Raw genomic sequence first — 57671 nt, 5'->3', positions numbered from 1 at the left:
CACCTCCTTCATGATCCGGCGCACGGCTTCCTCCTCCTCCGGTTTTATCTTGATCCGGTAGGAGCGGTCTGCCACTACTATGTTTACGGGGATCAGTTGTTCCATTGTCTTATCCGTTCAGCAGCGCAATGCACCTGTCTATTTCCCTGATATAATCATTGATCCGGTTGCGCATTTCCTTCTTAAATTCTTCGTCTTCTTCCGGGGTGGCAGGTTTACCGCCTGCAACGCCCGCTATTTTTGCAAGATGCAACTTTTCTTCCAGCATAGCAATAGTTTGCTGCTGCCGGCTGGTTTCCTGCTGTTGCAACTGGAGCTGCTCTTTCAGCAAAGCATTGTCCGCCTGCTCCTGCTGCAGTTTTTTCAGCAGGAGGAACAGTTTTTCCTCAATGCGTTGTATGTGTTGCTCCAATCCCATTAGCCCGTTATTTCCTGATCTGCGCCTGTAGCTGCGTTTCAAAAGCCTTTACCAGCTTGTCCATTACGGTGTCTATCTCCTTATCTGTCAAGGTTTTGCGGATGTCCTGGAAGGTAAAGCTCACCGCGTAGGATTGCTTGTTGGCGCCCAGTTTCTCACTCTCAAAAACGTCGAAAAGGTTGATATGTTGCAGCAAGGGCGATTTCACGGCCCGTGCCGTGGCTTCCACATCGGCAAAGCGCACTTTTTTGTCCAGCACCAGCGCCAGGTCTCTGCGCACGGCCGGGAATTTCGGGATTTCGCTGTAAAAGTTATCCTTTTTTGGCAAGGCGGCCAAAACGGCCTGCCAGTTGATGTCCGCAAACCATACCGGCTGCCTGATGTCAAACTGTTTCAGCTTTTCGGGGGCTACGGCGCCCAGCACCACCAGTTGCTGCCCACGGACCTTTATCTGCCAGGCATGCTGCAGGCCGGCTGTTTCCGCCTCCGCCCATTGCAGTTCCCTGATGCCCAGTTGGGCCAGTATGTTGCCCACGTATCCCTTCAGGTAGTAAAAATCTACCGGCGCTGCCTGGTACAGCCAGCTTTCCGGCCTTTTGCGGCCGGTGAGGTACAGGCTCAGGTGCTCGGTTTCCCCGTACTTGTTGTCCCCGGCAAGGGCGTAGGTCTTGCCGAATTCAAAGAACAGCAGGTCCTCGTTGCGCCGGTTCAGGTTATAGGCAATGCTTTCCAGGCCGGTCTCCAGCATGGAAGGGCGCATTACATCCAGGTCCGCGCTGAGGTTGTTGATCATTTTCACGGTACGCTCCAGCACTTCGGGCGGGAAGTATTTGCTGTTGGTGATGGAGTTCGTGAATATTTCATGGAAGCCGTTGGCGGCCAGGTAACCGGCTATTTTTTCCCGTACCGCTTCCCGGTCCGGCCTGGCGGTAATGGACGGTGTGATCAGCACCTGGGCGGGTATTTCAATATTGTCCAGGCCGTCTATTCGCATGATCTCCTCCACGATGTCGGCCGGGATGGAGATATCCGGCTTGCTGTAGGGTACGCTTACCCGCAGGCCTTCGGAATCAGTTTCCAGTATCTCAAATCCCAGGCTGCGGAGAATGTGCTGCACCTTTTGCGTGCCGTATTCCTTGCCGCTCAGCTTTTTAATATAGGCCCAGGTAACGCGCACCTCCGTTCTGGGTTTGGGCTGCGGGTACACGTCCGTTACAGGAGAAGCTACCCGGCCGCTGGCCAGCTCGCAGATGAGCGCGGCGGCCCGCTGCAGGGCAAAGAGGGTACCGGAAATATCCACTCCTTTTTCAAAGCGGGTAGCCGCATCCGTGCGCAGGCCGTGCCGGAAAGAGGTAGGCCGTATGCTGGCCGGGCTGAAGCAGGCGCTTTCCAGGAAAATGTTGCGGGTCTGCTCCGTAACGCCGGAATGCAGGCCGCCGAACACGCCGGCTATACACATGCCCTCCCCGTTGCCGTCGCAGATCATGAGGTCCGCTGCATCCAGCTTGCGCTCTTTTTCATCCAGCGTTACAAAGGGGGTGCCGGCGGGCAGGTTCTTTACAATGACCTCCCCTTTGGCGATGGCGTCTGCATCAAAAGCATGCAGGGGCTGGCCGGTTTCGTGCAGTATGAAGTTGGTAATGTCTACTATATTATTAATAGGCCGTACCCCGATGGCCAGCAGTTTGTTGCGCAGCCAGTCCGGCGAGGGGGCGGTTTGCACCCCGGTAATGGAAATACCGCTGTAACGGGGGCAGGCGGTGGTGTTCTCCACCATTACGGCGATGGTAAGGGGCGCGTCTGCTTTGGGCAGCTCCAGCAGGGCCGGCAGCTTTACCTGGTACCCGGAGGTGTTTTCCAGGTTATTAAAGTAGGCGCATACGTCGCGGGCCACGCCTATATGGCTCATGGCATCCATGCGGTTGGGCGTGAGCCCTATTTCGTATACCCAATCCTGTACGGGATTGAACACGTTCCGCGCAGGGGTGCCGGGCTGCAGGGCGGCGTCCAACACCATAATGCCGGCATGGCTGCTGCCCAGGCCTATCTCGTCTTCGGCGCAAATCATGCCTTCACTTTCTTCTCCGCGTATTTTCGCCTTTTTCATGGTGAGCGGCTCCCCGGTTACGGGGTAAATGGTGGCGCCGATGGGGGCTACCACTACTTTCTGCCCGGCGGCTACATTGGGCGCGCCGCAAACAATGCGCAGGGGCGTGCCGTTGCCGGTATTAACGGTAGTGAGCTGCAGCTTGTCGGCATTGGGATGCCTGTCCACGGTCAGCACTTCACCTATCACCAGCCCTTCCAGGCTGCCTTTGATGGATTCGAACTGCTCCAGGCTTTCCACTTCCAGGCCGATAGCGGTTAAAATAACGGACAGTTCCTCCGGTGACGGCTGTACCGGCAAATATTCACAAAGCCAATTGTAAGAAATAGTCATTTGATCAGTTAATAAAGTGGTGTAAAGATAATATTAATGTGCGGATGGCGAATGTGGCATATGCCCCTCGAAAAAATGTGAATTACCGGGCAAGAAAATTGTGGAAAATCTTTTTGCACAAAGTGTGTGAATAATCGGAGATTTGCAGGGTACTTTTATGCTTATTGGTGGAAAACCGGATACCAGTCAGTGGATAACTGTCATTTTGCGTGTGTATAACCTGTGAATGCGGTTTGATAAAAATAGTCCGGTCATCGTAGGGCTTTAATGGAAAAATGCCGTTACCTTAGTTTTTACGGCTCAAAAAAGTTTACAATTTCATAAAGAAGAATTAATACTGGAATGCGAAAAAAATTGTAAAGCCTCGGGGGTATAAAAGCCATGACAGTAATCGATTTCATTCATTTTTTTTAATTCATTGAACATAAATGGATCTCAATCTAAAGAAAGACCGTAATAATGTACGTAGAAAGCCGTCCATTGATGTGTCCTCCATGGTGTACGGAAAAATCCCTCCCCAGTCCAGGGATATGGAAGAAGCGGTATTGGGCGCCATTATGCTGGAAAAAGGGGCTTTTGACACGGTAATCGAGATCCTGAAGCCGGAGTGCTTTTACGTGGAAGCCCATCAGCGGATATTCGCCTCCATGCAGCGCTTAGCCGCCAAATCCATGCCGGTGGACATTCTCACCGTGGTGGAGGAACTGAAGTCCTCCGCAGAGCTGGACATGATCGGGGGCCCCTTTTATGTAACCCGCCTTACCAACACCGTTGTATCTTCCGCCAATATTGAAGCGCATGCGCGCATTATCCTGCAGAAGTTCATCCAGCGGGAGCTGATCCGCATTTCCGGGGAGATACTGAGCGAGGCTTACGAGGATACAGCCGATGTATTTGACCTGCTGGACGGGGCGGAATCCAAGCTGTTCGAGATCACCAACAACCACCTGCGGAAGAACTATGACTCCATAGACCGGGTGCTGGTGAACACCATGAAACGTATCGAGGACCTGCGCAACAAGGGCGACGATATTACCGGGGTGCCTTCCGGCTTCCCCTCGCTGGACAAGGTGACCTATGGCTGGCAGCCTACGGACCTTATCATTCTGGCCGCCCGTCCATCCGTGGGTAAAACAGCCTTCGCGCTGAACCTGGCGCGTAATGCGGCGCTGCACCCCCGCTTTCCCAAAGGCGCGGCCATCTTCTCCCTGGAAATGTCGTCCGGGCAGATCGTACAGCGTATCCTGTCCGCCGAGTCGGAGATAAAGCTGGAAAAGATCGCCCGCGGCAAGCTGGAAGAGTATGAGATGAAGAAGCTGATGACGCATGGTATAGAACGCCTGGCCAAAGCGCCCATCTTTATAGACGATACCCCGGCGCTCAACATCTTTGAGTTGCGCGCCAAATGCCGCCGCCTGGTGCACAACCACGGCGTAGGCGTTATCATCATAGACTACCTGCAGTTGATGAGCGGCGGCGGCGAAGGCCGTAACAGCAACCGTGAGCAGGAGATCAGTAAAATATCCCGCGACCTGAAGGGCCTGGCCAAGGAGCTGCATGTACCGGTGATCGCCCTTTCCCAGTTGAGCCGTGACGTGGAAAAGCGGAAGGACGGGAACAAGATGCCCCAGTTGAGCGACCTGCGCGAATCCGGCGCCATTGAGCAGGATGCGGACATGGTATGCTTCCTGTACCGCCCCGAGTACTACGAGATCACCACCAATGAAATGGGTGAATCCAACAAGGGCGAGACCCACGTGCGTATAGCCAAGCACCGTAACGGCCAGTTGGACACCATCAAGCTGCGCGCTGTACTGGAGTTCCAGCGTTTTGAGGACGACGGCAGCCTGGAAGGCGGCGGTGGCTTCAGCGGCGGCGGTGGCCCCAGTCCGTTTGCCGGCATGCGCCCGCAGGGCGGCGGCGACGAGGCCAAGCTGTACATCCAGAAAGGGTCCAAGATGAACGATATGGACTTTGAGGATGAAGGGCTGGAAGACGCTCCGTTCTAATTTAAATGGAGAAAGAAGAAGGGAAAAAGGAGAAAGGGGCATATCTTTTCTCCTTTTTCCCTTCTTCTTTCTCCCTCTTCTTTCTTCGTTATGCTTAACAGATACAAACCGTATTATAAAGACAATTTCCGTTTAGCCTATCCTGTAGTGATCTCCCAATTGGGGCATACCCTGGTAGGCCTGTCGGACAGCATTGTGATCGGCCATACCGGGGAGGTGCCGCTGGCGGCCGTATCCCTGGGCAATAGCATCTTCACGGTGTTCATGGTTACCGGCATCGGTATGTCTTACGGGCTTACGCCGCTGATAGCGCAGGAAAACGGGCGGGGTAACCGCGCCTATTGCGGGTGCCTGCTGAGCCAGAGCCTGCTGATCAACCTGGTGACCGGCCTGCTGCTCTGCGCGGTGATCATTACCGGCAGCTACTACATCCATTTGCTGGACCAGCCGCCCGCCGTGGCGGCGCAGGCACGGCCTTTCCTGCAGTTCCTGGGCATTTCCTTCCTGCCGCTGATGGTATACCTTTCCTTTAAGCAGTTTGCAGAAGGGCTGGGATTTACCCGGCAGGCCATGAACATCAGCATTGTAGGCAACGTGATCAATGTGCTGCTGGGCATTACCCTGGTGTACGGCCTGTTTGGCCTGCCGCGTATGGGCGTGATCGGGGTAGGCATTGCCACGCTTACGGACCGGTTGCTGATGGGGGCCAGCATGGCGCTGTACGTGCTGCGGGCGCGCCGTTTCAAGCCCTACCTGCAGCAATTTCATTTCAGGGACGTGTCCCGCGCCACTATCCGCAAAATACTGGGCATTGGCACGCCGGTGGCCCTGCAGTATATTTTCGAGGTCAGCGCCTTCAGCGGAGCGGTGGTGATGGTGGGCTGGATAGGCGCCCGGGAGCTGGCGGCCCACCAGATCGCCATCAGCCTGGCTACGATGACCTATATGATGGCCAGCGGCGTATCGGCCGCAGCGGGCATTAAAAGCGGCAACCACCTGGGCGCCGGCCAGTTCCGGGAGCTGCGCTTGTCCGCCATTGCCAGCTACCACATGGTGCTGGTGCTGATGGGCGCTGCCGCGCTGGTGTTTATGCTGGGCAACACCCTGTTGCCCCGCCTGTACATACAGGAGCCGGCGGTGATCGCCATTGCCAGCCACCTGCTGATCATCGCCGCTTTTTTCCAGTTGTTTGACGGTACGCAGGTCGTGGGGCTGGGCATTCTGCGGGGTATGGGCGATGTAAAGGTGCCCACTATTATTACCCTGCTGGCTTACTGGGGCCTGGGCCTGCCGGTGGGCTACCTGCTGGGTATCTACTTGGGTTACGGCATACAGGGCATCTGGTGGGGACTGTTACTGGGGTTGCTGGTGGCATCGGTGCTGTTATTCGTTCGGTTTCAGGTTAAAACAAAAAAATTATAATTAATAATTAATAATCGCTATGCAATGTTTTATGAAGGCAATCATGTCCGACCGGAACTACAAATACTGCAATGTTATGTTGAAACCCCGCTTTATTATTACTAATTCTTAATTTTTAATCATTAATTGTGTTATGGAACTGCCTGTTTTCTATGCGAAGGCACTAATGCCGGGGGAGGATACTTACACGATGGATGAAGCTACCTCCAAATACTGCATACAGGTGCTGCGCCGGGAAAAGGGGCAGCCCGTACTGCTCACCAATGGCCGGGGGCAGCAGTTCACCGCCGCTATTCTGGACGACAACCGGAAGAAGTGCATGGTGCAGGTAAGCGGCCATACCACTGTTCCCCCGCCGGCGCCGGCATTACGTATAGCCATTTCATTTACCAAGAATGCTTCGCGTATAGAATGGTTCCTGGAAAAGGCTACGGAAATAGGTGTGCAATCCATCATCCCCCTGCTGACCCGGCGCACGGAAAAGGAAAAGTTCAAAACAGAAAGGCTGGAGAATATACTGGTGGCCGCCATGCTGCAATCGCAACAGTCCTGGCTGCCGGAGCTGGCTGCGCCCCTTACTTTTGAAGCGCTGGTGCAGGAAAGCGCTGTGCCCCAGCAGTTCATTGCCCATTGCCAGCCGGAGCAGAAAACGCCCTTACAGCAGGCCATGCAGCCCGGCAGGGATACGCTGATATTAATAGGTCCGGAGGGGGATTTTACACCGGAGGAAATAAGCCTGGCCCTGGAACGGGGCTTTCAGCCGGTATCCCTGGGTAATACCCGGTTGCGTACGGAAACAGCGGGCGTGGTGGCTTGTGTGCTGATGAATGCGGTGAATGGGTGAATGCCACACGTTAATCTCACTCCTCCGGTTTCGGTTCCCGCAGTTCTACCGGCGGCGCGGACTTTTTCCGTATGGCCATGTTCAGCAGCTCCACACCAAAAGAAAAGGCCATGGCAAAATAGGCGTAGTTCTTCAGGTGCAGCTCATGGGCCTTTTCCGCATTCCAGCCTTCGATGATCAGGATGCCGCCTACCATTACCAGGAAGGAAAGGGCCAGCATTTTCAGCGTGGGATGTTTATGAATAAAGTTACTGATGCGGGGCGCGAACAGGAACATGACGATCATGGCGATGACTACGGCGATGATCATGATGGGCACGTGCTTGGCCAGTCCCACCGCTGTAATAATACTGTCAAATGAGAATACCAGGTCTATCAGTATGATCTGGCCTACCACGTTCAGGAGGGTAGCCCCAGCCTTGGCCTTGCCCTTTGCATTCACCTCTTCCTCGCCTTCCAGCTTGTGGTGGATCTCCATAGTGGTTTTTACCAGCAGGAACAGCCCGCCTCCCAGCATGATAAGATCGCGGAGGCTGAAACCATGGCTGCCAATGTGAAAGAGCGGATTTACCGCCCTTACGATATAACCGATAAACAACAACAGGGTAACGCGGACGGCTATACCGGTGATCATCCAGATGCGGCGGGCCTGCAGCCGCTTGTGCGCCGGCAGCCGGTTCATAACGATAGAAACGAAAATAACGTTGTCAATGCCAAGCACTACTTCCAGTACCACCAGCGTCAGCAGGCTGATGAGCGATTCAGTTGTTAACAAGTATTCCATAGTAATTTTATTTATCAGCTAAACCTGTGCAGATATTTTTCACAATAGCCGGCCCCTCATATATAAAACCGGTATATACCTGTACCAATACCGCGCCGGCCGCCAGTTTCTCCCTGGCGTCGTCTGCAGTAAAGATGCCGCCCGCCGCAATAATGGGAATTTTTTTCCCGGAACGTTCATATATATACCGGATCACGGCAGTGGCTTTGTCCTTTACCGGCAGCCCGCTCAGGCCGCCTGCACTCATGGCGGTTACCTCTTCCGCCGGGGTTTGCAGCCCTTCGCGGCTGATGGTGGTATTGGTAGCTACAATGCCGGCCAGGCCGGTTTCCTGCACAATTTCTATGATATCGTCCAGTTGCTCATGGCTAAGGTCCGGCGCTATTTTCAGCAGGATGGGTTTGGGCCTGCTTTTCTGGGTATTCAGCAACTGCAGGTGGTGCAGCAGTTGCTTGAGCGGCTCTTTTTCCTGCAACGCCCGCAGGTTGGGAGTATTGGGTGAGCTGACGTTTACCACGAAATAATCCACTACGTCAAACAGGGCGTGAAAGCATTTTTCATAATCGCTCACCGCTTCTTCGTTCGGGGTTTGTTTGTTCTTCCCGATGTTGCCGCCGATGATAATACCGGACCGGCGTTTTTGCAGTCTTTTGGCCGCTGCTTTGGCGCCTTCGTTATTAAAGCCCATGCGGTTGATCAGCGCCTTGTCCGCCGGCAGGCGGAACAGGCGGGGCTGCTCATTGCCGGGCTGCGGCAGGGGGGTAACGGTGCCGATCTCCACGAAGCCAAATCCCAGCGCCGCCAGTTCATCGGTGTACTTTGCATCTTTATCAAAACCGGCCGCCAGCCCTACAGGATTGCGGAAGCGAAGCCCCCACAGCTCCCTTTCCAGGCCTTTGCCCTTAGGAGCCCAGCAGGCCCGGATCAGCTTCTTGCCCAGGGGCAGCCCGTGCAGCAGCTTCAGCCCACGCATAACGGCATGGTGAATATTTTCCGGCGGAAAGCAGAATAGTAATTTCTTGATAAGATGGTACATGTGCGCTGCAAATATAATAAATGTGATGATGTATAGCGGCACACTGGCACATCACGACTTTATTCCTATTTTTGAGCCTGAAATAGAAATGTGCTGCCCGTCTGAACCGTTTGATCATCAAAAAAATGTGCTGATAATCTATGTCGTTTACCGGAAAGCTGCTGCTGGGAATGCTGCTTGGCCTCCCTCTGCAGGTGCTGGGCTGGGACTGGCATACCAAGGTGACTGTTATCCTAAGGGATCAACCCCTGCTGGCCGCCTGCCAGTTGCTGGAAGAGCAATATGGCATCCATTTTTCGTATAGCCGTGACGTAGTGAACCTTTCCCACCGTGTTACCATCAAAGCCCGTAACAAATCCCTGAAAAAGGTAATAGCGGCCTTAATGGACCCCTATGATATTGCATATGAGCGTATCGGCAACCAGATCGTATTAACAATGAGACCTACGCCTCTGCGTACCATCAGCGGCTATGCGGAAGATGCCCGTACCGGTGAAAAGCTGATAGGGGCCACCGTCTACTGCCCGGCGCAGCAGGCCGGCACCGTTACCAACCAGTACGGCTTTTACAGCCTTACCCTGAAGAAGGACACCAGCAGTCTGCTGGCGTCTTACGTGGGATATACGCCGCAGCGCTACCCGCTGCCGGCATCCGGGGACCGGCATATTACCATGGCCCTGCAGCCCCGCAACAGCCTGCAGGAAATAGTGATCACCGAGCATATGCAGCCTCATTTACAGGAGCAGACCCAGATGAGCAAGGTAAATATCGCCGTATCAGAGGTAAGGGCCATGCCCAAACTGCTGGGCGAGGCGGACGTAGTAAGGACCATCCAGAGCCTGCCCGGCGTTACCGGCGGCTCCGAAGGTACCGGCGGCATGAGCGTGCGCGGTGGCAGCCCGGACCAGAACCTGGTACTGCTGGACGGTACGCCGGTATTTAATTCCTCCCACGTGTTCGGCATTTTTTCTGTGTTTAACCCGGATATTGTAAAGAACGCGGACCTGTACAAGGGCGCTTTCCCGGCCCGCTATGGCGGCCGCTTGTCCTCCATCGTGGATATTTCCATGAAAGACGGGGATATGAAGGCTTTCCACGGGGATGTTTCCATCAGCACCATTGCCGCCAAATTTATGGTGGAAGGGCCACTCTGGAAAGACAAGACCTCTTTCATTATATCGGGCCGCCGCTCTTACCTGGATATCCTGGCAAAGCCGCTGATAGGCGAGGCGTTTGGTGACGGAGAGAACGGCGACCTGTTTGCTTTTTTTTACGATGTGAATGTCCGGATCAATCATATCTTTTCCCCGAAGGACCGCATTTACCTGAGCGCTTTTGGCGGGGAGGACGCCGTGAGCCTGAAACAGGAATATGATTATGAAGACGCCACGCCGCCGGTGCAGAAGCAGTACCGGGAAAACAGCAAGTTCAAGCTGGGATGGGGCAACCTTACCGGCACGCTGCGCTGGAACCATGTGTTCAACCAGCAACTGTTCTCCAATGTTACGTTCAATTACTCCCAGTACTTCTTCCTTACGCAGTACAATTACCACTATGAGGCGCTCAACATTGATGAAAGGTCTGACCTGTACGGGAGGTACCATTCCCGCGTGCAGGCGGCAGTGGGCAAGATCGATTTTGACTACCGTCCCCGGCCGGACCATGCTATAAAGTTCGGCCTGGGCTCCACGACGCATATTTTCAAACCGGGAACGTATTATTTCGAGGATCACTCCGATGCGCAGTCGCCCCCGGACACCTCTTATAACAACTTCAATACGGTAGGCGTGGAAATGGTGATGTACGGGGAGGACGACTGGCAACTGACCAAAAACCTGCATGTGAATACCGGCCTGCATGCTGCGGGCTTCCTGGTGGAGAACCGCTTCTACCTGTCCATACAGCCGCGCCTGGGCCTGCGCTACCTGCTGCCGGGAAACTGGGCCCTGAAGCTGGCCTACACCCATATGAGCCAGCCCCTGCACCTGCTTTCCAACAATACCACTACCCTGCCTACAGACCTCTGGGTGCCTTCTACCCGGCGGGTAAAGCCCATGCTGTCCAAACAGGTGACCCTGGGTGTTGCCAAAACCACCCCGGATAACCAGTACGAGTTCTCGCTGGAGGGGTACTACAAAAACATGAATAACGTGATCGAGTATACGGAGGAGGCCAACATCTTTACCGCCGCCGGGGAAAAGTGGGATGAGCAGGTGATCATCGGCAAGGGGCGCAGCTATGGGGCGGAACTGCTGATGGAGAAAAAGCAGGGCAAAACCCGCGGGTGGATAGGATATACCCTGGCCTGGTCTACCCGCCGGTTTGCGGAGGTGAATGAGGGGCGCACCTTTCCCTACAAGTATGACCCCCGGCATACCATAGAGCTGGTGTTTGTGCAGCATCTGGGCAAGCGCTGGGAGCTTTCTGCCAACTGGCAGTTTGCCACCGGTATGCCGCTTACGCTGCCGGTAGCTTCCCATGAGGGTATTACGGAGCCTTCGCCTTACGACCCGGACCAGGAGCCGCCGCCCCGGGTGGATGTATTGGGGCCGCGCAACAGCTTCCGGGCGGCCAGCACCCACCGGCTGGATATTGGCATTACCTACACCAAAAAGAAAAAGCACTGGACCAAAAGCTGGAATTTCAGCCTGTTCAATGCCTATAACCAGCAGAACCCGTTCTATTACTATGTAAGAACAGATCATGAAGAGCAGGAGAGAAAGCTGGCGCAGGTAACGCTGCTGCCGATCATGCCCAGCATTACTTATGCCGTGCGTTTTTAAAATGAATGAGCTATGCGCGCAATTATCGTTTGTACGTTAACGTTGTTGATGCTGTCCGTGGCCTGCCGGCAGGACGCCGACCTGCACTTACCCTATGAGGGCGACAGGATCGTAGTGAATACCTTTATCCAGGCAGACAGCCCGGTGTATATCCGGGTAACCCGCAGTGAGCCGGTGGCCGTGCTGGACGACCTGCAGTTTGACGAGTTGCCGGATGCACAGGTGGCATTGCTGGAAAACGGGGCGCCGTTTGCACCGCTGCACTGGCAGCAGATAAACGGGCGGGGATATTTTGTATCGGAACTGCCTGCCAGGCCGGGGCAACGTTATACCGTTACCGCAACGGCAACAGGGCTGACGCCGGTGAGCGGATCGGACAGCCTGCCCGCGGAGCCGGTGGTGCATAGCCTGAGCGCCCTGCGAACGGCCAACAGCATCCGCTTTATCCTGGAAGACCCGGCAGCGGCAACCAATTATTACCGTATCCGCCTGTATAAGGCAGACAGTGTGGATGGCGTTATACAACCCTACCAGAAAATAGATTTCCGGCTGGACCCTGCTTACAATAATAACTTCGCGGATATTGTCAGCGATTCCTACTACAAGGATGTGGTGATCCATGATGAGCGGATCGCGGGAAAGGAGGTGCTGCTGGTGCTGCAAACCCAGCAGCAGGTCAACTATGATTATGTTGTGGCGGAAGTGGCCGGGCTATCGGAAAGTGGCTACAGGTACCTGCAAAGTCTTAACAACCAGGTGGAGAACGGGCAGGATAGCACCAATATACTGGGACAACCGATAAAAGTGTATACCAATATTGAGAACGGCTATGGCATTGTGGCCGGCCTGCACGCCCGCCGGATCCATTGCCGGGTACGGTAGCCTTATTTACCGGTGTGATACCGGTTCATCACCTCGTTGATCTTGCAGGAGAATTTAACGCATTCTGTAATGATCACTGCTTCCAGCTCTTTGTACCCGGCTGATTCCAGGTGGTAGATCTGCGGGTACACCTCTTCAATTATTTTTTTGGTGGCGGCGATCAGGCCGTCCTGCATATTCACCAATTGTTGTTGCTCGTACATTGCTTCCTGGTAAAGTGGCGATAGGGGGTCCAGAATTTCATCCCAGTCCATAAGATACAGTTTAAGTTGATAGATGCATAGAAATAAGAAGTAGGGGGTAGGATGTAGGACGTAGGAAAGTGTTCCGCTGTGATCATCCTATTTTCTACATCTTACTTCCTACTTCGTGCCTCATATCTTTAAGAACAATCCGAAGGCGGTTTGGTTCATCGGAATGTTTTTCTTTTTGCGTAAATACCCCGGTTTAAATTCCCGATTTGATCAATGTTTTACATTTGCGTGACGTAGCTTTGTTGTACTCCTTTACTCCGCCGATATAATATGAAGTAAGATATCAGAAGTATGAGGTAGGATGATCTTAGCGAAACACTCTCCTGCGTCTTTACTTCCTGCTTCATATTTCATACTTCATTCTTCCTGTTTTCCCGTGGTCCGGTACATTGTACAGGACGCGGTATATTTTCCCCATAAAATGCTTGCCGGAGCATGGCGGAGTAAAGTGCTCTGGTGGGTGGTGGTTGGCCTGAACCCCGGGTAGGGTCAACCATTCATTCTATAACTTATATACATAGCTCAAACAACTAATTACTTATGCAACTTAAAAGGCTACGGCCCACCATTATACTATTTGCTGCCTGCCTGCTGCTGAGCACTGCTGCTGCTGCCCGTGAGGGGTACCAGCGCATCGTTTCCCTGAACGGCACCATTACGGAAATTATCTGCGCGCTCGGGTTTGAGCAGCAACTGGCAGGAGTAGATGTGACCAGCACCTATCCCGCTACCGTACAAAAGCTGCCCAAAGTGGGCCATAACCGCAACATCTCTGCAGAGCCCGTACTGGCCTTGCGCCCGGACCTGATCCTGGCTACCGCCAATTTCCTCCCGCCTGCTGTGATCGATCAATTCAAGCACACGGGTGTCAAAACCGTGGTGCTGGAGCAGGAATATTCCGTGGAGGGCACTAAAAAGCTGATCCTGGAGGTGGCCGCCGCGCTGCAGGCGCCTGGTAAAGGAGAAGCCCTGTGCCGGCAACTGGACAAAGAGCGGCAGGCGCTGCACATTGTACAGCAGTCCAAAAAGGTATTATTTATCTACGCGCGCGGCGCCGGCACCATGATGGTAGCCGGCAGGGAAACCCCGCTGGACAGGATCATTACGCTGGCCGGCGCGCACAATGCCGCCACCGGTTTCAGGGATTTCAAGCTGCTGACCCCGGAAGCCCTGGTGGCCGCCAACCCGGATGTAATACTGCTGTTTGACACCGGCCTGCAAAGCCTGGGTGGTGTGAACGGTTTGCTGAAAGTGCCCGGCATCCCGCAAACCACGGCCGGCAAAAAACAGAAGGTAGTGACCATGGACGGGCAATTGTTGTCCGGTTTCGGGCCGCGGCTGATCCAGGCCATCCGGGAATTATCGGAAAAGATCAACGCCTGAGGGGAGGACCGTTTACATGAAGAAGCGTGTACAAGGGATCAGCAGCATTAGCCTGCTGGGCATCTTATTGCTGCTGGTGATCATTATTGCCACCGGCACCGGGGCCATGCAGATGTCGCCCCTGCAGGTGATCGCCATTTTACTGGAGCAGGCCGGCATCCGGTTGCCGGTGGCGTACCCGGAGCAGATGATCGCGGTATTGTGGGTCATTCGCCTGCCGAGGGTGATACTGGCCGTATTGATAGGCGCGGGCCTGGGCATAGCGGGCGCCTCCCTGCAGGGCCTTTTCCGGAACCCGCTGGCAGATCCTGCACTGATAGGCGTCAGCGCCGGTGCGTCGGTCACGGCAGCTATCATGATCGTGCTGCAGCCCTGGCTGTTTGCAGTACATGCAGGGCAGTCCGCCGGTATATGGCAAAGCTATGCGCATAACCTGGTCACTTTTGCCGGCGCTATCGTAACGGTGTGGATCGTTTTTCGTATATCCATTTACGGTAACAGGGCCATTGTAGCCGTCATGCTGCTGGGAGGCATTGCCATCAATGCGCTGTGCGGCGCTTTTACCGGCCTGATGACCTATGTGGCGGACAACGAGCAATTGCGCAGTATCACTTTCTGGACGCTGGGCAGCCTGGGAGGCGCCAGTTGGCAAACGGTCGCCGCCGTGCTGCCTTTTGTGCTGGTGCCGCTGCTGCTGCTGCCACGGATGGCGCCTGCGCTGAACGTGTTTGCCCTGGGCGAGCGGGAAGCCATGCACAGCGGGGTGAAGGTGAGCACGCTGAAAACACAGTTGATCATCTACTCCACCATGGCCGTAGCAGCCGGCGTGGCTGTGGCAGGCATCATCGGTTTTATAGGCCTGGTAGTGCCGCATATGATACGGCAGCTCACCGGCCCGGATCACCGGGTACTGCTTCCCTGCGCCGCCCTGGCAGGTGCGGTGCTGCTAACCGTGGCTGACCTGCTGAGCCGCACCATGATAGCGCCGGCGGAGCTGCCGGTGGGTATCATTACCGCTATTGCCGGCGCGCCGGTGTTCATCTGGCTGATATTAAAAGAGAAAAGAACAATGACCATATAATGCTGCTTGTAAAAAATGTATCGCTGACATTGGGCCGGTCCCGCATACTGGAGCAGGTGCATGTGCATGCCCGGCCGGGGGAGCTGTGCGTGCTGATGGGCGCTAACGGCGCCGGGAAGTCCACCCTGCTGCGCACCATTGCCGGCGAGTATATGCACTACCAGGGCAGCATTGCGCTGAACGGGCGCGAGCTGCACGCTATTCCGGCGGCGGAGCAGGCCAGGCAGCGGGCAGTGCTGTCGCAGCACCTGGCCCTGCAGTTGCCCTTTACAGCGGCGGAAGTGGCCGGTATGGGGCGTTATGTATACCGGGGGGAGGCAGGTGCGCAGGACAAAGCCATTGTTACCTATGCCCTGCGCCTGCTGCAGGTGTACGACCTGAAAGACCGGGCCTACACCACGCTGTCCGGCGGGCAGCAACAACGGGTGCAGATGGCGCGGGTGCTGGCCCAGTTGCTGGAAGCGCCGGACCTGCATGCTACTGATTATACCGGGCGGAAAATGCTGCTGCTGGACGAGCCGGTAACGGGAATGGATATACTCCACCAGCAATTGTCCCTGCAACTGGCGGCGCAACTGGCCCGGCGGGGAGTGCTGGTGCTGGCCGTGCTGCATGATTTCCAGTTGGCCGCTGCTTATGCACAGCGCATCATCATGTTGCAGCAGGGCCGCGTACAGGCGCAGGGGCCGGTGGACGAGGTGCTGACCGCTGCGCATATCCGGGACTGTTTCGGCGTGGAAGTGTCTGTGCTGCATCACCCGCTTTGCGCCTATCCCATGGTGGTGACCAACACCGCCGCTACCTTATTTTCATCATCTGCCGATAAGGCAATAAAAGTATGTTAAACAACATGAGCACAACAACTACATCCCACCTGAGAGAACAGTGGATGGCCTTCCGGCAGCAACATCCGAAAACACGTATCCGGGACGCCGCGCATACCCTGCAGGTAAGCGAAGGCCAGTTGATAGCCGCCTGCACCGGTCCGCGGGTGATACACCTGCGGCACGATTTTCCCGCATTGCTGCAGCGGATGCCGGCGCTGGGAAAGGTAATGGTGCTGACCCGTAACGAAAGCTGCGTGATAGAGCGGAAAGGCATATTTGAAGACGTACGCGTGGAAAGCCGGCATGTAGGCGTAGTGGTAGGTAAGGATATTGACCTGCGCATGTTCTTCTCCAAATGGACATATGGTTTTGCCGTGCAGGACGATGCCGCGCTGGGATTTAAAAGGAGCCTGCAGGTATTTGACGGGCAGGGCCATGCCGTGATCAAGATATACGCCCTGGCAGCAACCGTGCTGTCAGCCTGGGAACAATTGGTGCAGGACTTTACCGCAGCTACGCAACCGGACAACATCGCCCTGCTGCCGGCTGCTCCCGCTCCCGTATACGCGGAGCAGGTGGACGGGCGGGCCTTCCTGCAGGAATGGGCCGCGCTGCAGGATACGCACGATTTCTTTCCCATGCTGAAGCGCTATGATGTATCGCGCATACAGGCGCTGGAAATAGCGGAAGGGAAATTTGCCCGCCGCGTGGGCAACGACTGCGTAAAAACATTGTTGGAACAGGCGGCTGACACCGGGCTGGAGATCATGGTATTTGTCAGCAACCATGGCAACATTGAAATACATACCGGCCCGGTACACAACATACTGGAGATACCAGGCTGGATCAATGTTATGGACCCGGACTTTAACCTGCACCTGAAAACGGATGCTATTGCGCAATGCTGGGTAGTGGAAAAGCCATCCGCAGACGGCACCGTTACCTCCGTAGAGGTATTTGATGCCCGGCAGGAAATGATCGTGCAGTTCTTCGGCAAGCGCAAGCCGGGACACCCCGAGCTGCAGGCATGGAGGGAGTTGGTGGGAAGAATGTAAAATGTTAAATGCCAAATTTAAAATGTAAAAGTTTCCGCCGACTTTTATATTTAGCATTTTACACTTGAAATTTTACATTTTCTTTCCCTTTAGCGTAAATTCTTTTCCTGATTGGAGCATGCTGCATACGTACTACTGTCTATTTTTGTAATGCCACTCTCCGCCGGCATTTTTCATTAATAAATCTATTTAGCACTACATAGCTATTGCTATGCTATGAAAACCAATCTGCCAGGCCCGCTGTGCCGGCCGTAATGGCATGCGCATGGCGGGTCCGGGCAGGCCAATGGCGGCAGTGTGTATCTTAAACAAGCAACGTATGTGTGAGACAAGAACCCTGGCACAAACCGGGCTGGCGCATATCAGCCAGTGCCAGCATTGCAAGATGATCTTTTTATGGCATGCCAACCTCCTGCTGAGTTTTACGCCGGAGGATCTTTTACAGTTCAGGACAACATTGCTCCAGCGGAAATTTGACGATTACGCCCTGCCATTTCCGGATGCTGCGGATCGGGTGATCATGCATTCACCCTGCCACGACATCAGCTTCACCTTTACAAAAGCGGAATGGGCGGATATGCTGGCTGCAGTAGAAGAGGCTTTACTGATGCAGCAGGTGTATGCGTTGATCTGAGCGCAAAAACACAGGTATACTTATGAAACCGCGCATAGCATGCTTGCTTACAGGGACATGTTAGTGCAAGGTTCCATCCGGCAAATAAAAAAGACCAACATTAACAGATGAAAGTAAAAGGAGCGCTCCTCTTTGGCTGCCTGCTGTATGCTGTATGCAGCAAGGCCCAGGATACCGCTATTCAATTAAAGGACGTCGTGGTGACCGGCCAGTACCAGCAGCAGTCTGTCCGGCAGTCCGTGTACCGCATACGTACCATCAGCAGCGAGCGGATACAGTTAAGAGGCGCTACGGACGTACTGGGTGTATTGAACAGTGAGCTGGGCATCCGCTTTTCCAATGATGCCGCTTTAGGTGAAACCGATGTGGAGCTGATGGGCATGTCCGGCCAGAGCGTAAAAATATTGCTGGACGGCGTGCCGCTGGTGGACCGTGGCAGCACCCGGCAAAGCCTGAGCCAGATGGACATCAACACCATAGACCGCATAGAGATCGTGGAAGGGCCGATGTCCGTGGTATATGGTACGGATGCGCTGGCCGGGGTGATCAACCTGATCACCAAAAAAGGGAAGGGAGACCAACTGGCCGTAACGGCCCGCGTGCAGGAGGAAACCGTTGGTACAGAGTACAAGCCTTTCAATGGCAAGGGGCTGCATAACGAAAGCCTGGCCCTGCATTGGAGCCATCAGGGATGGTTTGCCAACGGCAGCTTTACGCGCAATGATTTTGGCGGATGGCAGGGGCAGTATACCGGCCGTAAAAAGGAATGGCATCCAAAGGATCAATGGTTGGGCGGCGCTATGCTGGGCTATAGCCACAATAACTGGGAGGCCTGGTACCGCCTGGATTACCTGGATGAAGATATCAGCAGCCTGGGCGACATCAATACCGGTAACTACCGCGCTACAGACCAGCATTACCTGACAGACCGTTATACGCACCAGGCCCAGGCCGCCTGGCAGTTGAATGAGCGGTTGAGCTTTAACGGCGCCCTGTCCTGGCAGGTTTACAAAAGAAGGACCCAAACCACCATTAAGGATTTTCAGGATAACACGGAAACGCTTTCCGCCGATGCAGGCGCGCAGGATGTATCCAAATTCAATACCCTCTTTTTCAGGACCACAGCGCAATACAAAGTATCCCCTAAAATAATGATGCAGCCGGGCATAGAGGTCCGGCGCGATGCCAGCAGCGGGCAGCGCATTGAGGGCGAGCCTGTGATCAGCGATTACGCTGTGTTTGTTTCTGCAGAGATCAAACCTGTAACGTGGATGAATATACGTCCTGGTATACGCTTCAGCAAAAACTCGGTGTATGACGCACCGCCGGCCATTCCATCCATTAATACCAGGTTTTCCCTGAACAAGCATATGGACCTGCGCCTGTCTTACGGGCGCGGGTTCCGCGCGCCGGCCCTGCGGGAGCTGTACTTTTATTTCTTTGACGCCAGCCATGCTATCCAGGGCAACCCTGACCTGAAGGCGGAATATTCCCATAGCGTGAACGGCTCCCTTAACTGGCAGGTGCCCGGTCGTGGCGCCCTCCGCTACACCGTAGCCCTGTCGGGCTTCTACAATCATTTTGATAACCTGATAGATATCGGGTATGACGCATCCGATCCTGCCATTAGCACCTATATCAATATAAATAAATTCAGGACCACGGGGGGCATGCTGGAGCATACGCTGCACTGGAAAGCGCTGCAGGCCTCCCTGGGCTTTTCTTATATCGGCCGGTATAACCGGTTTACAGACGACACCACCTATAATAAAACGTACCCCACACCGGCTTTTACCTGGACGCCGGAGGTGAATGCAAATATTACCTGGCATTTCAAACGCATGGGCGCCTCGCTCAGCGCCTTTTACAAGTACAGCGGCGCGCGTCCCACCTATGAACTGGCGGACATCGATAATGCTACCGTGGTGCGCCTGGCGGAAACAGCCGCTTTTCACTATGCGGATGTAACGGCCACCCAGCGCATCAATAAATTCCTTTCCGTGAACGGCGGCGTAAAGAACCTCTTTAACGTGGACCGGCTGCGCAATACCTCCCGTGATGTAGGGCAGGCGCACAGCACCGGCGGCCCGGTGCTGATGTGGTACGGCCGCTCCTATTTCCTGGGCCTCAGCTTCCGCTGGACAAAAAGCTAATACTGACATTTTAAAAATACACATAGCATGTATACAAACACTTACCAACAAACCACATTGAAGCGTATGCGCACTTTATTCCTGTCCCTGGCTGTAGCCGGCGTTTTCAGCGCCTGCAGTGACGATGATGATGTAACGCCCGTGATCCCGCCCTCCGAAGGCTCGCAAATGGAGCTGGACGGCGGTGGCGGCACCGGCGCGCCCAATTCCGTGTACGTGGATTTCAGCGCAGACAAACAGACCGCGGTGCCCCGCGTAAGCTGGAACCTGGGCTTTTATACCGGCAGCGATTACCGCGTGATCCTCAACTATACCTCCGCAACATCTGCAGTAGCGCTGGAAAAAACAGATATTACCCAGGTGAGCCTGGACGATACCGCAGGCGTCAGCCTGGCGCTGGGACAGGGGCAAGGCACCATGGACATGGTGGACGATGTATACGGCGACCTGGCAAAAACCGTGATTGCAGCGGTGTCCGCCACGGATGCCGATAACAAGGTATACCTGGTAAAACCGGAAACCGCCTCCGCTTCCGACCCGGCTACCTGGTATAAAGTAAAGATCAGCCGCAACGGTAACGGGTACAGGTTGCAATACGCGCTGTTGCCTGCTACCACTATACAAACGGCCGATATCAGTAAGGATGCGGACTACAACTTTACTTTTTACTCCCTGGAGACGAATCAGGTAGTAGCGGTAGAGCCTGAAAAGACAGCGTGGGATATACAATGGTCCTACGGCGTATACTTTGCAGGCGGCGGCAGCGCGGTCATCCCCTACCTGTTCTCTGATTTTGTATACACCAATACACTGGCCGGCGTGCAGGCAGCAGAGGCTACGGAAGAAGACGGTTTTAGCTATGACGCCTTTACCATTGCAGATGTAACGGACGCCAGGCTGGTGTACAGTGCCCAGCGTGACGCTATCGGCAGCAAATGGCGCGTGACCTCCGGCGGCACCGTCGGCATCAGGACCGACCGCTTTTATGTAGTGAAAGATCCCGCCGGCAATTATTACGCGTTAAAGTTTATCAGCGCCGGAATTGGCCAGGATGGCGGGCAGCGTGGCTACCCGGAGATCGAGTATAAACTGGTGAAGTAAATTCCAAATTCCAAATCCCAATCCCAAAACACCGGCAGTCCACCAATTATACTGAACCGTTAAGGTAGTTGAACGATTGCCACCATTTTGGAATTTGGGATTTGGAATTTCACTTTTTCCTGATTGCGTAAATTGTTTTCCCAATTTGTAATACAACGGGTTGTCCGCATCACTACTTTTGTAGTATTCTTATTTACTCCGCCCCCAGATTTACAGCAAATATTTTTTTTATCCTGAAAGCCAAATGCGTATCAGACCACTGTTACTAACCTTCCTATTGTGTATGGTTGCTTCGCGCGCCCTATGCCAGCAGGATACCATTACCCGCGTAAAGGACCTGCAGCGGGTAGAGGTAAAGGCCGACCGCATCCTGACCGCAGCGGATAAATTGCCGATGCCGGTCACCATCATCAGCAGGAAAATGATCGAGATGATGGGCAGCCGGCGGCTGGATGAAGTGCTGCGGGAGCAAACCGGCCTGGCCATTGTAAATGATATCGGCGCCGGCTCCCGGGCTGTGGGATTGCAGATGCAGGGCTTCAGCGCCGCCTATACGATGATACTGATAGATGGGCAACCCATGCTGGGGCGTAACTCCGGCAATTTTGACCTGTCGCGTATTACGGTGGCCAATATTGAGCGCATAGAGATCATCAAGGGCGCGGCCTCCTGCATGTATGGCGGCGATGCCATGGCCGGCGTGATCAATATCATTACCCGAAAGAATACGGGCCTTGCACAGGCCATGGCATTGTTGCGCTATGGCAGCAACAGCACAGCAGATGCGACCCTGGAAGGGGAGGCGCCCTTTGCCGGCAATAAAGGCGCCGCTTATTTTTCCGGCAACTATTACCGCACCGCAGGGTTCAATGTAAATCCTTACCTGGCCACCGGCACCACAGCGCCTCCCTATACCAGCTATACCTTGCAGGGCAGGGCGACTTACGATATAGATCCGTATAGCTCGCTTACATTTTCCGGGCGCTATGCCAGCCGTAGCTCGGTAAACGAGTTCAATTATTTTGTAACGCCCATGCGCGATGAGCTGACAGAAAGGGACGCCAACGGCACCCTGGCGTGGCAGCATCAATGGCGTGACAGCGCCAGCTTTAAAGCGCAGTATTACATCAGCCGTTATACTTCTACCCAAAGTATCGCCGATTTAAAAACGGATGCTGCCACGCAGTCCGCCGTATTCGGGCAGTACATGCACCGCCTGGAATTGCGGTCTGTATGCAAAACCGCCTTCGGTATGTCCGTTACCACCGGCATTGGCGGTATTTACGAGATATTGGACAATGCCGGCAGCCTGGGTACGCGCAGCATGCAGACCGGATTTGGATTTGCACAGGCGGAGTGGAAGACCAGTGAAAAGCTGCAATGGCTGGGTGGCGCCCGTTACGATCATCACAACCGCTACGGCGGAAAGCTGAGCCCCGACCTGGGGCTCCGTTATACGCCTGTAACGCCTGTCACTATCAGGCTGTCTGTAAGCAGTGGTTTTAAAACGCCGGACTTCCGGCAGCTCTACCAGTCATTTACCAATATGCAGGCCGGCTATACGGTGCTGGGCACCGAGGTGTTCGGCAGCAGCGTGAAAGCGCTGCAGGATGCCGGGCAGGTAGATACCATCTGGCCCGTAGCAGCCAGGGTAGCCGGGCTGAAGCCGGAGCGATCCTGGTCTTTCAATGCAGGTGTCACGTTCACGCCGGTACGAACCCTGAAGCTGGATGTGAATGCTTTTTATAACGACGTGCGCAACATGATCAATTCCACCCAGGTGGGCGTTAAAATAAACGGCGGCCAGTTGTTTTCCTATATCAATCTTGACCGGGTGCGGCTTACCGGGCTGGAGGCCGGTCTCTCCTGGGACCCGCTGCCCGGTCTGAGCCTCTCCGCGGGATACCAGTTGCTGTATGCAAAAGACAACGGTGTGCAGGACTCCATCCGCACCGGCGCCGGCAAATATGCCTGGATACAGGACCGCACTACCGATACGATGCCCCGGCGGGCGGCGGTACCGGACTATTTCGGGCTGGAGTACCGTTCCCGGCACATGGCCAACTGGCGGATATTCTATGAATATGCTCCCTGGGCCACCAGCGCTACTTTTCGCGTGCATTACAGGGGGAAGTACGGCTACGCTGATGCGAATAACAATAACTATATAGACCGCTATGATACGTTTGTGAACGGCTTCTTTCAACTGAGCGCATCCATGGAGAAGAAGCTGTGCCACCGGCACCTGTCCCTGCAACTGTCTGTGGATAACCTGCTGGACTATACGGACATGCTGATGCCCGGCATGCCGGGAAGGGTGATCATGGCCGGTATTTCCTGGAGATTTTTTAAAGACCAATAAACCCAACATGCAACGCATTCCCTCTATTACATTATGCTGTCTGGCCCTGGCGCTGTTACTGGCAGCCGCCTGTAAAAAGGATACCGTGACGGCCCCGGGGTATGAAGACGGCGTCAGCACGGTGATCTACGACCTGCCGGGCGACACCGGCACCACAGTGGGTGGCGACAGCGCCCGCCCCTTCAGGGATTTCTATTTCAATTTCAGCGAACGCCGGAAGATAACCGATACGGCCGTGAAGCAAACCCTGGACTGGGATATCGCCTTCACGGATATCTATAACTCCATGATCGCTGTTAACAGCGGCGCCAACAAAAAAAGCCCGGGATACGGCGGTGCCGGCAAAGGTGCCATCGTGTATTATGACAAGCCTTATGCCAGCATAACAGAAGCGCCATCCGATGAATACTTTGCCGCCAATGACCTGGGCCGTATCGGCTGGGATGGCTATCCTACACCGGCAGACAAGGGATGGTACTTTTATACGCTTACCACGCACATCGCGGTACCGCTGCAGAACCGGACCTTCGTGTTGCGCACCGCTTCCGGTAAATACGCCAAGCTGGAGATCATCAATATTTACAAAGGCAACCCGCCGGCCGTAACGGACATGATGTGGCCCGTGCCCTATTTCACCTTCCGCTACTATGTGCAGGAGAACGGAAGCAGGAACCTCAGCACGCCACAGTAACAACAAAAAATAAAACCGCTAAAGGATAACATGAACACAATAAAACAATATTACGCGATCGCGTGGATCGGTATGAGCGCCGCCGTATTTACCGCCTGCTCCAAAAGCGATGATGAACCGGTGACGCCGGTAGATCCGCCCGGCGAGGAGGTAGTTACCGGCGTATACACCGTCAGCGACCTGGCGGCAGATACCAGCGCCACTTCCTCGGGAGCTGCCACTACACTGTATTACAGCCTGGCGAGAAACCAGGTGGTGCCCGCTTCCCAGGTGCAGACGAATAATTGGGACATCGCCTTCACCGGCATCTATAACAGCTCCGTTTATGTCAATAACGGGCAGTCGCAGTACAGCCCCGGTTATGGAGGGCCGGGCAGGGGCGCTATTGCCCTGGCGATGTATGCGGATATAGAAGCGCAGTATTATGATGCGGCCGGGCACCGGTTGGCTTCCATACCCGTGCGAACGCTTTTTGACCAGGCATTTGACCGGGTAACGACCGCTGTAGCGGACGATGCATTTAACGGTTATCCTTCAGTGGAACTGGATTACTTCCTGGGTACCGGCGATGGGTGGGCCTGGTATGACTTTTATGGTGTGCTGTACCCGGGCCGTGCGGATAAAGCGCATGTGGCCTATGCATTGCCACGGCCACTGATTGTGCGCACCGCCAAAGGCAATTATGCAAAAGTGGTGATCTACAGCCTGTACAAGGGCGCCCCGGTAGACCCGGACCGCTCGCATAAACCCGGTTATATCAGTTTTAAATATGCAATACAGCAGGATGGCAGCAGGAATTTAGATATCCGGTGACCTGCCATCTGCGCCTATCATACCAGCAGAAGGTTTGCCAAAACCCCGGATCATGAGCAAGCTGTCACGGGCCGTTACTATCCAGTGCACCGCCTGTGAGGAAGCCCGCCGCATGTCCGGAAGAAAGCACAAAAATAATCAGATGAAAACACTATTTCTTCAGAACCTTAAACCCGTAAAAATGAAAAGAACAAATTCCCTGGGGCTGGCCCTGATAGCCGCTGCCATGAGCTTCCTGGCAGCCTGCCAGAAAGACGATGCAGTGACCCCAACATTACAACCCCTGAACCCGGGTGAAGCAACCGCCGTTACCCCGCCTGCCAACGGCACCCCGGTTGCTTTCACGCACGCTAATACAAAAGGAACCCTTGCATTGGTAAGCGGCGTATACCAGGCCCGCAACTTTCACCAGGGCACCGTACAGGACCTGGTGGATACCACGCAATGGGCCAACAAAGCCGGTAAATATTTTTACAAGCTAAGCACTAACGACGGTACGGACTCTACGGACAGCAATTACGACTTCAAATTCCAGGGCAGCGCTACCGGCGATTTTGTTGTGAATACCTCCAGGTATACCCTGGCATACATAGATCTGGCATTTGGCAGTGTGTCTGCCTCAACCACGGGATATACCACTGTATCATCCGGTGTGCTGGGTTATAATACCACGAGCGTGCCCGGCTGGTATAACTATAACATTTTAACACATATTGTAACGGCTGTGCCCAACCGTACCATATTGCTGATAGAGGACGGCACGCCGGTATACAAGATCAGGATCAACAGCATCTACAAGGATGGCGCTCCTGACAGCGGCTTTGCCGCAACCGATTATCCCTATTACAGTTTTGACTACGCAGAGCTGTAGTTCGGGATGAAGTTTTGGCAAACCTCCTGCCGGTATATAGCCGACTATTATTATAACTAACAATAATGAATAAACTATTTTCAAACGCGCTTTACATTGTATGCTGCAGCATGTCCCTGCTGGCCGCCTGCACTAAAACAGAAACGGTTGCGCCGCCTGCAGAGCGCAGCAACCGCATCCTGGCCTACCGGGTCACTAACGTAGCCGGCGACACGATCCTGGGGGTGGTGAACGACCCGGACAGCGTGATCCGGGTATACCTGCCTTATTACTATTACCTGACCAGCCTGGTGCCGGACATACAGGTGTCTGCCGGAGCTACGGTAACGCCTGCCAGCGGTACCCTGGTGGAAAACCTGCTGGATGTATTTGATAACGGGCGGGATATCCGCTATACCGTTACCGGGCAGGATGGCAGCAAAGCTACCTACCGGTTGCTGATAGAAGTGCAGCAGCCGGACTTTACGGTAGACGAGCTGACCACGGACCCTGCCTCCCCGGCAGAATATGTGAACAATGACATTGGCGACGTACCTGTTTACCTGAGCTGGTACGGAGACGTGTCCTCCGGCAATCAGGAGCTGGACCGGCAGTTGATCCGGGTCACGCTCACAGGAGAAGAGGGCAATGCGTACGTGGTGGATAACAACGCGGGCTTCAAGCTGTCTTCCGGCCCCTCCTATGTATTCTTTTACCTGCCGCCCAACAGCGCTGCATCGCTGCCCACCGGCCTGTACCACATCAGCATAAGGTTTTACAGCAAGACCGTAACGCTGCAAAACCCGGTCCGGATCGTACAGCCGTAAACTTTATCCAACAACTAAAACTGCTATATCCAACCAGATGAACAGCAATAAATATCCGTTCCTCATCGTGCTGCTGCTGGCAGCTATGGCCTGTAAAAAAGAAGAGGTGGAGGCCCCCTATCCATACAACAGTATCCTGGCTTTTTCCGTACCGGTGGAAGGCAGCAGCACCGGCGAAATAACGGCGGCCATATACGATCATACGCTGACGCTTTACTGGCCCGATTACCTGGAGCGCCCGGACTCCGTCACGCCGGGTATTACGGTAAGTGCCCGGGCTACGGTGTCGCCGGCTTCCGGCACGCGGGTGCCCTTAAAGGACGGCGTTACCTTCACCGTTGCCGCACAGGATGGCCAAACGGCGCAATATACGCTCAGGCTGGTCATCAACCAGAAAGAACCGAAGTTCAGCGCCACGGAGGTCAGTATACCCCTGTACAGCCGGTACGCCGCTGCCGGCCTGGTATATGACCTGCAGCCTGACAAACAAAGAACGCAGTTGTATATGGTATCTGCCGCGGGTACGGAGCACCGGATGCCCGTTTTGGATGTAACCCGGCAGGGGATTGTGTTTTATGCGGATGCTTATGACGGCAGTGCGCTGGATACCGGCTGGTACAAGGTAAAAGTGGTGAACGCAGACAAAACTGCTATCAGCTCCGGCAACCTGGTGCACCTGGCTCCAGACGACCCTGCCCCCTATATTTTTGAGGAGCTGACGGATACGCTGGTGCTGCAGCGGGGAGCTTCCTTTACCATGCCGGTAAGGTACCTGGAAGGATTTGAGGTGACCCGGGTGAGGCTGGGTGCGCCCAACCTGGAAATAGTAAGCGCTGCTGCAGGCAGCGTGACCCTGCGCGTACCGGACGATTTTGAGCCGGGCTTGTATGATTCTTTCCGGCTGTACGCCTCCCAAACCGCCACCGGCCGTAGTACCAACCGCTTTGCCTACCTGGGCGCTTTCAACATAATAAAAGTGACAGAATGATTGAACTTTGCCATAAATGCTGTGTTTACCGGGTGGTATACTTCTTGATGAACACAGCATATGGACTTCAAGGATTATTATAAAATACTGGGAGTAGAGAGGGATGTGACCGATGCCGCCTTGAAAAAAGCCTATCGCAAGCTGGCGGTAAAGTACCACCCGGATAAAAATCCGGGTGACAAAGCGGCAGAGGAAAAGTTCAAAGAGGTGAATGAGGCCTATGAAGTACTGAGCGATCCCGAGAAGCGCAGGAAATATGACCAGTTGGGAGAGAACTGGCGGAACTACGAGCGCCACGGCGGCCGTCCCCAGGACTTTGACTGGAGCCAGTGGAGCACCGGCGGCGATACCTATACATCCTACCAGGGCAGTGCTGAGGACTTCTTTGAAGGCGGTCATTTTTCCGACTTCTTTGAGCAGATCTTCGGGCGCCCGTTTGGCGGAGGCAGCCAGCGGCAGCGCACACGCGCCGGCAGGGGCCAGGATGTAACTGCTACCATGGAAGTGTCCCTGGAGGACGCCTACAAAGGCGGTACGCACCAGGTGATCGTGAACGGTGAGCGCCTGAACATTAAGCTGAAGCCCGGCCTGTACGAAGGGCAGGTGATCCGCCTGAAAGGAAAAGGCGCGCCTGGCCGTGGCGGCGCAGAGAACGGCGATCTGCTGATCACGATCCGGCTGGCGCCGCATACCGCGTTTGAGCTGAAAGGAAAGGACGTGTATGCCGATGTCCCGGTAGACCTGTATACGGCAGTACTGGGCGGCAAGGCCACCGTACAGGGCCTGGGCGGCCCGCTGAGCATGAACGTTCCCGCCGGTACGGACAGCGGCCGGGTATTCCGCCTGAAAGGCATGGGCATGCCGGCTTATAACAATGCGTCACAGCCCGGAGACCTTTACCTGACCGCCATGATCCACGTTCCCCGGCAGCTTTCAGAGAAAGAAAAAGAATTGTTCGCACAACTGGCGGAACTCCGTAAGCAATAAGCATCGTGTTGGGTATCTGCCCTCAAATTTTGGTACATCGTCGGGAAAGCATACTGATCATACCACATTTGTTGTAATTTTAGCCCTAAACCCAATACTTGAATGATCATTAACGGTAATGGCCAGCAAACCAGGAAGTGTATATTGGTGGCCGATGACGATGCGGATGACCGGGAACTAATAAAAGTAGCGTTTGAAGAGAATAAGGCGGACCTGGATATGTGTTTCGTGGAGAACGGCGAGGACCTTTTGCAGTATCTCTACCGGAGAGGAAAATACAGGGATGAAGTGAAGTATCCTTTTCCCAGCCTGATACTGCTGGATCTGAACATGCCAAAGAAAGACGGCCGGGAAGCCCTGCGCGAGATCAAGGAGGACAACCGGCTGAAGTCTGTACCTATCGTTATCCTTACCACTTCCACCGCCGCCAAGGATATCAGCAAATGCTATGAGCTGGGTGTAAACAGCTACATGATCAAGCCTACCAACTTTGCAGACCTGGTACAGTTTGCCGGCATGTTACATACTTACTGGTTCAATACCGTGCAGTTGCCGGTATAGGCGGTTATAGTATCTTTTTGAAAAACTCCGTGTCTTTAGCCCATTCCAGCAGGAAAGAGATCATGAAGTAACCGGCTGCCAGGATCATTAACCCGAGGCCAGTAAACCCGATCTTGAAGAATGTTTTAACACCAAGCAAGTTTGCTTCGGTGGCAATATAGGATAGGATAGCTATCAGCGCACCAACCAATAGGGAGATGAGGGCAGTTTTTTTCATGAGCTACATGGTTAGAACGTCAAATGGCATACGTGAGCGATAAAGATAACACTTTCGTGGTAGAAAGCAAGTGTTGGCCGCAGAAAAAAGCAGGTATTAACAAAGTAATTTATTTGCTATTTGTTAAATATTTGCTGCGATGCAGTTGCGAAAGGACCCGCTCCTGTATTCGTACAAAAAAGAAACCGCCTGAACAGGCGGTCCCTATTTAATAAATCACGTTATGAAAACCCAAAAACAAACACCTCCTCAGGTGTGAAATCGCTTGATCGACAGCACAATAATAGGACTTTCCATACCGTAACTCGTTAATACGCAGTTAAGTAGCAAAAAAAAGATACCCGGCTATTGCACATGCTGCAGGATATCTCTTTCTGCCGGCTGCCATCCCAGCTCTTCCCGGGCCCTTTCCGCGCTCACATAACTGTTGGAACCCAGCCCGAAATGTGCGCCTTCCGCCCCCCATAAGGCAATGGCTTCGTCCATGGACAGGCTGCGGGTCTTCCCGTTAAAGCCCGGCAGGCGGCTGATCACCTCTGCAATGTCAAAGATGGCCGCCTCCCCGTTCTCTGCATAATAAAAGGCGCCTGCAGGGGCCTTCTCCAGGGCCAGTTGGTAAAGCTGTGCCAGGTCCCTGATATGTACGTTGGACCATACATTGGCGCCTTTGCCAATAAATACGCCGGCCTGGTACTGCCGGGCGGCCTGCCGCAGCAGGGGCACCTGTATGCTGTCCTTTTTTAAGCCCAGGCCATCGCCATAGATCATGGTAGGGCATATCACGATGCTGCGCAGGCCCTGTTCCGTTGCGCCCATCACGGTGCGGTCGATGGCTACGCGCCCCGCCTTTTCCAGCAGGGGCTCCGTAGGTATTACGCTGTAGCGGGTTTGCGGGCCGTGCTCCCCCGCTGCCTTATCGCCGGCAATGCTGGAGCCGGAGGTGTGGATCAGCGTTTTGCCGGTACCGGCAAGGGCTGCCAGCAGGGTAGCCACCACGTAGGGATTGTCTGCGCTGGCGGCGTTGATGATGGCGTCCGCAGCCTGCGCCTGTTCGGTAATGACGCTTACATTATCCAGGTCGCCCTGTACGGCCCGGATGCCCAGCGCTTTCAGCCGGGAAATATCTGCCGCTTTTCTTACCAGCCCCGTTACCACGTACCCGTTATGCGCCAGGTGCGCCGCTACGGAGCCGCCTATATAACCGGTAGCACCGGTAATGAACACTTTTTTTAATGATGTTTGCATAAAAACTGTTTTGATGTGCCAATGTGCTGGTAAATATATTTAGCTGAATAAATGCGCAACATATTTCGCGCCAGTCAGAAGCATTAATTAATGGCCTGGTACGTCAGCACCTTGAACTCCTCGCCGATGCGCCACCAGGGTGACAGGTATTCCTGCGTGAAGAAGAGCGCTACCAGCTTTTCCTCCGGATCAGCCCAGTAATGGGTATTAAAGGCGCCGCCCCAGCCAAAGGCGCCCACACGGCAAGGCAGCAGGTGGTCGTTCTCCGGTGTTTCCAGCGCAAAGCCGCCCAGGCTGAACCGGAAATGCGCCGGCTGTGCCGGGGCGGGGGAGGCATGCACCCCTTCCGCCAGTTGGTTGGCCAGCATCAGGTCCACCGTGCTGGCGCTCAGCAGCCGCTTGTTTTTATAAACGCCTTTGTTCAGGTACAGGGAAAGGAACCTGGCATAATCCGCTACGGTAGCGCTAAGCCCGGCCCCGCCGGACAGGTAGCTGCCGTCCAGGTTGGGAAACAGCGGGTCTACCCCTTCGTAAATGGGATGCGTTACTTTCACCAGGCTGTCGCCCCTGCTTTCGTATAGGGTTACCAGGCGGCCCTGTTTTTCCTTTGGCAGGTGAAACCAGGTATCCGTCATTTCCAGCGGCTCCAGTACCCGCTGGCGCAGGAACACGTCAAAGCGCTGCCCGCTCCATATTTCCACCAGGTAGCCCAGTAGGTCCGTATTCAGGCCGTAGGTAAAGGCCTCCCCGGGATCGTGCTGCAGGGGCAGCTTTGCCAGCAGCGCCATTTTTTCTTCCAGGGTGGAGGCGGTGGTGCCGATGCCGCTGGGCACGCCTGCTTTCTGGTAGATGGCCCACATGCGCGGGTCGCTGAACACAGCGGCATAGGCTATGCCGGAGGTATGCCGCAGCAGGTCGCGGATGGTGATCTCGCGGCTGGCCGGGCGGGTGGTGTAGGTAGTATCCCCGGCATTGTAGCTCACCAGCACCCGCGGGTTTTTAAACGCCGGGATGTACATGGATACCGGGTCGTCCAGCAGGAACTTACCTTCCTCCCAGAGCATCATCACGGCCAGGCTGGTAATGGCTTTGGACTGTGATGCGATCCGGAAGATGCTGTTGACCCGCATGGGTCTTTTACTTTCCACGTCGGCATAGCCAAAGGCTTTGCTGTAGATGGGCTGCCCGTTGCGGAGGATCAGCGCTACGCCGCCGGGTATGTGTTTTTCGTTGATGTGGCGCATAATAAAGCTGTCTATGCGCGCCAGTCTTGTTGGGTCAATATCCTGCTGCGCCCGGGCGGTAGTGAGGGCAAAAAGCATCCCCTGAAAAAGCAGCAGCAGCTTTTTCGCATATTGCATGTATGGTATTTTTTATTGAGTTACCGGGGTATCAAAGGATCATTTTTACAACGCCGCCGTCTACACGTAGTGCGGTGCCGTTGGTGGCGGATGACAGTGGGCTGGATACATAGGTGACCAGGCTGGCTACTTCCGTTACATCTGCAAAGCGCTGCAGCAGGGAGGTAGGGCGCATGGTTTTAAAGAAGTCCTGTTCCGCCTGTTCCGGCGTCACCTGGTTGGAGTCAGCCACCTGTTTAATGAATTCCTCCACGCCTTCTGATTTGGTGGGACCGGGCAGGATAGCGTTTACCGTAACGCCGGTGCCTTTGGTGAGCTCCGCCAGCCCGCGGCTTACGGAGAGCTGTGCGGTTTTGGTAGTGCCGTAATGGATCATTTCTTCCGGGATATTGATACCGGATTCGCTGGAGATGAAAATGATGCGCCCCCAGTTCCTTTCCAGCATGCCGGGCAGCAGCGCGCGGGACAGCCGTACGCCGCTCAGCACGTTCACTTCAAAGAAACGGAGCCATTCCTCGTCCGTGATCTCTCCAAAGGGTTTGGGCTCAAAGATGCCGGCATTATTGACCAGGATGTCCACGTCCTGCAATTGCGCTGTCAATTTTATTACTTCGGCCGCCTTGGAGAAGTCCGCCGCTATGCCTTTTACACGGGCGCCAGGCACTTCCTGTTGCAGCTTTTCAATGCTATCGTTCATTCTTTGGGTGGTCCTGCCGTTGATGATCACTGCCGCGCCTTCCTGCAGCAGTTGCCGGGCGATGGCAAAGCCGATGCCCTGCGTGGAGCCGCTGATGAAAGCCGTTTTTCCTTTTAACTGTAAGTCCATGATATGTTCGTTTAAAATTTATGGATCGAATTTTTACACTGCAAAGTTGAGGTGGCTTTTTGTATAAATAAAATAATTTGATTTATAGGGTGCTATAAATTTATTTATAGATTTGCAGCATGTTGAACTTTGAATGGTACCGCACATTTAAGGCCATTTACCAGACGGGCACACTGACCGGGGCCGCGCAGGAGCTGCTGATCTCGCAGCCTAACGTCAGCCAGCACCTTTCTTCGCTGGAAAGCTACATCGGGCAGCAGCTCTTTGAGCGTAAGCCCAGGAAAATGGTGCCAACTGTGTATGGCAAACTGTTCTATACGCAGATCATTGAAGCGGTGGAGACACTGGAAAATGTAGAAACACATTTCAGGCAGGATTGTTTGTGCAGCCAGTTGGCCCTTACCAGCATCGGCGGGCCCAAGGAATTCTTCCATGCCCTGCTGGCGGAGCACATCAATGGCATTCCTTCCCACATTGTAGTGGAGTTTGGCGTTACCAGGGAGCTGATGGCCAGGCTGGCAAAAGGAGAGCTGCATTTTGTGCTGGCTACCCACCGTACGGACGAGAAAAACATCACGTATGAGCCGGTGCTGGATGAGCGCTTCCTGCTGGTGGGCGGCCCGGGACTGGACACCGCGGATTTTACCAGGCATATTGCCGGCGGGGAAATGAGCAAGGCTGAACAATGGCTGGCAGCGCAGCACTGGTTTGCCTATAACAGCGACCTGATGATCATCCGGCGTTTCTGGCTGCGGAACTTCCGGAAGCGGCCGCCCCTGAAGCCCCGGTTCATTATACCCGATTTTGATTTTATCCTCAAGGCCGTGAGCAACGGGCAGGGCGTTACCATTGCTTCGGACTACCTGGTAAATCCCCTGCTGGAACAGGGGGTGCTAAAGGAGCTGTGGCAGGGCGAGACGGCCACTACCAACACGATCTACCTGGCCTATGATCCTGCAAAAGTTACCAGCCAGCAGGTAGCTATGGTGCGCGCATTGTTTGCCTCCATGCCCGCTCCCCAACCGGTGGATTAACCTCTTTTTGCCATATTTTAACCGATTTTTTGAACATTGGTTAAGATATGGGCATTTTTGGTAAAGATCATTGAAGGGTTTTGAGATTACAATGAATAATTTTAACCCGTTACTTTTTTACAATCCTTTTATAGCGCAGGGGAAGGGGAATTACCTGTAACCATTCTTACCAGAATGTAACGCTCGTCCATTGAGATGTATGTATAGTGATTGCTGTTATGCCAACGCACTGGGAACAGCAGGAACCATATTGTCCTGAACCGAACAATGAACATGTAAGTACAAACCAAAATCCAGATCGCCATGACTCTCAAACCGCATTTGCTATTGTGCATAGCAATATTATGCTGTGTGGGTATTTGTTCCTATGCCCAGTCTGTTTCCCTCCAGGGAAAGGTAATTGACAAGAGCGGCCTCCCGGTTATCGGGGCTACCGTCAAGATCAAAGACACCAACAAGGGAGCTACCGCCGGCGCCGACGGCACTTTCACGTTATCCTATGAAGGAACGGCCACCCTGGTTGCTACCGCTATCGGGTTTAACCCCGCGGAGGTAACCGTCAGCAACCAGTCTTCCATTACCATTACCATGAGTGAGAACCAGGAGGAGCTGAGTGAAGTGGTGGTAACCGCATTGGGTGTAAAACGGGAAAAACGGGTGCTGACCTACAGCGCCCAGGAAGTACAGGGAGCCACCCTGGTGGAAGCCAAGGAGCCGAACATCGTGAATGCCTTGTCCGGCAAGGTGCCGGGTGTGCAGATCACCAGTGCTTCCGGTACGCCGGGCAGTTCTTCCAGGATCGTGATACGGGGCGCCACTTCCTTTTTTGGCAACAACCAGGCGCTGATCGTGGTAGACGGGGTGCCCATCAATAACGATGAAACCGGCAACCTCACCATGGGGCCGGGCACCAACCGCCTGGCAGATATTGATCCCGGTATTATTGAGAATATCAGCGTACTGAAAGGCGCCGCGGCTACCGCCTTGTATGGCTCTGCGGGTGCGCGTGGCGTGCTGATGATCACCACCAAAAGCGGCAGGGGCAACGTGGACAAAAAACCGGTAGTGACCGTTTCCCAGGATATTTCCTTTGAAACGCCCTGGTTCCCGGAAGTGCAGGAGAAATATGCGCAGGGCGAAAGAGGCATCTATTACAATGGCGAGGACCAGAAAACCAGCAGCTCCTGGGGGCCGCTGATGGACACGCTCATGATAGACGGGCAAAAAGCGAAGAAATACAACCAGCTCAAGGATTTTTTCAGGACAGGTGTTACTTCCAACAGCACCATCAGCGTAACGGGCGGCAATGGCAGCTCGGACTACCTGATGTCCTATTCCTACCTGAACCAGACCGGCACGGTGCCTGAAACGGACTACAAGCGGCATGCCCTGTTTGCCAAGTACAATACTAAAATATTAAAGAACCTGAACAGTGTCTTTCAACTGAACTATTCCAGCTCCAACAACAACCGCCAGCCGGAAGGTTATACGCTGGAAAGCCCTATCTGGACCATCTATACTGCGCCCATTTCCTGGAATCCGCAGCCTTACCTGAACCCGGACGGTACACAGCGCGTGTTCCGTTATTCCAGGAACAATCCTTACTGGGCGCTGGATAATATCCACAACGGGGCCCGGGTGAACCGCTTCATACCCGTGATCACCCTCAGCTACAACCCTTTAAGCTGGCTGACCATTACCGAGCGCATGGGGGCGGATATTTACACCGAGCAGGATAAATATACAGAAGCCATCGGCTCCGTCTCCAATCCTACCGGGAAGATCATTGAGCAGAACATCAATTTCCGGCAGTTCAATCACGATTTCATGATCAATGCCAATAAAACATGGGGTGATTTCAACGTGAACCTGCTGCTGGGCAATAACGTATTCTCTACCTACTCGCAATACCAGCGCGCTACCGGCACCGGGTTGAGCGTAGCCGGGTTTGACAATATCGGACAGGCATCCAATATCAGCTATTCGGAGAACCACTACCAGAGCCGGAAAGTAGGGTTCTATGCACAATCCAACATCGATTATAAAAGAACGCTGGTATTGTCGCTGACCGGGCGTTTTGACCAAAGCTCCGTATTGGCCGAAGACAAGAATTCCTATCCATATGGGTCGGTAGCCGGCGGTTTTATTTTCTCCGAGCTGCTGTCGCCGTCGCTTTCCAATGTGCTCAGCTTCGGCAAGGTACGTGTATCCTATGCCGTTGTAGGTAACGACGGGGTGGAGCCTTACCAGTTGAATACGCCTTTCCAGAAGCCGGACGGCCTGCCGGGCATCGGCGCCATTACCTTCCCTTACCAGGGACAGTCCGGCTACCTGCTGAGCCAGACCCTGGGCAACGTGAACCTGCGCAACGAGCAGCTCAACGAGTTTGAGGTAGGGCTGGAAACGAGCCTGTTCGGCAACCGCATAGCACTGGAAGCTTCTTATTTTGACAGGAAAACCAGGAACGGCATTATACCCGGGGTAGCCATTGCGCCTTCTACGGGGTATACCGGTACCACGGTGAACTCCGCAGAAATGTCCAACAAGGGCATTGAAGTATTGCTGAACGCTAAACCGGTGGTGGGCAAGCATTTCAGTTGGGACTTCTCGTTTAATTTTAGCCATATCCGCAACGAGGTGCTGGCTATTTACGGCGATATGGAGCAACTGGGTAACGGGTTTACCTCCATCGTGGTGGGGCAGCCTTATGGCGTGATCATGGGCAGCTCCTTTAAACGCAATGAACAGGGCCAGTTGATGATCGACGAGGCGGGCCTGCCCTTCTCGGATGGCAGTGTGAATAATATCGGCAACATTACCCCGGACTGGATGGCCGGGCTGACCAATACCCTGCGCTACAATCAACTGGCGCTTAGCTTCCAGTTTGATATGAAGAAAGGAGGGGATATACAGAATAACGTGGACGGCTATGGGTATTTCTATGGCACGCCCAAGGTGACGGAGAACCGGGAAGACCGTGTAGTGGAAGGCATCAGCGTAGTGGACGGTAAGGAAAATACCATTTCCGTAAGCGGGCAGGACTACTATCGCCGCTTAAACGCGGTTACCGAGGCGGTGATACAGGATGGCACTTATATCAAGCTGCGTACCGTCAGCCTGAGCTACAACTTCGGGAAAGCATTGCTGCCCCGGAGCTTCCTGAAGTCCGCTTCTTTTGTAGTGACCGGGCGTAACCTCTGGATCTACAGCCCCCACTTTACCGGCGGCGACCCGGAAACCAGTCCTTTTGGCTCCGGTAACGGCTCACAGGGGATTTATTCCTTCTCCACGCCTACATCACGTTCCATCAATTTTTCACTGAAAGCAAGCTTTTAAATTATGAACAGGATATTATTCATCATAGCCGCCGCAGTTTGCCTGTTTACCGGCAGTTGCAAGAAGTTCATCGATGTGAATGAGGACCCGAACAGGCCTACAGCGGTAGGGGAAGCGGCGATACTGGCGCCTGCGGAGCTGGCCATTTCCCATGGGTTACATGGCGGCAATGCCGCTATCATCGTACAGGAATACCTGCAGGTCATCGCGCTGAACCAGCCGGTGCCCAATGCCGGCACCTATTTTATGCAGCACACAAATATAGACGTGGACTGGACCACCTTGTATGCTACCTGCCTGAACAACCTGGTGCGGCTGGATTCCGTAGCTTCCGTGAACGGCAATTCCAATTACCGCGCTATCGCCCGGGTATTGCAGGCGTACTGCCTGGGGTTTGGCACGGACCTGTGGGGCGATATTCCTTACACGCAGGCGCTGCAGGGAGAGCAGAACTTTACGCCTGCCTATGATGAGCAGGCAGCCATCTACGACCGGATACAGGCTTTGCTGGACGGCGCAATTGCCGACATTGCCCAGAACAGCGCCGTGGTGCCTGGTGGGGATGACTATTTTTACGGCGGCGACATGAGCAAATGGGAAAAACTGGCCTACACGCTGAAAGCCCGCTACTACATGCACCTGACCAAGGCGCCGGGCCACAGCGCTGCTACGCAGGCCGGCCTGGCCCTGGCAGCCCTGGAAAAAGGCATGGCCTCCGGTGATGACGACCTGAAATTTGACTATGACGGCATTGCCGGGCAGGAAAATGTGTGGTACAGCACCTTCCTGTCTGCTTCCACCCTTATACTGGCTTCCGGCTTTGTAGACACCTTAAAGGCGCATAATGACCCGCGCCTGTCTAAAATGGTGAAGCCTGCGGCTGAAACCGGGCTGTATACCGGCCGCCAGATAGGCGACATAGATGTGGGCAGCCTGGAAGCCTATTCCCGGCCTACGGATTTTTACCAGGGCGCTGCCGGCAACAATTATATCGTGATCTACCTGGAAGCGCTGTTCCTGAAAGCAGAAGCTACCCTGATCCAGTCCGGCGCCGCGGCCGCGGAGCCCATCTACCAGGAAGCCATACGCACGCATATGGAGCAACTGGGGGTGAGCGGGAGCGACATCACCACGTACCTGACAGCCAGGGGCACGCTTACAGCCGCCAATGCGCTGCAGCGTATCATGGAAGAAAAGAAAGTGGCCAATTTCCTGTCGGTGGAAAGCTTTACGGACTGGAGAAGAACGGGCTACCCGGTCATGATAAAGGTGCCTAATGCCTTGTCTGAAATTCCGCGCCGCCTGCTGTACCCGCAGGCGGAGATTGTGGCCAATCCCCAGCCGGAGCAGGATGCGGTGCTTACAGACCGTGTGTGGTGGGATCAATAACGAAAATCCAAATTCCAAAACCCAAATTCCAAATTGGCGGTAATCGCCCAACTACCGGTAACAGTTCAGTACTATCTGGTGGCCTGCCTACATTTTGGGATTGGGGTTTTGGAATTTTGCATTTTTCATTTCTTTATCTTTCAATCACCAGCTTCACCTCATCGGACGCTGTGCGGGCCTTGATCCAGTTCTTTAAGCGTGTTTGTTCTTCCCGGCCCATCGCCTTTCTTACTTTAATGTTGGCAATGATGATGGTATCGTTCTTCTTGTTTTGCAGGTTGGCGATCACCATCCTGGCCAGTCCGAATTCTTCAATATTGGTATGTTCGGCCTTGGCTTCCCTGGCAATATCCTCCAGGGGGAAGCTTTGTTCGCGGGCCCTGTTTACTTCCTGCTGCAACCTGGCTATCTGTTTGTCTTTTTCTTCCAGCACCTGGATGTTCTTCTGGTAAACATCCTCCAGGATGGACATTTTAAAGGAGCTCTGGCCCAGGTCCCCGGACTCCTTCAGGCCCTGCCGGATGGTGAGCGTGGCGGGCAGCAGGTTATAGGATGCCAGCCTGGCCTTCACCTGTGCGATCATCGGGCTGTCTACCGGGTTGCCAATCAGCAGTACGTCAATGGTGCGGTTGGCGCCGTCTACCCGCTCTGTTACGATCTGCGTATCCGGGAAATCCAGCTCCTGGTGCACGAACTTCAAAGCATTGGTGGTAAAAATACTTTTCTGCACGATCCTGTAGCCCAGGTAAATGCTGGGTATAGCGGTAGCAATGGTAATCGCCCATACATACCGCCGTACGCGCCTGGCCCTGGTATCGTCTTCCCATACCTTGGTGCGGAATTTCAGGAAACGTACAATGATGAAGGTGGCGAAGCTGATAAATACGCTGTTGATGAAAAACAGGTAAAAGGCGCCGAAGAAAAAATACCACTGCCCGTTGGCCAGCCCGTACCCGGCGGTGCAGAGGGGCGGCATCAAAGCGGTGGCAATGGCCATGCCGGGGATCACATTGCCTTTTTCCTTCCGGGTAGCGCCTACAATGCCTGCCAGGCCGCCAAACAGGGCGATCAGCACATCCCAGATGGTAGGGGTGGTGCGGGCCAGCAGCTCGGATTGCGCATCGGACAGGGGGCTTACCAGGAAATAGGCGGTGGAGGTCATGAGACTGATGATCACTGCCGTAGCCAGGTTGCGCAGGGAGCGCTTGATCAGCTCAAAATCAATGGTGGCTACGCCGAAGCCCACGCCCATAATAGGCCCCATGATCGGAGAGATCAACATGGCGCCGATCACTACGGCGGTGGAGTTCATGTTCAGCCCAATGGATGCGATGATAATAGCGAATATCAGCACCCACAGGTTGGTACCCCTGAACTCCACGCCCCGCTGAATGTTCTCCGCAATTTCCTCTTCTTTTGCTTTATCTTCTTCCAGGCTGAAAATATGCCTCAGCAATACCAGAAAGCGTTTAGTCATACCCAGGATTCATTTCCGGTGAATGACCAAATATACGATAAACAGCATACATGCTGTTCCGTTACTCGCTGCGGAGGCTCTTTACAGGGTTGGTGAGGGCGGTTTTCAGGGATTGCCCGCCAACGGTCAAAGCGGCGATGAGCATCATGAGCAGGCCGGTGGATACAAAAGCCCACCAGGGAATGGAGATGCGGTACGCAAATCCCTGCAGCCAGGCATCCATGGCCCACCAGGCAAGGGGAGTGGCCAGCACGATGGCGATGAGCACCAGGCGTATGAAATCTTTTGTCAGCAGGTGCAGGATACCCGCTGCGCTGGCGCCCAATACCTTGCGGATGCCTATTTCCCGGGTGCGCCTGGCCACGCTGTAAGAGGCCAGTCCCAGTAAGCCCAGGCAGGTAATGAACAGCGTGAACAGGGAGAAGATGCCCACGATCTGTCCAAAGTGGGTGTCGGTCTTATACTGCTGGTTATAGAGATCGTCCAGGAAAAAATATTCAAAGGGATGGCCCCTGAAATGTTCCTGCCATTTTTTTTCAACGCCTGCAATGGTTTGCCGCATGTTGCGGGTACGCACTTTTAGCGTAAAGTAGGAGGCATAGTTATCCGCATACCAGTGGATCATGGGCAGCAGCGCGTCTTTTAAGGATTGCTGGTGGTAGTTCTTCAGCACACCCACAACGGTAAATGTATTGCCCCAGTAATCTATTTGTTTGCCCACGGCCTTTTCCGCTGCGCCCAGTCCCAGTAGCCTGCAGGCTTCTTCATTGACCAGCACCGCGTTTTTATTGGGGCTGCCGTCTATAAAGTTGCGGCCGGCCGCCAGTTGCATGTTCAGGGTGGGTACAAGGTCCGCATCAATGCCATAGAGATAGTAGTTATATCCCCCTGCCTGCTGGTCTGCGCCATGCGCTTTTACAGAGGTGGTAGTGGAGAGGTAGTTGAGTGCCAGCCCGGGCATGGAGCCGGCCATGGCGGTCTTTTCCACGCCGGGCACCTGCAGCAACTCCTGCTTGAACGCCCGCAGGCCGCTGCTATCCTGATTGGCATCAGGACCTCTTAACACCAGGACCTGTTCCGTATCCAGGCCCAGGTCCTGGTCCTGCATGAAACGCAGTTGCCGGTAAATGACAATGGAAGCCACCAGCACCACGGCAGCAATGGTAAACTGGCCTACCACTAACGTTCTTCTCAGCGCGCCGCCTTTCAGCCCGTTGGTAAAGCTGCGGGTAAGGGCGCTCACCGGTTTTATGGCCGACAGCGCAAAAGCAGGGTACAGCCCGGACAGCAGGCAGTTGGCCAGCAGCAATAACAGGCCCGTGCTCCAGAAATAAGGCGTATAAAAAATGCCTGCAGCAGCCGGTTTGCCGGCGATGTTGGCGTAGAAGGGCAGCGCCAGTTTTACCAGCAACAGGGCTGACAGGAATGCTGCAAGGTTGATGAGCATGGAAGCTGCGAAGAACTGTTTTACCAGGGTGGCGCGGGAAGCGCCCAGCACTTTTTTGATGCCGGCCTCTTTTAACTGCTCTGATGAGCGGGCGGTGGTCAGGTTCACATAATTGACCGTGCCAATGAGCAGCACCAGGAACGCGATGATCTGCAGGAACTGCACGGTCCGGGCATCGCCGTTCACTTCCGGCTCAAAGGTTTTATGGGAGTACAGGTGAATGTCCCTCACCGGTTCTGCGGTAAACAGGGCGTTTTTCAACTGTTTTTGAGAGAAGGTTTTCAGTTTGGCATTGAATGCCGCCAGGTCGGTATGAGGCGTCATTTCCAGGTAAGTGTAATTGTTGTTGCCATTCCAACTGTCCAGGTCTATGCCGAACTGCTGCAGGCTGGAGAAGGAGAGCAGCAGGTCCATTTTAAGGTGGGTATTGGCCGGCAGGTCCTTTATGACCCCGGTTACGGTCAGGGTGCTGCCTTTGAATTGCAGCGGCTGGCCAATGGGGTTCCGGCTGCCAAAGAGCCGCTGCGCAGTTGATGCGGTCAGTACGGCTGTAAACGGGTTGTTAAGCGCCGCCTGCGGGTCGCCCTGGATAAAGTCATGATTGAATACCGTAAAAACGGAAGGATCGGCAGCATAGACCTTTTCCACCAGGAAAGCCTGGTGCTGCGGGTTGGTTACTTCTGCACGGCCCATGTCCTGTATACGTACAAACTCCTTTACTTCCGGCATCTCCTTTTTCAGGGCAGGCCCCAGGGGAGGATGGGTTTCGCAGTCCGTTACCACAAACTCGCCGCCTCTATAACGGTCCAGCGTGACCCGGTAGATGTGATCCGATTTGGTGTAAAAGTTTTCATAGCTGCGCTCAAACCGTACGTAGTTGTTGATCAGCAGGAAGGCAGCCATGGCCAGCGCCAGGCCGGTAATGTTCAGCAGCGCATAGAACCGGTCCTTCCAGAGGTTGCGCCAGGCGTTTTTCAGGTAGTAATACAGCATAAGCAACGGGAGATACAGGCAAGAGCCGCGCAGGCATTGTGCCAAATATGCATTTTGTTTATTTCCAGGAAGTTAACATATTATGGCAAAAGCAGGTTTGTCCGTTAGCGGACGGCAGTTGTCCGCTAATGGAAACGGGTCATATTTATTCAAACAGCTCCTGTTCATCCGTGTAATACGTTTTCCGGCCGCCGGATGCTTTATGATGGATGGCGGCGCCGGTGGGGCTGTGGGTTTGCCTGGGGTTATGTATCTGCATGAAATCCCGCACTTCTCCGCTGATGATGTCCGGGTGGAATTTGCGGATCTGTTTTTCCGCCTGCTGCAGCACCTGCCGGATGGCTTTGGCCAGGGCTTTTACTTTTGATGCGGGTATCTTATTGGCGGCGGAGAAGGGGGAAATACGCGCTTCCCAAAGTATCTCGTCTGCATACGCATTGCCGATGCCGCGGATAATATCCTGGTCCAGCAGCAGGTTTTTGACCGCTGCCCTGGAGCCGGAGAACTGTTCCTTCAGGAAACCAGCGTCCATTTCCGGGGAAAGGGCGTCTATGGATTCCCTCGGCCCGGGATTGAGGGTAGGGGTGGCCTGCCCGAAGCCGTCTGTCATGGCCAGGCCGGTATCATCGTCAAACAGCAGGGAGATGATCGTGTGTTGATGCGTATTCTTTTGTTCAAAATAGTGCAGCCGCCCGCGCAGCATCAGGTGCAGGGCCAGCACATCGCCGTTCCTGAATGTAAAATGCAGCTCCTTGCCCACCCGCTCTATCTTTTGCAGTTCCTGGCCTTCCAGGCTTTTTTGGAGTGTTTTAACGGGCACATTCAGCTTTTTGCTGTTGGGCACATTTACCGCTTTTACTTTTTTCCCGGTAAGCGCTTTGCCAAGGTTGCGGCTGAACACCTGCAGGTCGGGTAATTCGGGCATGGGCGATCATTTTTTGTTGTACCAATTTAATATTTCCCGGGCAATGGCATTTACGAATTTCCGGTCCTTGTTGCCTTCTATCTTCCAGCCGCTTTTCCGGTACCGGATAATGCCCACCTGCTCATCATTCAGGATAACGTCCAGCTTGGTGCAGATGCCGTCCAGGCAGGTTTGCGTGATGGGAATGGCTTCTCCTTCATATGATCTGCCATTGTATTCAAATGCAATGGGGATCGGTTCCTTTTCCAGTTGAACGATCAGCTCCTGCAGGAATTCAACGAGGTGTTTGCGCTGGGTGCGGGCGCTCAGGCTCCATTTTTCACTGCCGACGCGCTGGTGGGCCAGCTTCAGTTTCAGCCCGGTCATGGAGGTAGTATAGTCATTGGCGTTAAGCTTGCGCACATTCTGGTGGGCCAGTATGTACCAGTGGTAGGCGGTGCCTACCGGTACGCCGGAGCCCGGCGGCGCTTTGCCTGCCCGGCGTTTGGTTACGGCGTAGGCTATCTCCCAGAGGTCCGGCGTGATCTTGGTCTCATTCCATTCCCCTTTATCGTAATACCATTTATGGCTGCGTCCTACTTTCATGCCGGTGTAGCGCTTGCCTTCAAATTCCTTGAACTGGTCGTAAGTAACGGAAAGGTCTTTGAGGGCTTCCTTCTTCTTTTTCCCGGCCGGCGCCTTGGTGGCAGCGGCGGCTTTTTTGGCGGTCTTTCCTTTTGCGCTGCGGGCTTTTGTTGCTGTTGCCATCATCGGTTGTTTTAGTGCTCTTATTGGGTATATGCTTCCACAGTCCCTTTGTCAAAACAGTATATGAACCGGCTTTCGCGGTGAAATATCGGGTCAACGGACACAGGCGTGCCGGTAGTATCGTCCAGGGTAGTGCCGCCGGTATGCATTTCCACGATGCGGCGCACATCCGGTGTAGCGTTCCAGTTATCGGAACTGACCAGTGTGAACCGCACCTGGTCTTTTTCGTGATCCACTTCCTCTACCCGCACCACAAAAGTGAACGGGTCGTACTGGCGTTCCAGCTCGTCAATAGCCCGGCTGTCCACCAGGTATAATTCTCCGGGATTCAGTCGCATACTGCTCTTTTTTGTATGAAGCCTCAAAGCCTGTGCCGAACCGGGTACAAGTATGGCGGTTTTGCCGTATTTTGTAAGTATGAGCTACCGTATGGGCCTGATGGCCTTTTTAGCCGTTATTGTTTTGCATCTTTGCGCCGATATACCAGCACCGCCTATGGCTACTATCAAACAACGCATACTGGACACGCTGGCCGGGCATCCCGGCATTTATGCCGTGGCCTTCAGGAACCTGGTCACGGGCGAGGAGATACTGATCCGGGAAAAGGAGACCTTTCATGCCGCCAGCACCATGAAGGTGCCGGTGATGATAGCGGTGTTCAAACAGGCGGCCGCGGGCCGTTTCTCATTGTCGGACCCCATCATGGTGAAGAATACCTTCAAAAGCATCGTGGACAGCAGCGAATATGAGCTGCACCCGGAGGACGACAGCGAGCAGGACCTGTACCGGCAGGTAGGCACCCGGCGCACGCTGTCGGATCTGGTGTACCGGATGATCATCAAAAGCAGCAACCTGGCTACCAACATGGTCATTGAGCTGGTAGGCGGACAGTATGTGACCCAAACCATGCGGGAACTGGGCGCGCAGGATATACAGGTGCTCCGCGGCGTGGAGGACGGCAAGGCCTACCGGGCAGGGTTGAACAATACCACCACGGCCTATGACCTGCTGCTGATCTTTGAAAAGATGGCGCAGGGTGAAACGGTCAGCCCCGCCGCCTCGGAAGATATGATCAGGATATTGCTGGACCAGCGGTTCAACAGCATTATCCCTGCGCAGTTGCCGGCCGGCGTAAAGGTAGCGCACAAGACCGGGGAGATCACCGGCGTGCGCCATGACGCCGGTATCGTATTCCTGCCGGATGGCCGCAAATACGTGCTGGTACTGCTGTCCAGGGAGCTGGAAAACCCGGAGGAGGGCGCGCAGGCCATGGCCACCGTGTCGCGCATGCTTTATGACCATGTAACAGGAAAATAAGACTATACTATAGTATACTACCCATTTGTATTGTATCTTGCGATGATTGATCGTTCCTGTTATGAAAAAATCTTTTATCGCAGCCTGCCTGCTGGCCGGCATTTTCTTCGCAGACACCCTTAAAGCCCAACAGGCCACCTGGATCTGGTACCCCGGTGATTTTGAAATATGGCTGGCCAATAAAATGCAGAACCGGCGCACGGAACGCGGCGCCTTTTTTCCTCCTTTCTGGCGGCTGGACAATCACTATGTGCTGATGGATTTCCATAAAGTATTTGACCTGCCTGCGGCGGAAGAAGTGACCCTGTACACGGAAGGGGAATACAATGTAAAGCTGGACAGTAAAATGCTGCCCGGCCGGCCCGCGAAAGTGACCATTCCCGCCGGCCGGCATAAGCTGAATATAAAAGTATACAGCCTGGACAAGGTGCCGGCTATTTATGTAAAAGGGAAAACGGTGGTGTCCGACTCTTCCTGGAAAGTAACCTACGAGGACAAGGAATGGATAGACGCTACCGGCATGGTATCCTCCCAGTCCGGCACCCAATGGCTCTCTGCCGGCTACTGGCACTTTAATGATCCTATGTCGCCTCCCTCTCAATTCAGGCTGTCCGTGGAGCCGCAGGGCCCCGCCCGTACGGAGCGTAAGGGCCAGTCCATGACGGTGGACTTTGGGAAGGAAACATTCGGCTTTATCAAGCTGCATGGTTTGAAAGGACAGGGCGCTGTTTCCATTTATTACGGCGAGTCGCTGGAGGAAGCGCAGTCCACCACCACCTGCGAAACGCTGGACCACCTGGAGATCAGCGCCGCAGCGGCCCGTGATTCGGTGATGCCGCTGTCCAAGGCCTTCCGGTATGTACATCTCCGTTATGACAAGGGAGTCCATATCGATTCCGTATCCATGCTGTATGAATACCTGCCCGTAGCCCGGTGCGGCTCCTTCCGCTGTTCGGACGAGGAGATCAACCGGATATGGGATGTATCTGCCTACACGCTGCACCTGAATACCCGGGAGTTCTTCATTGACGGCATCAAGCGCGACCGCTGGATATGGTCCGGCGATGCTTACCAGAGTTTCCTGATGAACTACTACCTGTTCTTCGATTCACCTTCTGTTACCCGCACGCTGATGGCCCTGCGGGGCAAGGACCCGGTGAGCAGCCATATTAACACCATCATGGATTATACCTTTTACTGGTTCCTGGGCATTTATGATTATTACCTGTATACCGGCAACGAGACCTTCATCCGGCAGTTCTATCCGCGTATGCAAAGCCTGATCAACTTCTGCCTGCAGCGCCGCAACAGTAATGGCCTGCTGGAAGGCCTGCCCGGCGACTGGGTGTTCATTGATTGGGCGGACGGGTTGAGTAAGCAGGGAGAAGTGAGCTTTGAGCAACTGCTGTTCTGCCGCAGCCTGGAGACGATGGCCCTCTGCGCCAATATTGCAGAGGATACGCAGGGCGCCGCAAAATACCGTCAACTGGCGGCCGGGCTGCGCACAAAAATATTTGACTACTATTGGGATGAAGATAAACAGGCCCTGGTGCACAGCCGCATCAACGGCCAGCCTACCCCTTACGTAACCCGCTATGCCAATATGTTCTCCATTTTCTTCAATTATCTCAATGAGGCGCAAAAGCAGGGCGTTAAAGAGCATGTGCTGCTTAATGACAGCGTGCAGCAGATCACGACGCCCTATATGCGTTTTTATGAGTTGGAAGCCCTGTGCGCCATGGGCGAGCAGGACTATGTGCGGAAAGCCATAAAAGACTACTGGGGCGGCATGCTGCGTCTGGGCGCCACCTCCTTCTGGGAGAAGTACGACCCGAAGGAAAAGGGCGCGGAGCACTATGCCATGTACGGCCGGCCCTTTGGCCGCAGCCTGTGCCATGCCTGGGGCGCCAGCCCCGTTTACCTGCTGGGCAAGTACTACCTGGGCGTGCGGCCTACCTCCCCCGGGTATGCTACCTACCTGGCGGAACCGGTGCTGGGGGGCCTGCAGTGGATGGAGGGCGATGTGCCTACGCCGGACGGCAACATTCATGTGTATTGCAGCACGCAGCAGATCAGGATAAAGGCCGATGCCGGCAGGGGGACGCTGCGTTTTAAGAGCAGATCAAAACCGGTGTGCAAAGGCGCTGCTATCGAGGACAAAGGGAATGGCGTATATGAGATGCAGGTAGCGCAGGGCAAGTTGTACGAAGTCAGCTACCGGTTGTAGGGCAATGGTGATGCCCCGCCAAACACATCCCTCAGCGCCCTTTTGGCGGCATGGTGCCCGCACATGCCATGCACCCCGCCACCTGGCGGCGTGGAGGAGGAGCAGATGTAAATACCTTTGGCAGATGTAGTGTATGGCGACCAGCGTAGCACGGGCCGGGTGAATAGCTGGGTGGCATCAATAATGCCGCCGTTAATATCCCCGCCGATGTAGTTGGGGTTGTAAGCTTCCATTTCGCGGGTGTTCATGGTATGCCGGGCCAGTATGCGGTCGCGGAAGCCGGGCGCAAAGCGTTCCACCTGTTTTTCAATAATGTCCGTCATATCCGCTTCCGAGCCATGGGGCACATGGCAGTAAGCCCAGGCTACCTGCCTGCCGTCCGGCGCGCGGGAAGTATCAAACAGGCTTTGCTGTGCCAGCAGCACAAAGGGCCGCTCGGAGTGAAAGCCTTTATAGGCCGCCTGCTCCCCGGCGGCTATTTCCTCGAACGTATTGCCCAGGTGTATGGTGCCTGCTTCTCTGCAGGCCGCCGCTGTAAAGGGAATAGGCCCGTCCAGCGCCCAGTCTATTTTAAAAACGCCCATGCCGTAACGGAAACGCCTCAACTGCCATTTGTAGAGCGTGGAAAAACGGTCCCCGGCTATCCGCAGCAGTTGCCTCGGCGTAACATCCAGCAGGATGGCCCGGGCATCCGGCAACTGGTCCAGCTTCTGCACGTAAAAGTCCGTGACGATCTCCCCGCCCAGTGACACGAAATAGTCCGCCAGTGCGCGGGCAATTGCCACCGAGCCGCCTACCGGCACAGGCCAGCCTTTAGTATGGCCGGCCGCCAGCAATACCAGCCCTATGGCAGCAGAAGTAAGGTTGGATAAAGGCTGAATGGCATGTGCCGCCATACCGGCCCAGAAAGCCCTTGTTTTGGGCTCCTGGAATCGTTTGGCCAGGGAGGCGGCGGAGCTGACTGCGTCCAGCCCGAAGCGGGCCAGCAGCAGCGGGTGCCTGGGCAGATGCAGCGGGCCCAGTATTTCAGGTGCCAGTTGCGGGAAGTCCCTTACCAGCGGCTCCATCAGCTTGCGGTAGATATCCGCGTCCGCGCCCAGGGACAGTGCGGTGGCTGCCATGGAATTTTTCAGCACCGCCGCGGTGCCGTCCTCAAAGGGATGTGCCGCGGCCACCTCCGGGTATACAAAAGCCAGTCCGTGCTGCGCCAGGGGCAGCGTGCGGAAGAACGGCGAGATGGCCGTCATGGGGTGGATAGCCGAGCACACATCATGTACGAAACCGGGCAGCGTCAACTCCGCGGACCGCAGCCCCCCGCCAATCGTATCCTTCCCCTCCACCAGCAGTACGGACAGTCCTGCCTGTTGCAGTGTGATGGCGGCTGCCAGGCCATTAGGGCCGGAACCGACCACGACGGCATCATAACGTTGTTGCATGTGATGAAAGTAGATATTTTTGAGCAAAAAAAGGGCATGACCACACTTAAGCGTGTTAACAGCGGGCATCCGGGTTTCAGGAAGCTGATCATTGAGCTGGATAAGGAACTATGGAACATATTCGGAACAGTGCAGGCGCAGTATGATCAATACAATAGCATTGAGCAGATCGATACCGTGGTGCTGGCTTATGAGCAGGATACCGTTGTAGCCTGCGGCTGCTTTAAACAATATGATGCGCAAACGGTAGAGATCAAGCGCATGTTCGTGGTGCCGGGCAGGCGCAGCGCAGGCGTGGCCACTCTTTTATTACAGGAGCTGGAAGCATGGGCCAGGGAGCTGCAATACCAGGCGGCCATACTGGAGACCGGGAAGATCATGCCGGCTGCCGTGCGCTTGTATGAAAAGAACGGGTATGTAGTAACGGAAAATTATGGACAGTATGTAGGGATGGAGCAGAGTGTGTGTATGAGGAAGAGGTTGTAGGCTGCTTGAAAAATATGTAACTTTGTTGCAATTTTTAAAAGGTGTTATGGAAAAAGAAACCGGGCAACCAGAATTCTGGGAATCAGCCTTCCTGGAAAAGCAGGCAATGTGGGGTTTTGAGCCATCGAGATCAGCTATACTGGCTAAAGATCTTTTCGTTGAGAAAGCAGTGAAAAATGTACTTATTCCCGGGATAGGTTACGGCCGTAATGCCCAGGTTTTCAGGGATAACGGGATGGCTGTATCAGGAATAGAGATATCGAAGACGGCTATTGAAATGGCGAAAAAGCATTACGGAACGGATATGATCATTCATCATGGCTCTGTAACTGATATGCCCTTTGACGACCGGCAATATGATGGGATATTTTGCTATGCGCTCATTCATTTACTGGATAGTAGAGAAAGGGAAAAACTGATCCGGGACTGCTATAACCAGTTGTCGGAGAATGGCCATATGATTTTTACGGTCATTTCAAAAGAGGCCCATACCTATGGCCAGGGCAAACTTATAAGTAAAGACCGTTATGAAATGTTCGGCGGAGTTAAAATGTTCTTTTACGACAGCGCATCGATCCATGCTGAATTTGACCAGGCCGGATTATTTGAGATCACGGCAGTGACTGAAAACTATCCATTCTTTTTAATTAAGTGTAAAAAAGGGGGCTGAAACAGGTCTGTTGCACCTCATCCGTTAATGCCTCCATTGCTCCAGTCTCCTGTTGCATTCTGGTAACGGCAGTCTTTTATTGAATTGCATAAGTGCTTCCAATTTTCCGGCAGCTTCTCTTTTATTGATCTGCTGTTTGTCAATGGACATATCAAACACCCATAATATCCCATGCACCGGGATGTGTTGCCTGGCGCACTCGCTTCGCAATCTATTATCGCCAGAAAGCACAACAGCAGCCAGCTTTCGGGCTAAAAACAGTACGGAATGATCACTATAGGATAGCGCGGAGGAAATGTGAAATGCTGTTAATGCTATTACCTCATCTGTTGAGAAAGCATAAACCTGTAGCTGTCCTTTTGTGATGTAGGAAGCTAACTTGTTTTGCTGCACCGGATTCAGCTCTTCCAATACTTCCGCAGTTACAATCATTTCATATTCCAGGGAGAACAGCAGGTGCAGCAGATCGAGATAACACAAGTCTATAAAAATATTCGCATCGGTTATGGCAATAGTCATATCGTCATATTAATTCCGATTCCCGGAACTCGGCGAGTTTTTGTTTATTTAAAGCAGCCGCTTTTGAGGTCGTGATAATTTCTTCAGCAACAGCCCGCAACAGGAGCTGCCTGAAGCGGGTGGACTGTTCAGGACTGTTAAATGCTCCCGGCTCATGGTACCGCAGATTATCCTTATTGTACTTGATCATGAACTGTTTTACCAGCGCATCGGTTACCAGTCCCAGATTTTTTGCCCGGTATATAATGGCCGGCAGGGAGATGCCGTATTGCTCTTTTATCAGGATGAGCTCAGGTAAAAATATGTGTTGCCGGTGTCCTCCCAGTTCCTTTTGCAGTGTATCTGCCGGTAGCAGCATGGCGCCGGCAAAAGCATCGCAGGCGCGCTCTTTTTCCTTATTCTCCAGGTCCTGTAGGTCCATCAGCAGGTGGCCTAGTTCATGCAAGGCGGTAAAGCGCTTACGAACAACAGAAACCTGGGTATGATTATTTAATACAATTACAGGGTAGCGGTCCTGTATCCAGGTGGCCATCCCTGAAAAAGAGGGGTTGGTTTCAATCTGCAGTACTTTTATCTCCTTTTCTTCCAGCAGTTCCACCACATTATAAATAGGTGCATTGCCCAAATGCCAGTGTTTTCTCAGTTGCGCCGCAGCATTTTCTACATCCTCAGGGGCTGTAATCTTTTTAGAGATCGGGTTCTTAAATGCAGATTTGATACCGGAGAGGCTTTCCAATTCAAAATATCGCTCCAGGAAATCAATTACTTCCTGTCGTATTCGGTCCAGCTCTTTAACCGGCAGGGAAACTTTTTTTCTGAAATCAACCTGGTCCAGGGTGATGGTGGATGGACGGGCAAAATATTCCAGTCCTACTCCCAGGGCTTTGCTTAATGCTATCAGCGTATTGCTATCCGGCTTCATCTGTCCATTTTCATATTTGCTCAGCGCCTGCCTGGAAATGGCGCAATTCATTGCATCGGCAAGATCCTGCAATGAAAACCCTTTCATTTTCCGGGCATTTTTAAGGCGGGTGGCGAAATGGAGCATAAACAGTCAAAAATGGGTGTTGACAAAATTACAATTTTTATTATAAATGTCAACCACCTATTTCAATTTCCCCCAATCCCCATTTTTTGTATTTTTAGCATGACCACCGGCCAACAGCCACCGGGGGCATCTTCCGGTTTTGAAAATGCACGCAATTACCGATACGGAACTGTTACAACAGTTGAGAGCAGGCGACGAGCAGGCTTTCAGGCAGCTATACAACCAGTATAGCCGGCCCCTGCTGGCATTTATCTACCAGTTTACCCACTCCGCCGTGGATGCGGAGGATATCCTGCAGGAAACCTTCCTGAAGCTGTGGACCAACCATCGGCAACTGCCAGAGATAGACCATTTCGGCAACTACCTGTTCATCATTGCCCGTAACAAGACCCTGGACCACCTGCGCAAAACCGCCCGGCAACAGCGGCTGGTAGACCAGGTATGGGCCAACATCACCGAAGCGGCCAACGGCCTGGAACAGCAGTTGGATGCCCGGGAAAGCCGGCACCTGATCTACCACGCCCTTTCGCAGCTCTCGCAGCAAAAGCAAACCATCTTCCGCCTGAGCCGCCAGGAGGGCCTGAGCCATGAAGCCATTGCCGCCAGGCTCCGGCTGTCCAAAAGCAGGGTCAAGAACCTGCAGGTGGAAACCCTGAAACATATCCGCCAGTTCCTGGCGCAGCACTCCCTCTTGTTAGCCTTTTTATTCCTCCTCGCCTTTGACCCCAAGCGGTTTTAAAAAAAATCTCACTTTTTCGCGGTCCTTCCGTTCCGCCCTTTCGTCTTTATCATATATGCCACACGATCCATCAAGAATAGCATACCTGCTGCAGCGGTATACCAGCAGGACCTGCAGCCGTGAAGAGCTGGAAGAGCTGTTCCGCTACATAGAGCGGGCAGATGCAGGTGATGACGCCGTATTGCAGCAGTTGATGGAAGATGCCTGGCAGGGCGCGCACCTGCAGGAAGGCCGGCCCGTACCGGAAATAGATTATGAAGATGTATATGAAAGGATCGTGCGCCCGGCGCACCCCCAGCGCAGCCGGCTGTTTACCCTGCGGCGTGTGGCTGCTGCTGCAGTACTCTTGCTGGCCGGTGCTGCCTTCTGGCTCTGGCGTTCCGGGGATCGGCAAAAGGTTAGCGTCCCGGTTGCCGGTCATGTTCCCCATACCGGCGATGTAACGCCCGGTCTTCATAAAGCGATACTGACCCTGGCAGACGGATCGTCCGTAACGCTGGACAGCGCCGGCAACCAGGTCATTCAACAGGGGCCGACCGCCATCCGCCAGCAGAACGGGCAATTGTTATACGCCAGCCAGGGCGGCGATGAAAGCGTACGGTATAACAAGCTGTCCACGCCCAGGGGCGGGCAGTTCAGCATTGTACTGCCGGATGGTACAAAGGTGTGGCTGAATTCAGCCTCCGCCCTGCGCTATCCTACCGCTTTTACCGGTAATCAAAGGATCGTGGAGCTACAGGGACAGGCCTATTTTGAAGTAGCGCAAAATGCCGCACAGCCTTTTAAAGTGATGGTAGGAGAAATGGAAGTGCAGGTGCTGGGTACGGACTTCGATGTGATGGCTTATCCAGATGAAGCCACTGTAAATACCACCCTGCTGAGCGGCAGCGTGCAGGTAAAGGAAGGGGAGGCACTGCAGTTGCTGCGCCCCGGGCAGCAGGCCGTGCTGCGTAACAGTGATCATGCCATAACCGTGAGAACCGCCGATATAAAGAAAGTGGTGGCCTGGAAAGACGGACTATTTGTTTTCAATAATATGACACTGCCGGCCATCCTGAGAGAAGTGGCCCGCTGGTATGATGTAGAGATCGTTTATACGGTACAGCCAAGTCAAGAGTTATACGGAGGGGGTATTAGCAGGCGCCTGCCCTTGTCAGGCATACTGAACCTGCTGGAAGGCAACGGACATAATCATTTCCGCATAGAAGGAAGAAAGGTGATAGTGCTGCCCTGAGCAGGCTGGTCATCCCTTAGTAATTCCTGTCAACCAAAATTATGAAGCACATCAAACTAACCGCGTTGTTGCTATTGATCACCTGTGCCATGAGCTATGCCCGGCAGGTGAGCCTGTCTGTAAAGGATGCGCCGCTACAGCAGGTATTTGCAGAGATCATCACGCAAACAGGCGTCTCCATCGTGTATTCTGAAAAAGTGCTGGCCGGTACGCGGCCGGTCACCATCCAGGTAAAGAATGCTACCGTGCAGCAGGCGCTGGATCTCTGTACGCGCAACCAGCCCCTGCGATACGAGCTGGAAGGAAACAATTTTGTCATTAAACGATCTCCGGAGCAAAAAACGCCGTCTGCCGGTGCAGATACCCTGATCACGCTGACAGGGACTGTTACCGCCGCCGGCGGACTGCCCCTGCCGGGCGCCACCGTAATGGTAAAAGGCACTTATAAAGGCACGCAAGCTGATGCGCAGGGGCAGTTCACGCTTCGGGATGTAGGTATCCACCAGGTGCTGGTGATTCGGAGCATCGGGTATCTTACGCAGGAAAGGGCGGTACCGCAAAACGGGCAGCCGCTGCAGGTAAGCATGGGGGAAGATACCCGGCAGTTCAACGAGATCGTGGTGGTAGGATACAGCGATAAAAAGAAAAGCGAGCTGACAAGTTCCGTGACCACCGTCTCCGCGGAGAAGCTGAATGACGTCACCGCCAATAACGTAGGCGCTATGTTACAGGGCAAGGTGCCCGGCCTGCAAGTGGTGAACAGCTCCGGCGTGCCCGGTACCACGCCGGAAATAAGGCTGCGCGGGGTTTCTTCCGTAAATGCCTCCCAGACGCCCCTGTTCGTGGTGGATGGCATTATTGGCGGCAATTACGATCCCAACGACGTGGAGAGCGTGACCGTGCTGAAAGATGCCGGCGCTACCGCCATGTACGGCTCGCAGGCCAATGCAGGCGTGATCATCATCACCACCAAGAAAGCCGCACGGGGTAAAACACAGTTTGAAGCAAAGGTCACTACCGGTTTCCGCACACCGGACTTCGGCAAGATGGAAATGATGAATGGCAGTGAGCTGTACGAACATCACCAGCAGTATTACCGCGATTATATTCCCGGCGCGCCGGATAACTCCTATAAGATAGATATCCTGAAATTTTACGGCGAGCGCCCCCGGACCCTGCGTAACCAGGACTATAACTGGCTTACCACCATGTTCCGCACGGCGCCCATGCAGAATGTGTACCTCTCTGCCAGCGGCAGCACGGAAAAGGCAGAGTATTACGCCGCCGTATCTTACTACCATGAAAAAGGCACTTTCCTGAATACGAATTACCAGCGTATCAACCTGCGCGGCAATTCCACCTACCATTTTTCCAAAAAGGTGCATGTTACCAATAACATCAATATCAGCGGGTCTACCGGTAAAAGCTATAACTATGACGACGTATTTTACGCTTACCTGAACATGCCCTGGGATAACCCCTATGACAGCACCGGGCAGCCGGTGTACGTAGACGGCAATTCCACTTTCAGGTGGTGGTCCAGGGACAAGACCAACCCAATCCACACCATCCATCACTCCAACCATCCTTATAGGAACTTTGATGTGAACTATGACCTGGGCCTGACCGTGGACATCACGGACTGGCTGTCATTTTCCAGCTCCAACCGGGCGGCGGTCAGCCTTAACAAGGCCTCGGATTACTACTCACCGGTAGTAGCCGGCCTGTATAACGGTACCGGCTACCTGAATGAGCTGAGCACTTTATCCTACGGGATCATTTCCAACGACCTGCTGAAATTCAATTTCCGTATGGGGGAACATGCCATCAGCGGCCTGGCCGGCGTAGCCATCGAGAACAGCCGCTCGGAAGTGCTGGGCGCATCCGGCAAGGGCTTGCCGGAAGGACTGGAAGTGCTGAACGTAGTGTCCAACAGCCAGTTGGTGACCGGTTATAACAGTGAAGCCATTATACAGTCCTTTATATCCCAGGTAAGCTACAGCTACCGCGATAAATATTTCCTGACCGGTTCCTACCGGGTGGACGGCTCTACCGCTTTCCCGCCGGGCAACCGCTACGGCTCCTTCCCGGCCATTTCCGCAGCCTGGCTGATGAGCAACGAGCCTTTCCTGCAGCCTGTTACCTGGATCGACAATCTAAAGCTGCGCCTGAGTTATGGCGTTACCGGCACGCAGGATATAGGCGCTTCCCGTTACCTGGGCCTGTACTCGCTCAACAGCCAGTACAACAGCGGCGCGGCCGCCACCCCTTCCCAGTTGCCCAGCCCGGACCTCACCTGGGAAAGCAAGTACCAGTTGAATGCCGGCGTGGACCTCAGCCTGTTCAAGCGGATCAGCCTGACGGTAGACGCTTATAACAACGTTACCAAAAACCTGCTGCTGCAGGTGCCGCAGCCACTTTCCGTAGGCTTTGAACAGCGCTGGGAGAACATCGGGGAGGTGGTGAATAACGGGATTGAAGCCGGCCTGAGCACCGTGAACATCAAAACAAAGGATTTTGAATGGACCACGGATCTTAACATCAGCTACAATACCAATAAGCTGCAAAAGCTGCCCAGCGACATTACCCGCACACAGCCCACCTGGAGCATTTCGCAGATCTACCGCAACGGCGGCAACCTGTACGAGTTCTACATGCCTAAATGGCTGGGGGTTGATCCCAATACCGGCGCGCCGCAATGGGAAGTGGTGAACAAGGATGCCGATGGCAAGATCATCTCCCGCGAGGCTACTTCGGACTACGCCGCCGCTACCTACCAGGAAGCAGGCTCCGCATTGCCCAGGTGGCAGGGCGGCATCAATTCCCAATGGCGCTACCGGAACCTTTCCCTGCGGGTGAATGCGTACTTCCTTACCGGCAACAAGGTGTTCAGCAACGTGCTGCGCTTTGTGATGAATGACGGCAATGAGCCTTACTACAACCAGGTAGTACTGCCGGATGGCTACAGCACCTGGACCAAGCCGGGGGATAACGCTACAGAGCCCAGCCCGCAAAATGCGGCCAATTCAACGGAAACGTCTACACGCTACCTGAAAGACGGCAGCTTCTTGGCGATCCGCAATATCGCGCTGGCTTATTCACTGCCCCGGAAGTGGATCGACCGCTGGAAAATGAAGGATGTGACCGTGTCGCTGACGGCAGATAACGTGTATACCTTTACCGGCTTCCTGGGCCAGGACCCGGCCACCACGCTGACGGCCGGCAGCTATGTGATGCCCGGCGTATCGGATTTCAAATATCCCAACAACCGCCAGTACCTGTTCAACATTAATATCCGGTTCTAAAAAAACTGACCATGCAAAAAAGGTTTATCTATATATTACTGCTCGCCTTACCCTTGCTGATGGCCGGCTGTTTAAAGGAGGTGACGCCCAGCGATGCGCTGACCACCGCCAACCTCACCACCACCCGCCAGGGATTGAAGAACGCTTTGAACGGTGCATACGCCCTGTTCAAAGACCATGTGGAATTCAACGGCACCACGGACAATAATAATATGTACCTGCGCCAGTATTTCCAACTGAGCGATTTTGCGGGGGATGACATCGTGTGCGGGCAAACCACTACCGATCCGCTGTACTACAGCTTTTCACTGAACCATACACCCACCCAGACGAATACACGCTATTTCTGGTATATCTCTTACAAGATCATCAACAACGTTAATACCATTATAGAAGCCGCGGAGCAGGTGCCCGATCCCGATGCGGAGCTGCAGCAACTGATCGGGGAATGTTATTTCCTGCGCGCGTTCTGCCACTTTAACCTGCTGCGTTTTTTTGCCCGGCCCTA

General features: G+C 54.2%; 49 protein-coding genes (2 of these 49 only partly in view). 31 read left to right on the top strand and 18 right to left on the bottom strand.

The window, feature by feature from the left end:
* The 3 genes in view from LX66_RS02095 to pheT are tightly spaced (at most 7 nt apart) and all read right to left on the bottom strand, a layout consistent with a single transcriptional unit that may run on beyond the window.
* Positions 1-105: the 5' portion of a cell division protein ZapA gene (locus LX66_RS02095; protein WP_145710238.1), read on the bottom strand. It extends 189 nt beyond the left edge of the window; the window shows 105 of its 294 coding nt (coding positions 1-105); it begins with the start codon at positions 103-105; its stop codon lies off the left edge, out of view.
* 4 nt (positions 106-109) lie between these two features.
* Complete coding sequence (locus LX66_RS02090; protein ID WP_145710237.1) at positions 110-418, bottom strand: hypothetical protein; 309 nt, start codon at positions 416-418, stop codon at positions 110-112.
* A gap of 7 nt (positions 419-425) precedes the next feature.
* Positions 426-2858 (bottom strand): phenylalanine--tRNA ligase subunit beta, encoded by a 2433-nt coding sequence (gene pheT / locus LX66_RS02085; RefSeq protein ID WP_145710236.1) that lies wholly within the window; start codon positions 2856-2858, stop codon positions 426-428.
* 428 nt (positions 2859-3286) lie between these two features.
* Here pheT and dnaB point away from each other — a divergent pair, with 428 nt between their 5' ends.
* From dnaB to LX66_RS02070, 3 genes are all read left to right on the top strand, one after another.
* On the top strand, positions 3287-4867 hold the full coding sequence (gene dnaB, locus LX66_RS02080; RefSeq protein ID WP_145710235.1) for a replicative DNA helicase: 1581 nt from the start codon (positions 3287-3289) through the stop codon (positions 4865-4867).
* A gap of 90 nt (positions 4868-4957) precedes the next feature.
* Complete coding sequence (locus LX66_RS02075; RefSeq protein WP_145710234.1) at positions 4958-6289, top strand: MATE family efflux transporter; 1332 nt, start codon at positions 4958-4960, stop codon at positions 6287-6289.
* Positions 6290-6422: 133 nt separating this feature from the next.
* Entirely contained in the window at positions 6423-7133 is a 711-nt protein-coding gene (locus tag LX66_RS02070) for an RsmE family RNA methyltransferase (protein WP_145710233.1), read from the top strand.
* Positions 7134-7149: 16 nt separating this feature from the next.
* Here LX66_RS02070 and LX66_RS02065 read toward each other — a convergent pair whose 3' ends face one another.
* The gene (locus tag LX66_RS02065) at positions 7150-7917 is read right to left on the bottom strand and encodes a TerC family protein (protein WP_145710232.1); all 768 of its coding nucleotides are present in this window, start codon (positions 7915-7917) and stop codon (positions 7150-7152) included.
* Between the two features lie 7 nt (positions 7918-7924).
* On the bottom strand, positions 7925-8953 hold the full coding sequence (locus LX66_RS02060) for a quinone-dependent dihydroorotate dehydrogenase (protein WP_145710231.1): 1029 nt from the start codon (positions 8951-8953) through the stop codon (positions 7925-7927).
* Between the two features lie 140 nt (positions 8954-9093).
* On the opposite strand from LX66_RS02060, the gene LX66_RS02055 reads away from it, so the two are divergent.
* Together LX66_RS02055 and LX66_RS02050 are read left to right on the top strand one after the other, a co-directional pair.
* Positions 9094-11736: a TonB-dependent receptor gene (locus LX66_RS02055; RefSeq protein ID WP_145710230.1), complete on the top strand. Its 2643-nt coding sequence runs from the start codon at positions 9094-9096 to the stop codon at positions 11734-11736.
* Positions 11737-11748: 12 nt separating this feature from the next.
* Positions 11749-12618, top strand: a complete 870-nt coding sequence (locus tag LX66_RS02050) for a DUF4249 domain-containing protein (protein ID WP_145710229.1) — start codon at positions 11749-11751, stop codon at positions 12616-12618.
* A 2-nt stretch (positions 12619-12620) separates the two neighbouring features.
* On the opposite strand, the gene LX66_RS02045 is transcribed toward LX66_RS02050, so the two are convergent.
* A complete protein-coding gene (locus LX66_RS02045) occupies positions 12621-12872 on the bottom strand; it encodes a hypothetical protein (RefSeq protein WP_145710228.1) in 252 nt (83 codons plus the stop codon).
* Between the two features lie 540 nt (positions 12873-13412).
* Between LX66_RS02045 and LX66_RS02040 the strand changes: the two genes are divergently transcribed.
* The 15 genes from LX66_RS02040 to LX66_RS01970 all read left to right on the top strand — a co-directional run bounded on the left by LX66_RS02040 (position 13413) and on the right by LX66_RS01970 (position 29185).
* A complete protein-coding gene (locus LX66_RS02040) occupies positions 13413-14255 on the top strand; it encodes a heme/hemin ABC transporter substrate-binding protein (protein ID WP_145710227.1) in 843 nt (280 codons plus the stop codon).
* A 16-nt stretch (positions 14256-14271) separates the two neighbouring features.
* A complete protein-coding gene (locus LX66_RS02035) occupies positions 14272-15336 on the top strand; it encodes a FecCD family ABC transporter permease (RefSeq protein ID WP_145710226.1) in 1065 nt (354 codons plus the stop codon).
* On the top strand, positions 15336-16181 hold the full coding sequence (locus LX66_RS02030; RefSeq protein ID WP_145710225.1) for a heme ABC transporter ATP-binding protein: 846 nt from the start codon (positions 15336-15338) through the stop codon (positions 16179-16181). The genes LX66_RS02035 and LX66_RS02030 overlap by 1 nt, the downstream gene beginning before the upstream one ends.
* Before the next feature lie 5 nt (positions 16182-16186).
* On the top strand, positions 16187-17218 hold the full coding sequence (locus tag LX66_RS02025; RefSeq protein WP_158642507.1) for a hemin-degrading factor: 1032 nt from the start codon (positions 16187-16189) through the stop codon (positions 17216-17218).
* A 319-nt stretch (positions 17219-17537) separates the two neighbouring features.
* Positions 17538-17852, top strand: a complete 315-nt coding sequence (locus LX66_RS02020; protein WP_145710223.1) for a DUF6686 family protein — start codon at positions 17538-17540, stop codon at positions 17850-17852.
* A gap of 107 nt (positions 17853-17959) precedes the next feature.
* The gene (locus LX66_RS02015; RefSeq protein WP_145710222.1) at positions 17960-20005 is read left to right on the top strand and encodes a TonB-dependent receptor plug domain-containing protein; all 2046 of its coding nucleotides are present in this window, start codon (positions 17960-17962) and stop codon (positions 20003-20005) included.
* 66 nt (positions 20006-20071) lie between these two features.
* Positions 20072-21106 (top strand): HmuY family protein, encoded by a 1035-nt coding sequence (locus tag LX66_RS02010; protein ID WP_158642506.1) that lies wholly within the window; start codon positions 20072-20074, stop codon positions 21104-21106.
* Between the two features lie 283 nt (positions 21107-21389).
* Positions 21390-23468, top strand: coding sequence for a TonB-dependent receptor plug domain-containing protein (locus tag LX66_RS02005; protein WP_158642505.1), 2079 nt, complete (start codon positions 21390-21392; stop codon positions 23466-23468).
* 7 nt (positions 23469-23475) lie between these two features.
* Complete coding sequence (locus tag LX66_RS02000; RefSeq protein ID WP_244620258.1) at positions 23476-24159, top strand: HmuY family protein; 684 nt, start codon at positions 23476-23478, stop codon at positions 24157-24159.
* A 30-nt stretch (positions 24160-24189) separates the two neighbouring features.
* Entirely contained in the window at positions 24190-24972 is a 783-nt protein-coding gene (locus LX66_RS01995) for an HmuY family protein (protein ID WP_145710219.1), read from the top strand.
* 181 nt (positions 24973-25153) lie between these two features.
* Entirely contained in the window at positions 25154-25843 is a 690-nt protein-coding gene (locus tag LX66_RS01990; protein ID WP_145710218.1) for a hypothetical protein, read from the top strand.
* A gap of 65 nt (positions 25844-25908) precedes the next feature.
* The gene (locus tag LX66_RS01985; RefSeq protein WP_145710217.1) at positions 25909-26649 is read left to right on the top strand and encodes a hypothetical protein; all 741 of its coding nucleotides are present in this window, start codon (positions 25909-25911) and stop codon (positions 26647-26649) included.
* Positions 26650-26686: 37 nt separating this feature from the next.
* Positions 26687-27637, top strand: coding sequence for a DUF5018 domain-containing protein (locus LX66_RS01980; RefSeq protein WP_145710216.1), 951 nt, complete (start codon positions 26687-26689; stop codon positions 27635-27637).
* 60 nt (positions 27638-27697) lie between these two features.
* Positions 27698-28624, top strand: coding sequence for a DnaJ C-terminal domain-containing protein (locus tag LX66_RS01975; RefSeq protein ID WP_145710215.1), 927 nt, complete (start codon positions 27698-27700; stop codon positions 28622-28624).
* Between the two features lie 102 nt (positions 28625-28726).
* Positions 28727-29185, top strand: a complete 459-nt coding sequence (locus tag LX66_RS01970; RefSeq protein WP_145710214.1) for a response regulator — start codon at positions 28727-28729, stop codon at positions 29183-29185.
* A 4-nt stretch (positions 29186-29189) separates the two neighbouring features.
* Here LX66_RS01970 and LX66_RS01965 read toward each other — a convergent pair whose 3' ends face one another.
* From LX66_RS01965 to LX66_RS01950, 4 genes are all read right to left on the bottom strand, one after another.
* Positions 29190-29402, bottom strand: coding sequence for a hypothetical protein (locus LX66_RS01965; RefSeq protein ID WP_145710213.1), 213 nt, complete (start codon positions 29400-29402; stop codon positions 29190-29192).
* A 345-nt stretch (positions 29403-29747) separates the two neighbouring features.
* Positions 29748-30647, bottom strand: a complete 900-nt coding sequence (locus tag LX66_RS01960) for an NAD-dependent epimerase/dehydratase family protein (protein ID WP_145710212.1) — start codon at positions 30645-30647, stop codon at positions 29748-29750.
* An 83-nt stretch (positions 30648-30730) separates the two neighbouring features.
* Entirely contained in the window at positions 30731-32008 is a 1278-nt protein-coding gene (locus LX66_RS01955) for a serine hydrolase domain-containing protein (protein WP_145710211.1), read from the bottom strand.
* Positions 32009-32039: 31 nt separating this feature from the next.
* A complete protein-coding gene (locus LX66_RS01950; RefSeq protein ID WP_145710210.1) occupies positions 32040-32834 on the bottom strand; it encodes an SDR family NAD(P)-dependent oxidoreductase in 795 nt (264 codons plus the stop codon).
* Positions 32835-32953: 119 nt separating this feature from the next.
* Between LX66_RS01950 and LX66_RS01945 the strand changes: the two genes are divergently transcribed.
* The 3 genes from LX66_RS01945 to LX66_RS01935 all read left to right on the top strand — a co-directional run bounded on the left by LX66_RS01945 (position 32954) and on the right by LX66_RS01935 (position 38593).
* Complete coding sequence (locus tag LX66_RS01945) at positions 32954-33868, top strand: LysR family transcriptional regulator (protein ID WP_145710209.1); 915 nt, start codon at positions 32954-32956, stop codon at positions 33866-33868.
* A gap of 351 nt (positions 33869-34219) precedes the next feature.
* Positions 34220-37204, top strand: a complete 2985-nt coding sequence (locus tag LX66_RS01940; protein ID WP_244620257.1) for a SusC/RagA family TonB-linked outer membrane protein — start codon at positions 34220-34222, stop codon at positions 37202-37204.
* A gap of 3 nt (positions 37205-37207) precedes the next feature.
* Positions 37208-38593: a SusD/RagB family nutrient-binding outer membrane lipoprotein gene (locus LX66_RS01935; RefSeq protein ID WP_145710207.1), complete on the top strand. Its 1386-nt coding sequence runs from the start codon at positions 37208-37210 to the stop codon at positions 38591-38593.
* Between the two features lie 133 nt (positions 38594-38726).
* Here the strand turns inward: LX66_RS01935 and LX66_RS01930 are convergent, their stop codons facing one another.
* The 5 genes from LX66_RS01930 to LX66_RS01910 form a co-directional block, all read right to left on the bottom strand.
* Positions 38727-40070: a TIGR00341 family protein gene (locus LX66_RS01930; protein ID WP_145710206.1), complete on the bottom strand. Its 1344-nt coding sequence runs from the start codon at positions 40068-40070 to the stop codon at positions 38727-38729.
* 61 nt (positions 40071-40131) lie between these two features.
* Positions 40132-42510: an ABC transporter permease gene (locus tag LX66_RS01925; protein ID WP_145710205.1), complete on the bottom strand. Its 2379-nt coding sequence runs from the start codon at positions 42508-42510 to the stop codon at positions 40132-40134.
* Positions 42511-42655: 145 nt separating this feature from the next.
* Positions 42656-43435 carry an Fpg/Nei family DNA glycosylase gene (locus LX66_RS01920; protein ID WP_145710204.1) on the bottom strand — a complete coding sequence of 260 codons (780 nt, stop codon included), beginning with the start codon at positions 43433-43435 and terminating at the stop codon, positions 42656-42658.
* A 6-nt stretch (positions 43436-43441) separates the two neighbouring features.
* The gene (locus LX66_RS01915; RefSeq protein ID WP_145710203.1) at positions 43442-44182 is read right to left on the bottom strand and encodes a hypothetical protein; all 741 of its coding nucleotides are present in this window, start codon (positions 44180-44182) and stop codon (positions 43442-43444) included.
* 20 nt (positions 44183-44202) lie between these two features.
* Entirely contained in the window at positions 44203-44520 is a 318-nt protein-coding gene (locus LX66_RS01910; protein WP_145710202.1) for a hypothetical protein, read from the bottom strand.
* Between the two features lie 157 nt (positions 44521-44677).
* On the opposite strand from LX66_RS01910, the gene LX66_RS01905 reads away from it, so the two are divergent.
* Positions 44678-45499 carry a serine hydrolase gene (locus LX66_RS01905; protein WP_244620256.1) on the top strand — a complete coding sequence of 274 codons (822 nt, stop codon included), beginning with the start codon at positions 44678-44680 and terminating at the stop codon, positions 45497-45499.
* Positions 45500-45560: 61 nt separating this feature from the next.
* Positions 45561-47726: an alpha-L-rhamnosidase-related protein gene (locus LX66_RS01900; RefSeq protein ID WP_145710200.1), complete on the top strand. Its 2166-nt coding sequence runs from the start codon at positions 45561-45563 to the stop codon at positions 47724-47726.
* On the opposite strand, the gene LX66_RS01895 is transcribed toward LX66_RS01900, so the two are convergent.
* Positions 47714-49162: a phytoene desaturase family protein gene (locus tag LX66_RS01895; RefSeq protein WP_145710199.1), complete on the bottom strand. Its 1449-nt coding sequence runs from the start codon at positions 49160-49162 to the stop codon at positions 47714-47716. The genes LX66_RS01900 and LX66_RS01895 overlap by 13 nt on opposite strands.
* A 36-nt stretch (positions 49163-49198) precedes the next feature.
* Between LX66_RS01895 and LX66_RS01890 the strand changes: the two genes are divergently transcribed.
* A complete protein-coding gene (locus tag LX66_RS01890) occupies positions 49199-49648 on the top strand; it encodes a GNAT family N-acetyltransferase (protein ID WP_145710198.1) in 450 nt (149 codons plus the stop codon).
* A gap of 46 nt (positions 49649-49694) precedes the next feature.
* Positions 49695-50318 carry a class I SAM-dependent methyltransferase gene (locus LX66_RS01885; RefSeq protein WP_145710197.1) on the top strand — a complete coding sequence of 208 codons (624 nt, stop codon included), beginning with the start codon at positions 49695-49697 and terminating at the stop codon, positions 50316-50318.
* 24 nt (positions 50319-50342) lie between these two features.
* Here the strand turns inward: LX66_RS01885 and LX66_RS01880 are convergent, their stop codons facing one another.
* Together LX66_RS01880 and LX66_RS01875 are read right to left on the bottom strand one after the other, a co-directional pair.
* Entirely contained in the window at positions 50343-50837 is a 495-nt protein-coding gene (locus tag LX66_RS01880; protein WP_145710196.1) for a hypothetical protein, read from the bottom strand.
* A 4-nt stretch (positions 50838-50841) separates the two neighbouring features.
* On the bottom strand, positions 50842-51885 hold the full coding sequence (locus tag LX66_RS01875; RefSeq protein ID WP_145710195.1) for a helix-turn-helix domain-containing protein: 1044 nt from the start codon (positions 51883-51885) through the stop codon (positions 50842-50844).
* A gap of 145 nt (positions 51886-52030) precedes the next feature.
* On the opposite strand from LX66_RS01875, the gene LX66_RS01870 reads away from it, so the two are divergent.
* The 4 genes in view from LX66_RS01870 to LX66_RS01855 are tightly spaced (at most 55 nt apart) and all read left to right on the top strand, a layout consistent with a single transcriptional unit that may run on beyond the window.
* Positions 52031-52624: an RNA polymerase sigma factor gene (locus LX66_RS01870; RefSeq protein WP_145710194.1), complete on the top strand. Its 594-nt coding sequence runs from the start codon at positions 52031-52033 to the stop codon at positions 52622-52624.
* A gap of 55 nt (positions 52625-52679) precedes the next feature.
* The gene (locus tag LX66_RS01865; protein ID WP_145710193.1) at positions 52680-53858 is read left to right on the top strand and encodes a FecR family protein; all 1179 of its coding nucleotides are present in this window, start codon (positions 52680-52682) and stop codon (positions 53856-53858) included.
* 41 nt (positions 53859-53899) lie between these two features.
* Entirely contained in the window at positions 53900-57163 is a 3264-nt protein-coding gene (locus tag LX66_RS01860) for a TonB-dependent receptor (RefSeq protein ID WP_145710192.1), read from the top strand.
* Between the two features lie 11 nt (positions 57164-57174).
* Positions 57175-57671, top strand: the 5' end (the start) of a protein-coding gene (locus tag LX66_RS01855) for a RagB/SusD family nutrient uptake outer membrane protein (RefSeq protein ID WP_145710191.1). 1021 nt of this gene lie beyond the right edge of the window; 497 of the gene's 1518 nt are visible here — the first part of the coding sequence; it begins with the start codon at positions 57175-57177; its stop codon lies off the right edge, out of view.

Origin of the sequence: Chitinophaga japonensis (assembly GCF_007830125.1) — a bacterium.
In the GTDB taxonomy this organism is placed as follows: Bacteria; Bacteroidota; Bacteroidia; order Chitinophagales; family Chitinophagaceae; genus Chitinophaga; species Chitinophaga japonensis.
The sequence above is the reverse complement of the archived record's forward strand: the minus strand, read 5'-3'. Positions and strand labels throughout refer to the sequence as shown.

Bases quoted from the DNA above. Each gene is read 5' to 3' on its own strand.
- LX66_RS01870 (WP_145710194.1), top strand. From the start codon at position 52,031: ATGCACGCAATTACCGATACGGAACTGTTACAACAGTTGAGAGCAGGC.
- LX66_RS01885 (WP_145710197.1), top strand. From the start codon at position 49,695: ATGGAAAAAGAAACCGGGCAACCAGAATTCTGGGAATCAGCCTTCCTG.
- LX66_RS02065 (WP_145710232.1), bottom strand. From the start codon at position 7,917: ATGGAATACTTGTTAACAACTGAATCGCTCATCAGCCTGCTGACGCTG.
- LX66_RS01925 (WP_145710205.1), bottom strand. From the start codon at position 42,510: ATGCTGTATTACTACCTGAAAAACGCCTGGCGCAACCTCTGGAAGGAC.
- LX66_RS01970 (WP_145710214.1), top strand. From the start codon at position 28,727: ATGATCATTAACGGTAATGGCCAGCAAACCAGGAAGTGTATATTGGTG.
- LX66_RS02025 (WP_158642507.1), top strand. From the start codon at position 16,187: ATGAGCACAACAACTACATCCCACCTGAGAGAACAGTGGATGGCCTTC.
- pheT (WP_145710236.1), bottom strand. From the start codon at position 2,858: ATGACTATTTCTTACAATTGGCTTTGTGAATATTTGCCGGTACAGCCG.
- LX66_RS01955 (WP_145710211.1), bottom strand. From the start codon at position 32,008: ATGCAATATGCGAAAAAGCTGCTGCTGCTTTTTCAGGGGATGCTTTTT.
- LX66_RS01900 (WP_145710200.1), top strand. From the start codon at position 45,561: ATGAAAAAATCTTTTATCGCAGCCTGCCTGCTGGCCGGCATTTTCTTC.
- LX66_RS02060 (WP_145710231.1), bottom strand. From the start codon at position 8,953: ATGTACCATCTTATCAAGAAATTACTATTCTGCTTTCCGCCGGAAAAT.
- LX66_RS01920 (WP_145710204.1), bottom strand. From the start codon at position 43,435: ATGCCCGAATTACCCGACCTGCAGGTGTTCAGCCGCAACCTTGGCAAA.
- LX66_RS01945 (WP_145710209.1), top strand. From the start codon at position 32,954: ATGTTGAACTTTGAATGGTACCGCACATTTAAGGCCATTTACCAGACG.
- LX66_RS01950 (WP_145710210.1), bottom strand. From the start codon at position 32,834: ATGGACTTACAGTTAAAAGGAAAAACGGCTTTCATCAGCGGCTCCACG.
- LX66_RS02090 (WP_145710237.1), bottom strand. From the start codon at position 418: ATGGGATTGGAGCAACACATACAACGCATTGAGGAAAAACTGTTCCTC.
- LX66_RS01880 (WP_145710196.1), bottom strand. From the start codon at position 50,837: ATGACTATTGCCATAACCGATGCGAATATTTTTATAGACTTGTGTTAT.
- LX66_RS02075 (WP_145710234.1), top strand. From the start codon at position 4,958: ATGCTTAACAGATACAAACCGTATTATAAAGACAATTTCCGTTTAGCC.
- LX66_RS02020 (WP_145710223.1), top strand. From the start codon at position 17,538: ATGTGTGAGACAAGAACCCTGGCACAAACCGGGCTGGCGCATATCAGC.
- LX66_RS01860 (WP_145710192.1), top strand. From the start codon at position 53,900: ATGAAGCACATCAAACTAACCGCGTTGTTGCTATTGATCACCTGTGCC.
- LX66_RS02070 (WP_145710233.1), top strand. From the start codon at position 6,423: ATGGAACTGCCTGTTTTCTATGCGAAGGCACTAATGCCGGGGGAGGAT.
- LX66_RS01980 (WP_145710216.1), top strand. From the start codon at position 26,687: ATGAACAGCAATAAATATCCGTTCCTCATCGTGCTGCTGCTGGCAGCT.
- LX66_RS02010 (WP_158642506.1), top strand. From the start codon at position 20,072: ATGCGCACTTTATTCCTGTCCCTGGCTGTAGCCGGCGTTTTCAGCGCC.
- LX66_RS01895 (WP_145710199.1), bottom strand. From the start codon at position 49,162: ATGCAACAACGTTATGATGCCGTCGTGGTCGGTTCCGGCCCTAATGGC.
- LX66_RS01985 (WP_145710217.1), top strand. From the start codon at position 25,909: ATGAATAAACTATTTTCAAACGCGCTTTACATTGTATGCTGCAGCATG.
- LX66_RS01890 (WP_145710198.1), top strand. From the start codon at position 49,199: ATGACCACACTTAAGCGTGTTAACAGCGGGCATCCGGGTTTCAGGAAG.
- LX66_RS02005 (WP_158642505.1), top strand. From the start codon at position 21,390: ATGGTTGCTTCGCGCGCCCTATGCCAGCAGGATACCATTACCCGCGTA.
- LX66_RS01910 (WP_145710202.1), bottom strand. From the start codon at position 44,520: ATGCGACTGAATCCCGGAGAATTATACCTGGTGGACAGCCGGGCTATT.
- LX66_RS02030 (WP_145710225.1), top strand. From the start codon at position 15,336: ATGCTGCTTGTAAAAAATGTATCGCTGACATTGGGCCGGTCCCGCATA.
- LX66_RS02040 (WP_145710227.1), top strand. From the start codon at position 13,413: ATGCAACTTAAAAGGCTACGGCCCACCATTATACTATTTGCTGCCTGC.
- LX66_RS01905 (WP_244620256.1), top strand. From the start codon at position 44,678: ATGGCTACTATCAAACAACGCATACTGGACACGCTGGCCGGGCATCCC.
- LX66_RS02055 (WP_145710230.1), top strand. From the start codon at position 9,094: ATGTCGTTTACCGGAAAGCTGCTGCTGGGAATGCTGCTTGGCCTCCCT.
- LX66_RS02015 (WP_145710222.1), top strand. From the start codon at position 17,960: ATGAAAGTAAAAGGAGCGCTCCTCTTTGGCTGCCTGCTGTATGCTGTA.
- dnaB (WP_145710235.1), top strand. From the start codon at position 3,287: ATGGATCTCAATCTAAAGAAAGACCGTAATAATGTACGTAGAAAGCCG.
- LX66_RS01915 (WP_145710203.1), bottom strand. From the start codon at position 44,182: ATGGCAACAGCAACAAAAGCCCGCAGCGCAAAAGGAAAGACCGCCAAA.
- LX66_RS01990 (WP_145710218.1), top strand. From the start codon at position 25,154: ATGAAAAGAACAAATTCCCTGGGGCTGGCCCTGATAGCCGCTGCCATG.
- LX66_RS01965 (WP_145710213.1), bottom strand. From the start codon at position 29,402: ATGAAAAAAACTGCCCTCATCTCCCTATTGGTTGGTGCGCTGATAGCT.
- LX66_RS01875 (WP_145710195.1), bottom strand. From the start codon at position 51,885: ATGCTCCATTTCGCCACCCGCCTTAAAAATGCCCGGAAAATGAAAGGG.
- LX66_RS02050 (WP_145710229.1), top strand. From the start codon at position 11,749: ATGCGCGCAATTATCGTTTGTACGTTAACGTTGTTGATGCTGTCCGTG.
- LX66_RS02035 (WP_145710226.1), top strand. From the start codon at position 14,272: ATGAAGAAGCGTGTACAAGGGATCAGCAGCATTAGCCTGCTGGGCATC.
- LX66_RS01935 (WP_145710207.1), top strand. From the start codon at position 37,208: ATGAACAGGATATTATTCATCATAGCCGCCGCAGTTTGCCTGTTTACC.
- LX66_RS01960 (WP_145710212.1), bottom strand. From the start codon at position 30,647: ATGCAAACATCATTAAAAAAAGTGTTCATTACCGGTGCTACCGGTTAT.
- LX66_RS02000 (WP_244620258.1), top strand. From the start codon at position 23,476: ATGCAACGCATTCCCTCTATTACATTATGCTGTCTGGCCCTGGCGCTG.
- LX66_RS01975 (WP_145710215.1), top strand. From the start codon at position 27,698: ATGGACTTCAAGGATTATTATAAAATACTGGGAGTAGAGAGGGATGTG.
- LX66_RS01995 (WP_145710219.1), top strand. From the start codon at position 24,190: ATGAACACAATAAAACAATATTACGCGATCGCGTGGATCGGTATGAGC.
- LX66_RS01865 (WP_145710193.1), top strand. From the start codon at position 52,680: ATGCCACACGATCCATCAAGAATAGCATACCTGCTGCAGCGGTATACC.
- LX66_RS02045 (WP_145710228.1), bottom strand. From the start codon at position 12,872: ATGGACTGGGATGAAATTCTGGACCCCCTATCGCCACTTTACCAGGAA.
- LX66_RS01930 (WP_145710206.1), bottom strand. From the start codon at position 40,070: ATGACTAAACGCTTTCTGGTATTGCTGAGGCATATTTTCAGCCTGGAA.